Source organism: Streptomyces sp. NPDC002076, assembly GCF_053593835.1.
Map to the genome: position 1 here is coordinate 112,252 of NZ_JBSFDI010000012.1, position 57,671 is coordinate 169,922.

The window sequence follows — 57,671 nt, forward strand, 5'->3', positions numbered from 1 at the left end:
CCGTCCGCCTCCGGCTCGCCGAACCCGTCGAGCGGCGGCGGTGACGACCCGGAGAACCTCAACGCGGGCCGGAAGACCGGTGAGGCGAAGGTGCTCTGGTACAAGTCGGCGCCGGACGCGCCCGGTTCGGGTGCCGACGCGCCCGGCCTGTGGGTCACCGGCACGACCGTGGTGAAGGCGGCGTACAAGCAGGTCTTCGGCTACGGCGTCGGCGACGGCAGGCCCGCCTGGGCCCCGATCACCCTTCCGCAGAAGATCTGCGCGATCACCCCGCAGAAGTCGGCCGACGACAAGGTCGTCGTGGCCTACGAGAGCGGCACCGGCGACAAGACCGAGTGCAACCAGCTGCAGCAGATCGACCTGAACACCGGCCAGAAGGGCTGGAGCGGCAAGGTCTCCGACGGCGCGCTGTTCGACAACGCGGTCGAGATCAACCTCTCCGTCAGCGGCAGGACGCTGATGGTGGGCCGCGGGGAGTCGGGCACGGCGTACGACATCGACAACGGCAAGAAGCTGTACGACAAGGGGAAGTACGGCGGGTCCTGCTATCCGAGCGCGTACGCGGGCGGCGCCGGCCGGCTGATCCAGGCGTCCGGCTGCGCCGCGTACGCCCCCAACGAGCACGACGAGATCCAGGAACTGGACCCGGCCACCGGCAGGGTCAAGTGGAGCCTGCCGGTCAAGAAGGGCTGGCAGGTGACCAAGGTGTACTCCCTGGACCCGCTCGTGGTGTACCTGACCAACCCGGACAAGAAGGCCTGGAACATCTCCACGTTCACCAAGGACGGCAAGATCCGCTCCCAGGTGGCGGTCGACGAGAAGTTCGCCCCCCGATGCGGTTTCCTCAACCGGGATCTGCAGGGCTGTCAGGGTGTCGTGGTCGACGCCGACACGCTGTACCTGCCGACGGACACCACGAGCAGCGCCAACGAGATCGTCGCCATCAGCCTCGTCACCGGCAAGGCGAAGTGGCGGGTCAAGTCCCCGGCCGCCGAGCCGATGTACCCGCTGAAGGCGGAGGGCGGCAAGCTCGTCGCCTATGTGCAGCCGTCGTACGACACGGGCGGCCAGGTGGTGTCGATCCCGACCACCGGCTCCTCCCACAGCACGACCAGGCTGCTGCAGAACCCGCAGGGCACCGCCGAGATCGAGGACACCTTCTTCGAGTCCGTCGTGGACTGGGCCGACGGGCGGTTCTTCATCTCCAACGGCCGGCTGTCCGGCGGCGACCAGGCGAAGGAGAAGCTGATCATGGCTTTCGGCAACTGAGCCGCCGTGCCGGGTTCTCCCGGTCCCGGCCCGCCAGTTCCGGCTTCTGCGCCGCCTCCACCGAATCCCTTCGCCGTCCGGCCGCTCCGGCCTCACCGAGGTACCCGTCCCATGACCCAGCCGCCCCCTCCGCCGCCCAACCAGCCCCCACAGCAGCCAGGTTTCGGCCCCCCGAGCCCCAACCAGCCGCCACAACAGCCTCCGCAGCCTCCGCAGCCGCAGCCCGGCTACGGCTACCCGCAGGCGGCGTCCGCCCCGCAGCCGCCGCAGCCCGGTTACGGCTACCCCGGCGGGCAGCAGAACCCTTACGGCCAGCAGCCCCCGGCCTACGGGCAGCCGCCCGCCGCTCCCTACGGGGCCCAGCCGCAGAACCCGTACGCGCAGCCGGGTTACGGCTATCCGGGCCGGCCGCCGGCCCCGATGCCGCCGCAGCCCGTGCAGGGCGGCGGCGGGCGGAACAACACGGTGCTGTTCATCGTCGTCGCGGCAGTCGTCGCGATCGCGCTGATCGTCGGCGGCGGCATCTGGTACGCCAACTCCGGCGGCGACGGCAAGCAGCACGGCACCGCCTCGTCGAGCGGCGGCACGGGCGGCAGGAACGGCAGCGGCGGGACCACGGGCGGCGGCAAGGAGAAGGTGCCGGCCGATCCCGCGGCCAAGGTGCTGTTCCAGGTCCCGCTGCCCACCACGGACGACGTGGTGAGCACCGTGGGCGCATGGCTGACCGACAAGGTGTACGCCAAGAGCGGCGTCGCCGAGATCGTCGGCTACGACCCGGTCAAGGGCACCAAGCTGTGGACGATCAAGCTGCCCGGCCCGGTCTGCGCGGCCAGCAAGCAGGTCACGTCCGACGGCAGGACCGCGATCACCTACGAGCCCAGGACGGACACGAAGAACAGCTTCGCCGGATGCACCCAGATCGCCGCCCTCGATCTCGACGCCGGTAAAAAGCTGTGGACGCAGACGGTCAAGTCCGGTGACTACCCGATCAATTACCAGAATGTGACGGTCGGTCAACGCACCGTCGCGGTCGGCGACACCAGCGGAGGTGCCGCCTTCGACATCGACTCCGGCAAGCCGCTGTGGCTGCCGAAGCCGGGCGACGACTGCTACGACGCGGGGTACGGCGGCGGCGCCAAGCTGGTCGCGGTGCGCAGCTGCGGAGGGTCCGACAACGCCCAGGTGCACATCCAGACCCTCGACCCGAAGACGGGGAAGGTGATCTCGGAGTACAAGATGGACCCGGGCCTCGGCGAAGCCTCCGTCGTCTCCACCGACCCGCTGGTGGTGGCGGCCGCCGCGGGCGACAGCACCGCGATCACGGACTACTTCTCCATCGACGGCAAGACGGGCAGGCTGCTCGCGCACATCTCCGCGCCGTCCAGCACCTACGCCGGCAAGTGCGAGGGCATCACCCGCGTCGAGGACTGCCACGGGATCGTCGTCGGCAACGGCAAGCTGTATCTGCCGACCGCGGAGCACGACGGCTCCTCCGGCCTCAGCCAGACCAACTCGATCGTCGCCTTCGACCTGACCACCGGAAAGCCGACGGGCCAGCGCGCCGATGCCGGCGACGACACCACGCTCTTCCCGCTGCGCATGGACGGGAGCAATCTGCTCGCCTACAAGCTGCCGACGTACCAGAAGGGCGGTCAGATCGTCAGCATCGACGGCGGCAGCTTCAAGGTGACCAAGCTGCTGGAGAACCCCGCCGTGAAGAGCGTGCGGGAGGCGGAGAGCAACATCCTGCCCGACAGCGGGGAGCTCCTCTTCCGTGACGGCCGCCTGTACATGGCGCAGGTCTTCGCCCGCCGGAAGGGCGAATCGTCGATCGGCGAGGAGGACCTGGTGCTGGCGTTCGGCACGGGCGGCTGACGCCGTACGACCCGCCGCGCGGCCACCGCGGCGGTCTCGCCCGAATGGGTGACTTACCGAGAAGTGCCCCGGATTTCATCGATCCGGGGCACTTCTCATGAATAGGGGCAGCGCTCCGTCGAACAAGCGTGTAGCTTCCGGGGGCATGAAGGACGAGGAGCCGGGGGGCCCTCTGTCCGTGCGGACCGGTGGGCGTCCATAGTGGGGCATCCATGGGGGGGACTGGGGGGTTGCTCTATGGGAGTGCGGCTCATGGTCGTCGACGACCATCGCCTGCTCGCGGAGGCGCTCGCGTCGGCGCTCAAGCTGCGCGGGCACCGGGTGCTCGCCGCGGCGGCGCCGGCGGCGGGCGCGGCGGACCTGGTGATCGCGCGGGCGCCGGAGGTGTGCCTGCTGGGTACGGCGGCGCCGGCCGAACCGGGTGTCTTCGACCCGGTGGTGAAGGTCAAGCGGGAGCGGCCGCAGGTGGCGGTGGTGGTGCTCGGCCCGGTGCCGTCGCCGCGGGGGATCGCGGCGGCGTTCGCGGCGGGGGCGTCGGGGTACGTGCGGCACGACGAGCGGATCGAGGGCGTCGAGCGGGCGATCATGAAGGCGCGGGCCGGGGAGGCGGCGGTGGCTCCCCAGTTGCTGCAGGGGGCGTTCGGGGAGCTGCTCAACCCCGCGGCGCAGCCTGACGACGAGGCTCAGCGGCTGCTGTCGATGCTGACGCCGCGGGAGGTGGAGGTGCTGGTGCGGGTGGCCGACGGGGAGGACACCCGGCTGATCGCGGCGGGGATGGGCATCGCGCCGAGCACGGCCCGCACCCATGTCCAGCGGGTGCTGATGAAGCTGGGCGTCGGGTCGCGGTTGGAAGCGGCGGCACTGGCCGCGCGAACGGGGCTGCTGGACCGGGCGGGACCGTTGGGTTCCGGTACCGAGTAGGCGCCCGGCACTGGTGCCGACCGGGGGGTGCGCCCCGCAGGGGCGCGGGGCTGTATCGACATGCGGCTCCGCCGCGTGGGCGCGATCAGCCACGACGAACCCGAAGTCGGGGGACGGTCCGCACCCCCCTGTGGCGGCACCGTCCCCCAGCCGACGGTCACTCCTTCGGCGAGCCCTGTGGAGGAAGCGGCCGAGGCGCCGCAGGCCTGAGCTTCAGCCAGGCCAGGAAGAAGATGCCCAGCAGGAGCATGCCGATCCCGGTCCACAGGTTGATGTTGACGCCCTGGGCCTTGTCGATGGCGGCCTGCGAGTCGGTGATGCCGGTGATCGTGACGATGACGCCGTACAGCACGAACAGGCCGCCGATGATGCGGCGCAGGTCGAAGATGCGGGCGGCCGTCGCGGACTTGCCCTCCAGCTCGGTGACTTCCCGCGCCACCTCGTCCTCGGTGTAGTGGTGGCGACGGTCGGGGTGCTCGGAGTGTTCGGACATGGTTTCCTCGATCCTCCCGCGTCAGAACGAGAACGGGACGTAGCAGACGGCGGCGAGCACGACCGCGCCCCAGCCCAGCAGGGCCGGCCGGCGGTACCAGGCCTCGTCGCCCGGTGCGGGCGGTTCGGACATGCCGGGGGAGCGAGTGCCGTAGACCAGGCCCTGCAGCTCCTGCGCCGGCTTCGGACTGGTGAACAGGGACACCGCGACCATCACGATCGCGCCGGCGACGAAGCCCGCGATCGCGGAGACGAAGTTGGCGCCCTGGTCGGAGGGGATGGAGATGATCCCCTTCTTGTAGAAGACGAAGTAGTTGATCATCGCGGTCACGGTGCCCGCGAGCAGGCCCCAGAAGCCGGCCTTGGCGGACGCCCGCTTCCAGAACATGCCGACGATGAACACGACGAACATCGGCACGTTGAAGAAGGAGAACAGCGTCTGCAGGTAGCTCATGATGTTCGAGAACGAGGACGCCAGGAACGCCGTGCCGATGGAGGCGAGGACGCCGATCACGGTGATCAGGCGGCCGAACCCGACGTAGTAGGCGTCCTCACGGCCGCGCACCACGTACTTCGCCCAGATGTCGTTGGTGAACACGGTGTTGAAGGACGACACGTTGGCCGCCATGCCGGCCATGAACGCGGCGAGCAGACCGGTCACGGCGATGCCGAGCACGCCGTTGGGCAGCAGTTCCTGCATCAGGTACGGAATGGCGTCGTTGTACTGCAGGCCCGAGCCGGAGGTGCCGATCTTCGGCACGAGCGCGGCGGCGACCAGGCCCGGGATCATCACCAGGAAGACGATGAAGATCTTCGGATAGGCGGCGATCAGCGGGGTCCGCTGCCCCGCGGAGAGGTTCTTCGCGGACAGGGCGCGCTGCACCTCGGCGAAGTTGGTCGTCCAGTAGCCGAAGGAGAGGACGAAGCCGAGGCCGAGGACGATGGTCAGCCAGTTCGCGCCGAGCGGGTTGACATGGCCGATGCCGGTGCCGCCCCAGGCGGTGGTGAAGTTCGCGCCGTGCGTCGCGGTGAGCTTGTGGGTCAGCCCGCTCCAGCCGCCGGCCTTCTTCAGGCCGAGGACGGTGATCGGGATGAGGGCGGCCAGGATCACGAAGAACTGCAGGACCTCGTTGTAGATCGCCGAGGACAGGCCGCCGAGGGTGATGTACGCGAGCACGAACGCGCCGGCGACCACGATCGCTACCCACTGCGGCCAGCCGAGCAGGGCCTCGACGACGATCGCGAGGGCGTACAGGTTGACCCCCGCGATCAGGATCGCGGCGAACGCGAACAGGATCGAACTGAGCAGGTGGGCGGCCCGGTCGAAGCGCAGCAGCAGGAACTCGGGGACCGAGCGGACCTTGCTGCCGTAGTAGAACGGCATCATCACCAGGCCCAGGAAGACCATCGCCGGGATGGCGCCGATCCAGTACCAGTGCACGGTGTACGCGCCGTACTGGGCGCTGTTCGCGGCCATGCCCAGGATCTCGGTGGCCGCCAGGTTCGCCGAGATGAAGGCGAGGCCGGTGATCCAGGCGGGCAGCGAGCGTCCGGAGAGGAAGAAGTCCAGGCTGGTCTTCACCGAGCGGCGGGCCGCGAAGCCGATGCCGAGCACGACGACGAAGTAGATCGCCAGGATCGTGTAGTCCAGCCAGTTCGTGGGGAGCCGTAGCGCCGCCGCCATATACAGGGGGCTGTCTGTGGGGGTTTGCATGAGTACTCGCTTCGTTGCGCGAACTGATCCAGAGCGGAACCTACGCCTCCGCGTTCAGAAATTGAACACTTCTGTTGGTGTTCTTTGTTTGATTGTGATCGTCCTGACCGTTGTCGAGTTGTGGTCTGTTATGTTTGATTGTGTTGAGTGATTGGGTGCGGGACGTAGAGGAGTCCGGCGTTGAAGAAGACCTCGACACGGCTGGCCGACGGTCGTGAGCTCATCTACTACGACCTGCGGGACGACACCGTGCGGGACGCCGTCGACCGCCGCCCGCTGGAGCGGACCCATACGACGTCCGAGATCCGCCGCGACGTGCTGCTCGGCGACGCCGTCGCCGTCGCCTCCCACCGGCAGAGCCGCACCTACCACCCGCCGGCGAACGAGTGCCCCCTGTGCCCCACGCGGGGCGACCGGCTCAGCGAGATCCCCGACTCGTCGTACGACGTCGTCGTCTTCGAGAACCGCTTCCCCTCCCTCGCCGGCGACTCCGGCCGCTGCGAGGTCGTCTGCTTCACCTCCGATCACGACGCCTCCTTCGCCGGCCTGAGCGTCGAACAGGCCCGGCTGGTGCTGGACGCGTGGACGGACCGGACGTCGGAGCTGTCGCATCTGCCCTCCGTCGAGCAGGTGTTCTGTTTCGAGAACCGCGGTGCCGAGATCGGCGTGACCCTCCAGCACCCGCACGGACAGATCTACGCCTACCCCTTCACCACCCCGCGCACCGCGCTGATGCTCCGCTCGCTCGCCGCGCACAAGGAGGCGACCGGCGGCGAGAACCTCTTCGACACCGTCCTGGAGCGGGAGCTCGCCGAGGAGCGGGTGGTCCTCGAGGGTGAACACTGGGTGGCCTTCGTGCCTTACGCGGCGCACTGGCCGTACGAGGTACACCTGTACCCCAAGCGCCGCGTGCCCGATCTGCTCGCCCTCGACGAGGCGGCGCGCACAGAATTCCCCCAGGTCTATCTGGAACTCTTGGGGCGCTTCGACCGTATCTTCGGCGAGGGGGAACCTCCGACGCCCTACATCGCGGCCTGGCACCAGGCCCCGTTCGGCGCGCTGGAGGAGTTCGAGGGGGTCACGCGGGACGACTTCGCGCTCCACCTCGAGCTTTTCACCATCCGCCGCACTTCCGGCAAGCTGAAGTTTCTCGCGGGTTCCGAGTCCGGCATGAGCGTGTTCATCAACGACGTGCCGCCGGAGCGCGCGGCCGAGCGACTGCGAGAGGTAGCGAGTTCATGAAGTACCTGGTGACGGGTGGCGCGGGTTACGTCGGCAGTGTCGTGGCCCAGCATCTGCTGGAGGCCGGCCACGAGGTCACCGTCCTCGACAACCTCTCCACCGGCTTCCGCGAGGGCGTCCCGGCCGGGGCGGCCTTCGTCGAGGGCGACATCCGCGACGCCGCCAAGTGGCTCGACCCCTCCTACGACGGCGTGCTGCACTTCGCCGCGTCCTCGCAGGTCGGCGAGTCCGTGGTGAAGCCGGAGAAGTACTGGGACAACAACGTCGCGGGCTCCATGGCGCTGCTCGGCGCGATGCGCGAGGCGGGCGTGCGCAAGCTCGTCTTCTCCTCCACGGCGGCCACCTACGGCGAGCCGGAGCAGGTCCCGATCGTGGAGACCGCGCCGACCAGGCCGACCAACCCCTACGGCGCCTCCAAGCTGGCCGTCGACCACATGATCACCAGCGAGGCCGGCGCCCACGGCCTGGCGGCGGTCTCCCTGCGCTACTTCAACGTGGCCGGCGCCTACGGCGCGCACGGCGAGCGCCATGACCCCGAGTCCCACCTGATCCCGCTGGTCCTCCAGGTCGCCCAGGGCCGCCGCGACGCGATCTCCGTCTACGGCGACGACTACCCGACCCCGGACGGCACCTGCGTCCGCGACTACATCCACGTCGCGGACCTGGCCGAGGCCCACCTGCTGGCCCTGGCGGCCGCGCAGCCGGGCGAGCACCTGATCTGCAACCTCGGCAACGGCGAGGGCTTCTCCGTCCGCGAGGTCATCGAGACGGTCCGGCAGGTCACCGGCCGCCCGATCCGCGAGATCGTGGCCCCGCGCCGCGGCGGCGACCCGGCCGTCCTGGTCGCCTCGGCGGCCACGGCGCGCGAGAAGCTGGGCTGGAACCCGACCCGCGCGGATCTCGCGGGCATCGTCGCGGACGCGTGGGAGTTCACGCAGAGCATCACGAAGGAGCACTAGTGGGGGCACAGCAGGTCGCGGAGCGCTTCGCCGAGCTGTACGGCGCCGCACCGGAGGGCGTGTGGGCGGCACCCGGCCGCGTCAACCTCATCGGCGAGCACACCGACTACAACGACGGCTTCGTGATGCCGTTCGCGCTGCCGCACCGGGCGATCGCGGCGGTCTCCCGCCGCACCGACGGCATCCTGCGCCTGCACTCGGCGGACGTCGAGGGCGGCGTCAGGGAGCTGCGGCTGGACGCCCTGGCCCCGCAGAGCGACGACGACTGGACGGCGTACCCGGCGGGCGTGGTCTGGGCGCTGCGCGAGGCGGGCCACGGTGTGACCGGCGCGGACGTCCACCTGTCCTCGACGGTCCCGACCGGCGCCGGCCTGTCCTCCTCGGCGGCCCTGGAGGTGGTGATCGCGCTCGCGCTGCGCGACCTCTTCGACCTGGGCCTACCGGGCTGGAAGCTGGCCCGGCTGTGCCAGCGCGCCGAGAACGTCTACGTCGGCGCGCCGACCGGCATCATGGACCAGACCGCGTCGGCCTGCTGCGAGCAGGGCCATGCGCTCTTCCTGGACACCCGCGACCTGTCCCAGCAGCAGATCCCCTTCGACCTCGCGGCCGAGGGCCTGCGCCTGCTGGTCGTGGACACCCGGGTCAAGCACGCCCACAGCGGCGGCGAGTACGGCAAGCGGCGGGCCGGCTGCGAGAAGGGCGCGGCCCTGCTCGGCGTCGACGCCCTGCGGGACGTCCCCTACGCCGAGCTGGACGCGGCGCTCGCCCGCCTGGGCGACGAGGAGGAGGTCGTCCGCCTGGTCCGCCATGTGGTGACGGAGGACCACCGGGTCGAGCGGGTCGTCGGCCTGCTCCGCGCCGGTGAGACCCGCGCGATCGGCCCGGTCCTCACCGAGGGCCACGCCTCCCTGCGCGACGACTTCCGCATCTCCTGCCCGGAGCTGGACCTGGTCGTCGACACGGCCCTGGCGAACGGCGCGCTCGGCGCCCGCATGACCGGCGGCGGCTTCGGCGGCTCGGCGATCGTCCTGGCGGAGGCCACGGACGTCGACACCCTCACCAAGGCGATCGAAGAAGCCTTCGCAGCGGCGGGCTCCACGGCCCCCCGGGTCTTCGAGGCAGTGCCGTCGGCGGGGGCGCGGCGGGAGGTCTGAACTCCACCGCCCCGGGTGCAGCGGCACCGGGTGTCAGCGATGATCCCGGTGCCGTGAGGGAAGCAGATCGCGTCGGGGTTTGTCGACTTCCGTCTCGATACGAAACTTGCGGCACACCATAAACGCGCTGGACGGCCAGTTCTGCAAATCTCCTTCCGCTGCGTGCTCCCATCCGTACTCTGTGGAACAGCACCGGTGGGGGCCGGTGCTGATCAGGGGGCGAGACAGGCGGGTACGGCGCCCGCGGTGGGGGTAGCAGTTTCCGCGACGGCGGCGGCCGCGCGGCGTGCGTCCTTTCCGTAGGTGTCCGTACCCGCGCGGGTTGTCGTTCTCCAGTGGACCAGGCCCGGTCCGGGAGGGGTTTCGTGGTTCGTATCCGAGTCCTGGTCGTCGACGACCACCGTATCTTCGCCGAGTCGCTCGCCGCCGCCCTGGCCGCCGAGCCGGACGTCGAGGTCTCCGCCGCCGGCAGCGGCCCCGCCGCGCTGCGCTGTCTGGAGCGGGCGGCCGGCGAGGGCCGCCGCTTCGATGTGCTGCTGGTCGACGCCGACCTGGGTGGCCATGTGCCCGGCAGCCGTCCGGCGGTTCCCGTGCCCGTGCAGGAGGGCAACGAGGAGGGCCTGGTCGACGGGCTCTCGCTGGTCGCCGGGGTCCGCGCCGCCCAGCCCGCCGTGCGGATCGTGGTGCTCGCCGAGAAGGACGATTCCCGGCGGGCGGCGCTCGCGCTGCAGGCCGGTGCCTCGGGATGGGTCGCCAAGGACTGCTCGCTGTCCCGGCTGCTGACGGTGATCCGGGGTGTGCTGCGCGACGAGACCCATCTGCCGCCCGCCCTGCTCACCGGTGTGCTCAGGGAGCTCACGGCCGCCCGGCGGCACCGCACCGAGAGCGAGCGGCTGGTGGAGTCCCTCACCCCGCGCGAGCGGGAGGTGCTGCGCTGCATGGTCGCGGGCCTCGGCCGCAAGGCCGTCGCCGAGCGGCTGTTCCTCTCTCCGCACACCGTGCGCACCCATATGCAGAACGTCCTCGGCAAGCTGGGTGTCCACTCGACGCTGGCCGCCGTCGCCCTCGCCCGCCGGGCGGGGGTCGGACCGGCCGAGCTAACCGGGGATGTTGTCGAACGGGGCGGTCAACTGGCGTAGCAGACCGGCCAGTTCGGCGCGCTGGGCGCGGGACAGCTCGGCGAGGATCGCCCGCTCCTGCTCCAGCAGGCCGGCCAGCGCCTGGTCGGCGCGGTCCCGGCCGGTCCCGGTCAGCCGGACCAGCACGCCCCGCCGGTCGCTCGGGTCGGGCAGCCGCTCCACGAGGCCCTTCTTGGCCAGCCGGTCGATGCGGTTGGTCATCGTGCCCGAGGTGACCAGAGTCTGCGTCAGCAGCTGACCGGGGGAGAGCTGGTACGGCGTGCCCGCGCGCCGGAGCGCGGTCAGCACGTCGAACTCCCACGGCTCCAGCTGATGCTCGGCGAAGGCGAGCCGGCGCGCACGGTCCAAGTGCCGGGCGAGTCGGCTCACCCGGCTGAGCACTTCCAGCGGCTCCACGTCGAGGTCCGGACGTTCCCGGCGCCACGCTGCGACCAGCCGATCGACCTCGTCCTCCATGGAGATCAGTGTAGTGGTTGTGTCGACATGAAGTCTCTTGATGTCGAGTCTCTTGACGTCGAGATAAGTCGGGGGGACAGTGGTGGTATGACGACACCGATCTGGGACCCCGGGCAGTATCTGCGGCACGCCGGTCACCGGGCCCGTCCCTTCGCCGACCTCCTCGCCCGCGTCCCCGCGCTCCCCACACCGGCGCCCCGCATCGCCGACCTCGGCTGCGGCCCGGGCAACGTCACCGCGCTGCTCACCGAACGCTGGCCCGCCGCCCACGTCACCGGCTACGACAACTCGCCCGAGATGCTCGACCGGGCCCACACCGAGCACGAAGGCCCCACCGCAGGCGGCGGACGGCTGGACTTCGCCCTGGCCGACGTACGCACCTGGGTGCCCGGGGAGCCGTACGACCTGATCGTCTCCAACGCGACCCTCCAGTGGGTGCCGGACCACGCCGACCGCTTCGCCCAGTGGACCGCCGGCCTCAGGCCCGGTGGCACCTTCGCCTTCCAGGTGCCCGACAACATCGACGCCCCGCTGCACGCCCTGATGCGCGAACTCGCCGGCACCCCCCGCTGGAAGTCCCGGCTCGCCGACGTCCTGCGCCGCACCGACTCCGTGCACACCCCCGGCGCCTATCTGGACCGCCTCGCCCGCCTGGGCTGTGCGACCGACGTGTGGCAGACGACGTACTTCCACCTCCTGCAGGGCGAGGATCCGGTCCTGGACTGGGTGAAGGGCACCGGCCTCAGGCCCGCGCTGACCGCGCTCGCCGACGACCCCGAGGCACGCGACGCGTTCCTGGCGGAGTACCGGGACCTGCTGCGGCAGGCCTACCCCAGCGCGCCGTACGGCACGGTCCTGCCCTTCCGCCGGCTGTTCGCCGTCGCCGTGAAGGGGGCCTGAGCATGCTCGTCGCGGTCGACCATGTGCAGCTGGCGGCCCCGCCCGGGTCGGAGGACGCGCTGCGGGCGTACTACGTCGACGTCCTGGGGATGACGGAGATCCCGAAGCCACCGGTGCTCGCGGCGCGCGGCGGCTGCTGGTTCCAGGCCGGTGGCGTGCAGCTCCACCTGGGCATCGAGGACGGCTTCCGACCGGCGAAGAAAGCGCACCCCGGGCTGCGGGTGACGCAGATCGAGGCGTACGCCGCCCGGCTCACCGCCAAGGGCGCCCAGGTGACCTGGGACGACAACCTCCCCGGCCACCTGCGCTTCTACTCGCAGGACCCCGTCGGCAACCGGCTGGAGTTCCTCCAGCCCCGATGACCGCGGGGCCCCTGGACTACGCCTTGCGGTGTCCGATCAGCCGCGGCTTCTGCTCCAGCCCGTCCAGCCCGTGCCACGCCAGGTTCACCAGGTGCGCGGCGACCTCCGCCTTCTTCGGGCGGCGTACGTCCAGCCACCACTGGCCGGTCAGGGCGACCATGCCGACCAGCGCCTGCGCGTACAGCGGGGCCAGCTTCGGGTCGAAGCCGCGGGACTTGAACTCGCGGCCCAGGATGTCCTCCACCTGGGTGGCGATGTCGGAGATGAGGGAGGCGAAGGAGCCCGTGGACTGGGGGATGGGGGAGTCACGGACCAGGATGCGGAAGCCGTCCGTGTACTCCTCGATGTAGTCCAGCAGAGCGAACGCGGCCTGCTCGCACAGCTCACGCGGATGGCCTGCGGTCAGGGAGCTGGTCACCATGTCCAGCAGGCGGCGCATCTCGCGGTCCACCACCACCGCGTACAGGCCCTCCTTGCCCCCGAAGTGCTCGTACACCACCGGCTTGGACACCCCGGCCTTCGCCGCGATCTCCTCCACCGAGGTGCCCTCGAAACCCTTCGCGGCGAAGAGGGTACGACCGATCTCCAGCAGCTGCTGGCGGCGCTCCGCACCGGTCATACGGGTCCGGCGGGTCCGCCGCGGTTTGTCGTTGCTGGAGGTGCTGCTGGAGTCGGTCGCCACGGCGTCAATCATGCCGCCTTCGCGGTCTCCGTCCGGCGCCGGGAGCCGCCCTGGTCGGTGTTCCGGCGCGAATCGATACGCGAGCGTGACGGCCAGCGCACGTCGTACGCCCAGCCCAGCAGCTCGAAGATGCGGATGAACCGGGCCGAGGAGTCGATCTGGCCGCGCATCACACCGTGCCGCGCCGAGGTCGGGTCGGCATGGTGCAGGTTGTGCCAGGACTCACCGCACGACAGCACCGCCAGCCACCACACATTCCCCGAACGGTCCCGCGACTTGAACGGCCGCTTGCCCACCGCGTGACAGATCGAATTGATCGACCACGTCACATGGTGCAGCAACGCCACCCGTACGAGTGAACCCCAGAAGAACGCGGTGAACGCACCCCACCAGGACATCGTCACCAGACCGCCGATCAGCGGCGGCAGGAGCAGGGAGACGCCCGTCCAGTACACGAACTGCCGGGAGATCGCCCTTATCGCCGGGTCCTTGATCAGATCCGGTGCGTACTTGTCCTGCGGGGTCTGCTCCTCGTCGAACATCCAGCCGATGTGAGCCCACCACAGGCCCTTCATCAGCGCCGGAACCGTCTCGCCGAACCGCCACGGAGAGTGCGGGTCGCCCTCCGCGTCGGAGAACTTGTGGTGCTTGCGGTGATCGGCCACCCAGCGCACCAGGGGGCCCTCGACCGCCAGCGAACCCATGATCGCCAGCGCGATCCTCAGCGGCCGCTTGGCCTTGAACGAACCGTGGGTGAAATACCGGTGGAAACCGATCGTGATGCCGTGACACCCCAGGAAGTAGAAGAACACCAGCAGGCCCAGATCGAGCCAGCTCACCCCCCAGCCCCAGGCCAGCGGCACGGCCGCCACGAGCGCCAGGAACGGCACGGTGATGAACAGAAGCAGCGTGATCTGCTCGATCGAACGCTTCTGCTCGCCGCCCAGCGTGGCGGACGTGATCGCACTGTCGTCGGCCTTACGGGCTTCGTCGATCACATCGGAACTTGAGGTCATGCGCGTCCCCTGTGGGGTCGAGGGTCGAGACAGATGCCGGGCCGCCGGAACCGCACGGAAGGCGACGGCACTTCCTACGGTTCCGTAACCTACGGCGTCGTAAGTATGGCAGCGTGTCGAGCGGCGGCAAGAGCCCCGGAGCCTGCGCGTCCCCATCGACACCTATCCTTGAACTCGGTCGGACAGCGCGGTCCGCTGAAGTTTCCTTCCCGGACGCTCCGGCCCCTATGCGGCGCCCGCCGCGCGGCAGCCGGCCGGGTTCCCTCCCAGAGAGCTTCCACACTGCAAGGAGCCGCACCTGTGAGCAGTGCCGACGACCAGACCACCACGACCAGCAGCGAGCTGCGCGCCGACATCCGCCGGCTGGGTGATCTCCTGGGCGAGACCCTCGTACGGCAGGAAGGCCCCGAGCTCCTCGACCTGGTCGAGAAGGTCCGCCGCCTCACCCGCGAGGACGGCGAGGCCGCCGCCGAACTGCTGCGCGGCATCGAACTGGAGACCGCCGCCAAGCTGGTGCGCGCCTTCTCCACCTACTTCCACCTCGCCAACGTCACCGAACAGGTGCACCGCGGCCGCGAACTGCGCGCCCGGCGCGCCGCCGAGGGCGGCCTCCTCGCCCGCACCGCCGACCGGCTCAAGGACGCCGACCCGGCACACCTGAAGCAGACCGTCCAGAACCTGAACGTTCGCCCGGTGTTCACCGCACACCCCACCGAGGCCGCGCGCCGCTCGGTGCTGAACAAGCTCCGGCGCATCGCCGCGCTCCTGGAGACCCCCGTCCAGGGCTCCGATCGCCGCCGCCACGACGTCCGCCTCGCCGAGAACATCGACCTCGTCTGGCAGACCGACGAACTGCGCGTCGTCCGCCCCGAGCCCGCCGACGAGGCCCGCAACGCCATCTACTACCTCGACGAACTGCACGCCGAGGCCGTCGGCGACGTCCTGGAGGACCTCACGGCCGAACTGGAGCGGGTCGGCGTCAAGCTGCCCGACGACACCCGCCCCCTCACCTTCGGCACCTGGATCGGCGGCGACCGCGACGGCAACCCCAACGTCACCCCCCAGGTCACCTGGGACGTCCTCATCCTCCAGCACGAGCACGGCATCAACGACGCCCTGGAGATGATCGACGAGCTGCGCGGACTGCTCTCCAACTCCATCCGCTACACCGGCGCCACCGAAGAACTCCTGGAGTCCCTCACCCAGGACCTGGAGGTGCTCCCCGAGATCAGCCCCCGCTACAAGCGCCTCAACGCCGAGGAGCCCTACCGGCTCAAGGCCACCTGCATCCGGCAGAAGCTGGAGAACACCAAGCAGCGCCTCGCCAGGGGCATCCCGCACGAGGCGGGCCGCGACTACCTCGGCACCAGCGAACTGCTGAAGGACCTCAGGATCATCCAGGCCTCGCTGCGCGAGCACCGCGGCGGCCTGCTCGCCGACGGCCGCCTGGCCCGCACCATCCGCACCCTCGCCGCCTTCGGCCTCCAGCTCGCCACCATGGACGTCCGCGAACACGCCGACGCCCACCACCACGCCCTCGGCCAGCTCTTCGACCGCCTCGGCGAGGAGTCCTGGCGGTACGCCGACATGCCCCGCGAGTACCGCGCCAAGCTCCTCGCCAAGGAACTGCGCTCCCGCCGCCCGCTCGCCCCCACCCCGGCCCCCGTCGACGCCGCCGGTCAGAAGACCCTCGGCGTCTTCGAGACCGTCAAGAAGGCCCTGGAGGTCTTCGGCCCCGAGGTCGTCGAGTCCTACATCATCTCCATGTGCCAGGGCGCCGACGACGTCTTCGCCGCCGCCGTCCTCGCCCGCGAGGCCGGGCTTATGGACCTCCACGCCGGCTGGGCGAAGATCGGCATCGTCCCCCTGCTGGAGACCACCGACGAACTGCGCGCCGCCGACACCATCCTGGAGGACATGCTCTCCGACCCGTCCTACCGGCGGCTGGTCGCGCTGCGCGGCGACGTCCAGGAGGTCATGCTCGGCTACTCCGACTCCTCCAAGTTCGGCGGCATCACCACCAGCCAGTGGGAGATCCACCGCGCCCAGCGGCGGCTGCGCGACGTCGCCCACCGCTACGGGGTCCGGCTGAGGTTGTTCCACGGCCGCGGCGGCACCGTCGGCCGCGGCGGCGGCCCCTCCCACGACGCCATCCTCGCCCAGCCCTGGGGCACCCTGGAGGGCGAGATCAAGGTCACCGAGCAGGGCGAGGTCATCTCCGACAAGTACCTGATCCCCTCCCTCGCCCGGGAGAACCTGGAACTGACCGTCGCCGCCACTCTGCAGGCCTCCGCCCTGCACACCGCCCCCCGCCAGTCCGACGAGGCCCTCGCCCGCTGGGACGCCGCCATGGACGTCGTCTCCGACGCCGCCCACGCCGCCTACCGCCGCCTGGTCGAGGACCCCGACCTCCCCGCCTACTTCTTCGCCTCCACCCCGGTCGACCAGCTCGCCGAACTCCACCTCGGCTCCCGCCCCTCCCGGCGCCCCGACTCCGGCGCCGGCCTCGACGGCCTGCGCGCCATCCCCTGGGTGTTCGGCTGGACCCAGTCCCGGCAGATCGTCCCCGGCTGGTTCGGCGTCGGCTCGGGACTGAAGGCCCTGCGCGAGGCGGGCCTGGACACCGTCCTCGACGAGATGCACCAGCAGTGGCACTTCTTCCAGAACTTCGTCTCCAACGTCGAGATGACCCTGGCCAAGACCGACCTCAGGATCGCCCAGCACTACGTCGACACCCTCGTCCCCGACGACCTCAAGCACGTCTTCGACACCATCAGGGCCGAACACGAACTGACCGTCCGCGAGGTCCTGCGGATCACCGGCGAACAGGAACTGCTGGACGCCCAGCCCGTCCTCAAGCAGACCTTCACCATCCGCGACGCCTACCTGGACCCCATCTCCTACCTCCAGGTCACCCTGCTCAAGCGCCAGCGCGACGCGGCGGCCGCGGGCACCGAGCCCGACCCGCTGCTCTCCCGCGCCCTGCTCCTCACCGTCAACGGCGTGGCGGCAGGCCTGCGCAACACCGGCTGACCCGCCGCCGGAACAGACGGTGCCCCCGAGGTCGTACGACCCCGGGGGCACCGCCCTTTCCGGCACCGGTCAGCCACGCGCCTTCCGGCGCCGCACCACCAGACAGCCGCCCGCAGTGACCAGCAGGGCCGCGGCACCCGACAGCGCACCCACCGGAACGCCGTTGCCCGTCTCGGCGAGACCGCCACCACCCTGCGCGGACGGCGAGGAGGACACAGCGGGAACGGGCGACGACGAGGACGCCGAACCAGGGGCCGACGAGGACGGCGACGCGGACGCGGACGAGGACGGCGCGGGGGACGCACTCGACGTCGCACCGGACGACGGACCCGGCGACGGCGTACCGCCAGCGCCGCCGGAGCCCTGGCAGTCGGTCCAGAACACCTTGTGCTTGGCCGACCCGTTCTCGCCCACGAAGTTCCAGAACAGCTTGTAGTGCCCGTCGGGCAGCGTCATGTCCGCCGTCCGGCCATGGCCGTCACCGTCCAGGGACAGCGCACCCGACTTCACCGTCGCGCCCTTCGCCCCACCGGTCGGGGCCCACACCTCGATACGCCAGTCGACCTGCTGGCCGCCGTCGAAGTGGAAGGCGTCCAGGTAGAACGAGCACACGTGCGGCTGATTGCGCTCGTCGTACTCGCCCGTCGAGGACTTGTGGATCTTCACATCGCCGTTGTCACCGGGCGGAGCGGCGTGCGCCGCGGGCGCGAGGAACAGCGCCGCCGACAGACCGGCGGACACCGCGCCGGCACGAATGAGGGTACGCATGGGACTGGTCCATCTTCGAGTGGCCTACGGGGAAGACGTGGAGGGGGCGACCCAGCTTCCGACTCCCGCTGACCCAGGGTCAATCACGAAGACACAACGCCTGCCCGGCACCACCGGCGCACGGAATCACGAACCCGCGGACACCGCCAGAAAAGCCCCCGTCAGCAAAGCCACCCCGCACCCCGCCAGCACCCACGCCACCCGCGTCCGCCGCAACCCGCCCGCCACCACCACCGAGGCCAGCAGAAACGCCCCGCCCAACGGCACCCAGGCATACAGCATCCCCGCCGGACCCGAGCGCACCGCGTCCGCCGTACCCGGCTTCAACACCACGTCGTACGTCCGCCCCTTGCGCACCGCGACCGACTCCGCGATCTCCACACGCGCGCGTGCCCGCGCCCCCGCCGACGTCGGCGAAAAAGGACCGCTGCAGATGTCGCCCGCACAGGAGGTCACCCGCACCGTGCCCTGCTCCCGCCCCCTGGACAGCATCACGTGCTGCGCGGTCCCCCAGGAACCCCACACCCCGGCGAACAGGATCAACGCGGCGAGCGCGCCCGTCGCCGCGACCCGCCCCCACCGCAACGCGGTCACGGAGGCCTGGCGAGCAGTGCTGGCTGTGGCAGGCATGGCCGGGATCATTGGCCATACCCGCACGAGCGGTCAACCTCGGTGTCCGCCGTACCAGCACATGTCAGGAGTTGTACGCGCTCTGCGCCCGCTCCAGCCCCTCGATCACCAGACACTCCACCGCATCCGCCGCACGGTCCACGAAGTAGTCCAGCTCCTTGCGCTCCGCCGACGAGAAGTCCTTCAGCACGAAGTCCGCCACCTGCATACGACCCGGAGGCCGGCCGATCCCGAACCGCACCCGGTGATAGTCCGAACCCATCGCCTTCGTCATCGACTTCAGACCGTTGTGCCCGTTGTCCCCACCGCCCAGCTTCAGCCGCAGCGTGCCGTAGTCGATGTCCAGCTCGTCATGCACGGCCACGATGTTCGCCACGGGCACCTTGTAGAAGTCCCTCAGCGCGTTCACCGGACCACCGGACAGATTCATGTACGACATCGGCTTCGCCAGGATCACCCGCCGGCTGCCCGGCCCCGCCGGACCGATCCGCCCCTCCAGCACCTGCGCCTGCGCCTTGCCCGCCCGCTTGAACTTCCCCCCGATCCGCCCCGCGAGCAGGTCCGCCACCATGAAACCGACGTTGTGCCGGTTCATGGCGTACTCCGGCCCGGGATTCCCGAGCCCGACGATCAGCCAGGGGTCACTGCTGGCGGGGGTGGTCACGTCCATCTCTCCTCGATACGCGCCAGCCGCCGCTCCCCGCGAGGGAGAGCAGCGGCTGAACGAATGATGACGACGTCAGAGGCTGACGCCGGCGGATCAGGCCTCGGCCTGCTCCTCGCCCGCCTCGGCGGCCTCGCCCTCGATCTCCTCGGCCTGGGCCTGCAGCACCTGCAGAACGACCGCGTCCTCCTCGACGGCCAGGGTCACACCGCTCGGCAGGGTGATGTCCTTGGCGAGCACGGAGTCACCGGCCGCCAGACCCTCGACGGAGACCGTGACGGCCTCGGGGATGTGCGTCGCCTCGGCCTCGACCGGCAGCGTGTTCAGGACGTGCTCCAGCAGGTTGCCACCCGGGGCCAGCTCGCCCTCGGTGTGCACCGGGATCTCGACCGTGACCTTCTCGCCACGCTTGACCAGCAGCAGGTCGACGTGCTCCAGGAAGCCCTTCAGCGGGTCACGCTGCACGGCCTTCGGAATCGCCAGCTCGTTGGTCTTGCCGTCGATGTCCAGGGAGATCAGGACGTTCGGCGTACGCAGCGCCAGCAGCAGGTCGTGACCCGGCAGGGTCAGGTGCAGCGGCTCGGTGCCGTGGCCGTAGAGAACAACCGGAACCTTGCTGTCACGGCGGATGCGGCGCGCGGCACCCTTGCCGAACTCGGTACGGGTCTCGGCGGTGAGCTTCACCTCGGACATGATGATCACTCCTCGTAGGAACTGGGAACGGACGTGGTCACCCGGCCACGAACGGCCTGCTACGAAGAGCGCGTCGATAACGGACCGCCGAACCCCGTCAGAAACGGAGAACGGCCTCCCTCGCCGAGCAACTGCAGCAGTCTACTCGGACCAGGAGGCCGCACCCAAAAGGATCTTCGGCTACCTCACACAGCGGGGCTGCAGAAACCTCACTGCTCGTCGAAGAGGCTCGTCACCGAACCGTCCTCGAACACCTCACGCACCGCACTCGCGATCGTCGGAGCGATCGACAGCACCGTGATCTTGTCCAGATCCCGGCCCAGCTCCGCCGGCGTCGGCAGCGTGTTCGTGAACACGAACTCACTCACCCGCGAGTTCTTCAGCCGGTCCGCGGCCGGACCCGACAGCACACCGTGCGTGGCGGTGACGATGACATCCTCCGCACCATGCGCGAACAGCGCATCGGCGGCGGCACAGATCGTCCCACCCGTGTCGATCATGTCATCGACGAGAACACACACACGCCCCTTGACCTCACCCACGACCTCGTGGACGGTCACCTGGTTCGCCACATCCTTGTCCCGCCGCTTGTGCACGATGGCCAAAGGCGCACCCAGCCGGTCACACCACCGGTCCGCCACCCGCACACGCCCCGCATCCGGCGACACCACCGTCAGCTTGTCCCGGTCCACCTTCTCGCCCACATAGTCGGCAAGCAGCGGCAGCGCGAACAGATGATCCACCGGCCCGTCGAAGAAACCCTGGATCTGATCCGTGTGCAGATCCACGGTCAGAATCCGGTCCGCCCCCGCCGTCTTCATCAGATCCGCGATCAGACGCGCCGAAATAGGTTCACGGCCCCGGTGCTTCTTGTCCTGCCGCGCGTAACCGTAGAACGGCACAATCACCGTGATGGAGCGAGCCGACGCACGCTTCAGCGCGTCGATCATGATCAACTGCTCCATGATCCACTGATTGATCGGAGCCGTATGGCTCTGGATCACAAAGCAGTCCGCACCACGCGCCGACTCCTGATAACGGACGTAGATCTCACCGTTCGCGAAGTCGAAGGCCTTCGTCGGGACAACCCCGACACCCAACTGCTGGGCGACCTCCTCGGCAAGCTCGGGGTGGGCGCGGCCGGAGAAGAACATCAACTTCTTCTCGCCGGTCGTCTTGATCCCGGTCACAGCACAGTCTCCTCAGAGGTTGTCTCAGCCAGCCGGCTGCTACTGCGACCTCCCGTCTGGGCATGAGAGGCCGAACCAGCTGGTAGGGGTGCGGGTGCACGCGTGCGGATGTGCACTTATCACGGTACGCCGTGTTTGACGTACCCGTTTCCGCTCAGTCCTCGCTCTCACCCCTCCGGGACGCAGTCTCGGCCGCCTTCGCAGCCGCGCTCCCCGGACGCTTCCGAGCCACCCAACCCTCGATATTCCGCTGCTGACCACGGGCCACGGCCAGCGAACCGGGCGGCACATCCTTCGTGATCACAGACCCGGCGGCGGTGTAGGCACCGTCCCCGACCGTGACAGGAGCCACAAACATGTTGTCCGCCCCCGTCCTGCAATGCGACCCGACGGTCGTGTGGTGCTTGCTCTCACCGTCGTAGTTCACGAACACACTCGCCGCGCCGATGTTCGTGTACTCACCGATCGTCGCGTCACCCACATACGACAGATGCGGCACCTTCGTGCCCTCACCGATCGAGGCGTTCTTCGTCTCGACGTACGTCCCGATCTTGCCCTTGGCACCGAGCCGCGTCCCGGGCCGCAGATACGCGTAAGGCCCCACAGACGCCTCCGGCCCGACCACGGCCCCGTCGGACACCGTGTTGTCCACCCGCGCCCCGGCACCCACCTGCGTGTCCTTCAGCCGGCTGTTCGGACCGACCTCGGCACCCTCACCGAGGCGCGTGGAACCGATGAGCTGCGTGTTCGGATGAACGACGACATCCCGCTCGAACGAGACGGTCACATCGACCCAGGTGGAAGCAGGGTCGACGACGGTGACCCCGTCCAGCATCGCCGCCGTCAGCAGCCGGTCGTTGAGAATCCGGCGCGCCTCGGCCAGCTGCACCCGGTTGTTGATGCCCGCGATCTCCCGGTGATCCCCGGCCACGGAGGCACCGACGCGGTGTCCGGCCTCCCGCAGGATCCCGAGCACGTCGGTGAGGTACTCCTCACCCTGGCTGTTGTCCGTCCGCACCTTCTTCAGCGCGTCCGTCAGCAGCTGACCGTCGAAGGCGAACACCCCGCTGTTGATCTCCCGGATCGACCGCTGGACGTCGGTCGCGTCCTTGTGCTCCACGATCGCGGTCACGGCACCCGTCGCCTCGTCGCGGATGATCCGGCCGTACCCGGTGGCGTCCGGAACCTCGGCGGTCAGCACGGTCACCGCGTTGCCGTCGGTGACGTGCGTCTCGGCGAGCTGCTTGAGCGTGTCGGCGGTGAGGAGCGGCGTGTCCCCGCAGACGACCACGACGGTCCCGTCGACGGCCCCGCCCAGCTCCTCCAGGCCCATCCGTACGGCGTGCCCGGTCCCGTTCTGCTCCGCCTGTACGGCGGTTCTGGTGTCCGGGTCGATCGCGGCGAGGTGAGCGCTGACCTGCTCACGGGCGTGGCCCACGACCACGACCAGATTCTCCGGATCCAACTCTCGGGCGGCGGCCAGCACATGGCCCACGAGGGACCGGCCACAGATCTCGTGCAGGACCTTCGGTGTGGCCGACTTCATACGGGTGCCCTCACCCGCTGCGAGAACGACTACGGCTGCCGGGCGGATGGCGCTCACGGGGTTGCCCTTCGGCTGTGGGTGAGTGGGAGTGACAGCCGCAGGATACCGGGGTGCTGCTTGGGGGAGGTGAGAGCGGGCCCTGACGGGGAGGTCAGGGCCCGGGAGTGCAGCTCCGCCGCTAGGACTCGAACCTAGACCGAAACACCTCCAAAGGGTGCCGTGCTGCCAATTACACTACGGCGGATCACTGCATCAGACCTTACCTGAGACGGGCCTGCGCGTCGGCAGCTATCCCAGTCCACCAACCCTCAATGCGCTGATACAAGTCGGCTCCCTGCAGGAGCTTGATTACGAGGCACCCCCGGTAGTCGTCGCCCGTGTTCCTGCGCACGGTCTTAGGGTTGTGCTTCTTGAGGGTCGCTCTGAGGAAGACAGCGACGCCCACAGCAGCCAGGTCCGCCCAGTAGCGCTCGGCTGCGTCGATGTCGGCCGTCTCATGGATCATGACGCGGAACCGCATGCGGTCCTTCTTCACTCCGAGCAGATCGAGCCACGCGAGGTAGAGCGCGATGACGTCGGGGTCGCTGTTGACGAAAGTCACGCACTCTCGCCGAGCGTACGGTTTGCTCTTTGATCCCTCTGCCCAGTAGAGGGCGACGCCCGCAAGGAACAACTCGCGATCCGTCAGCGCGCCAATCTCTGCTCGCGCTGCCTCCTTGCGTTGCTTGCGCTCCTCCTCGCGGATCTGCAGCTTTGCCTCCCAGCCCCTCCGGGCGATGGCCGCCGCTTCTTCGTAGGTGCGCTTGCGCTCCGGCCTCGGCAAATCCCGCACCCACAGCGAGATCGAACTCTTGGAGCACCCCAGCTCCACCTGGATCTGGTCGTAGGTCCACCCCTGGAGTCGTAGCTCCCGCGCCCTCTCCCGCAGGTCGTCCTTCGCGTTCGGGCGCTTCGTCCATTCCGGCGGCGGCTCGCCCTCCAGGAGGCGGTTGAGGATGTCGTTGTTGTCGACGTGCAGCCGGTCGCGGATCTGTCGTCGGCTGAGCCCTGCCCGCCGCAGGGCCACCGCCCGCTCCCGCAGGCTCTCGAAGTCGGCGTACCTGCCAGGTGAATGTGCCATGGGCATACCGTCCGGCCGGAATGATCCGTTCCGGGGTCGAACAGGAAGGGTTCGCCAGTTCGAGTGATTCCGGTGGGTTTCGACGTCGTTCGGTTACGGGGTGTGGTGTGTGGAGGTCGGTGAAAGTCACCGGAAAAGCCGCAGCCGACGCCCGTAGGCTGGAGGCATGACCACGACGGGGGAAGAGCACGCCACGGCCCTGACCGGGCCGTGGTGGTGGGCCAGGTGGCGCAGCGCGGTACTCGACGGGAGTCTCGCGCTGGTGTCCGCCGTGGAGTGCGGCGCGGAGGGTGTTGGCTTCGCCCGGGATGCCGGCATCCCGATGCTGGTGGGGATCGTTTTCGGGGTGATCGCCGGCTCCGTGTTGCTCGTGCGGCGTAAGTGGCCGATCGCCGTCGTGCTGGTCGCCATCGCGATCACGCCGGCGCAGATGGGGTTCCTGCTGGGGATCGTCGGCCTGTACACGCTCGCCGCGTGTGAGCTGCCGCGCCGGATCATCGGGGCGCTGGCGGGGATGTCGCTGGTGGGGACGGCGGTCGTGACGTTCGTGCGGGTGCGGCAGGACATGGCGCGGGGTGACCTGACGCTGGGTGACTGGTTCGTGCCGTTCGCGGCGGTGACGACGGCGTTGGGGCTGACGGCTCCGCCGGTGCTGCTGGGTTTGTATGTGGGGGCGCGGCGGCGGTTGATGGAGAGCCTGAGGGAGCGGGCGGACAGTCTGGAGCGGGAGCTTCAGTTGCTGGCCGAGCGGGCGGAGGAGCGGGCCGAGTGGGCGCGTAACGAGGAGCGGACGCGGATCGCGCGGGAGATGCATGACGTGGTCGCGCACCGGGTGAGTCTGATGGTGGTGCATGCCGCCGCGCTTCAGGCGGTGGCGCGGAAGGATCCCGAGAAGGCGGTGCGGAATGCGGCGCTGGTGGGGGACATGGGCCGGCAGGCGTTGACCGAGTTGCGGGAGATGCTGGGGGTGCTGCGGGCGGGGGAGGATCCGGTGCGGCGGGCTCCGGGGGTGCCGTTGGTGGCGGTGGGGGTGGCGGCTGCGGCTGCGGCTTCCCGGGTGGCCGAGGTGGACGGCGGGGTGGAGGGGCCGTGTCTGTCGGAGCTGGAGGAGCTGGTCGGGCAGTCGGCGGATGCGGGGATGGTCGTGGTGCTGTCGGTGGAGGGGGAGGTGCGGTCGTATGCGGCGGAGATCGAGCAGACGGCGTACCGGGTGGTGCAGGAGGCGTTGACGAACGTCCACAAGCATGCGGCGGGTGCGAAGACGCATGTGCGGCTGGCGCATCGGGTGTCGGAGATCGCGATGCAGGTGGAGAACGAGCCGCCGCCGGAGCCGGGGTCGGCGTCGGCGGCTCGGTTGCCGTCGGGTGGGAACGGCTTGCTCGGGATGCGGGAGCGGGTCGTGGCGCTGGGTGGTGTGTTTGTGTCGGGGCCGACGGATGCGGGGGGTTTCCGGGTGTCGGCGGTGATTCCGGCGGCGTAGGCGCGCGTCCTCTGCGGGGGGTCAGCCTGCGGTGAGGCGTACGGGTTCGATGCCGGTGATGAGGGTGGTGAGGGCGTGGTCGATGTCGGGGCCCGCGTACCAGTCGCCGGTGTGGTCGAGGGTGTAGACGCGGCCTTCGGTGTCGACGGCGAGGACGGCGGCGGTGTCGGTCTCTTCGCCGAGGGGGCAGAGTTCGGTGCCGAGGGCGCGGCCGAGGTCGCCGAGGGTGCGGGCGTGGTGGAGGCCGTGGAGGGGGTCGAGGTGGAGGGTGGCGGGGGCGATCTGGCGGCCGGGGCCGCCGGGGGTGATGGTGAGGCCGCCGAATTCGGCCCAGGCTTCGACGGCGGCGGGGAAGACGGTGTGCCGGTGTCCGGCGGGTGAGGTGTGTTCGCGCAGGGTGTCGGCCCAGATCTCTGCCTGCTTTATGTCCCAGCGTCCGGGTTGCCAGCCGGCGGCGCGCAGGGCGGCGTCGACGAGTACGGGGAAGCGCGTGGTGGAGGTGCGGTCGGGGTGCATCTGCCCTTCGTTCTCGTCGAGTCCGCTGGTGGTGCGGTGTCGCTGGTGTTGACGGGGGGTTGTCAGTCGTCGGTTGCCGTGGGGTCGACGATGCGGACGCCGAAATGGGCGCTGAGGGCGGTGCAGGCGCGGCAGGGGGTGGCGAAGCTGCCGTGGAGGGGGTCGCCGTCCTCGCGTATGCGGCGGGCGGTGAGTTTGGCGTGTTTGAGGGCTTTGCGGGCTTCGCCGTTGGTCATGGGTTTGCGGGCGGCGCGTTTGCTGCGTGCGGCGTCGGCGGCGGTGAGATGCCGGGAGATGAGGATGGTTTCGGCGCAGCGGCCGGTGAAGCGGTCGCGTTCGCCGCTGGTGAGGGTGTCGAGGAAGTCCTGGACGAGGGGGTGCAGGGGTGGGGGTTGGTCGCTGCGGGCGGCGGTGCCGGTGAGGGTGGTGCCGCGGACGGAGAGGGCGGCGGCGACGGTGGGCAGGATGCCGTCGCGGCGGTGGTGGAGGGTGGGGGCGGGGGGTGTGTCGGTGCCGCTCCAGCCGATGCGTGGGTCGCCGGACCGCACGTCGGTACCTCCGGTTCGCAAGGTGTTCATGATCGTTTTTCCCCTCCCCGGGCGTTCCCCGGCTTCCCCCGAAGGACACAGGGTGCCAAATGCCGTGGCCGGTGCGGAAGCTGGGGCGGTGCGACACGCCCGGGTCGGGGCTGGTCGTCACGGTGGGGTGACGGCTGGTCACGGAGGTGGAGGGTGGTGTCCGGGGTGAGCGGAGGGGTCTCTGCCCGGGGAGGTGGTGGGCCGGTGACCGGGGTTGGCGTACCGCATAGGCTGTCGGCATCCGCGATCGACACCGCCGATTTGAGGCCAGAGAGAACGCCGCAGGGGGCTACCGCCATGACGACAGGTCGGCTCGGGCAGCAAGCCGCGCCGCCGAACGCGGCCTACGCCGGGCAGGTCGTGCACTTTCCGGATCCGGTCCGGGCGGCGCGTCACCCGAGAGGGGTACGGGTCGATGAGCGTGGTTACCCGGATTTCTCCCCGTACGCGCGCGTGGCGGTGGAGATCGCCGAGCCGCCGGAGGGTTTCGGTGTCGACGAGTTGCGGCTGACGGACTATGTGTCGGCGAACGCGGCGTGGGCGGCGCAGCGGCACGAGTTGTGGGACACGGTGCCGGATGTGGCGACGCCGCACGGCTGGACGTGGCATCACGTGGCCGGGACGCGGCGGCTGGAGCTGGTTCCGGTCGAGGTGAAGGCGTTGCTGCGGCATCACGGTGGGGTGGCGACGGCGGCGGTGGACCACGCCAAGCGGGGGACGCGGCCGTTGCAGGAGACGCGGCCGGCGCATTTCGGGCTGCCGAAGTCGGGTGTGGCGGTGTCGGAGGCGCAGGTTCAGGGTGTCGAGGAGGATCTCGGTTACCGGCTTCCGGGCGCGTATCGCTCGTTCCTGAAGGCGGCGGGCGGGTGTGCGCCGGTGGGTACGGCGCTGGACGCCGAGTTGGGTCTGCTGCTGGACCAGCCGTTCTTCACGGTGCGTGAGGAGGCGGCGGTCAATGACCTGGTGTATGTGAACAAGTGTCTGCGCGACCATCTGACGAAGGATTACCTCGGGGTGGCGTTCGTGCAGGGCGGGTTGCTCGCGGTGAAGGTGAAGGGCGAGCGGCCGGGTTCGGTGTGGTTCTGCGCGTACGACGATGTGCGTGATGTGGATCCGTCGTGGTCGCCGGCGGAGCGGGTGGAGCGTCTGCTGCTGCCGTGCGGCGATGATTTCGACGCCTTTCTGTCGCGGCTGGCGGGCAGTCCGCCGGAGTTGGAGACGGTGGCGAATCTGATGGTGGACGGCGGCTTCGCGCGTGTCGTCCAGGTGTCTTCCGGTGCTTCCGGTGCGGCGTCTTCCGGCCCGGTGGGGGAGTGAGCTTCAGGCGATGGTGACCTACGCGCAGGCGCAGGAGCGCGCCGAGGAGTGGATCAACGGTGACGTGCCCGCGTACCAGCATCGTGAGGTGCGGGTGCGGGAGTTCGAGCTGGGTTTCGTCGTGTGGGGCGAGGACCGGGCGGAGGGTCCGCGTTCGGACGCGGGTGCGCAGCGGCTGGTGATCGCCCGGGACAGCGGGGAGGCGACGCTGTGGCCGGGGCTGCCGGTGGGTGAGGTGATCCGCCGGTACGAGGAGGAGTACGGCCGTGCGGAGGGGTCGCAGGACGCGGTTCCGGCGCCGGCTGCCGCCCGGATGGATCTGAATCAGACGTCGTTCCTGCTGACTCCTCCGGAGTGGTTGCAGGAGGCGGCGGACAAGCTGGGCATCGGGGACCGGCGGCCGGGGGGCGAGGACGGTGCGGGTGCGGGTGCCGGGTCGTCCGGTGCCGGCGCGGGCGGTGGTGCTGGTGCCGGTGCTGGTGTCGGCGCCGGTGGTGGGGCTTCGTCCGGTGGGGCGGGGCCGGTGGAGACGGAGGCCGGGGTGCCGGCGGGCGCGTCCGGGGCGGCTGCTCCTGTGGGTGCGCCTTCCGCGGAGGTGCCGGTGGGGGCCACGCCCTGGGCCGGTACGGACACGAACGCGGAGTCCGGTGAGGACGACCGTTCGGTGCCGTTGCCCGCGACGGTGTTCGCGCCGCCGTTGAGCGATCCCGAGGACGAGGCTCCGCGGCCGCCGGTGAGCGTGCCCGATGCGAAGACGGCGTTGATGTCGGGGGGCAGCCAGCTGCCGCCGACGGCGGTCGCGCCGGCGTTCGATACTCCGAACACGCCGGGCGCGCAGGGCTTCCCACCGGGCGCGCCGGGTGTCCCGTCCGCCCCTGGGAGTGCGCCGGGGGCGCCCGGCACTGCATATGCGCCGGGCGCGCCCGGTGTGCCCGGGGCACCCGCCGCTCCTGGTGCGCCGGGTGTTCCGCAGGGCAGCACGCCCCCGCCGCCCGGTACGCCGCCGTATGGCCACCCGCAGCCGCCGGCGGCCCCCGGTACGCCTCCGCCGGGCGGGCCCGCGTACCCGCCGGCTCCTGGTGCGCCGGGCGTTCCGCAGGGCAGCACGCCCCCGCCGCCGCCCCCGGGCGCGCCGACCTACGGCTATCCGCAGGGTCCAGGCGCTCCGCAGGGTGCTCCGGGTTACGGCTACCCCCAGGCGCCCGCGCCGGGTGTGCCGCAGCCTCCGGCCGACACGGGTGCCCCGGGGCGGCGGCTCGCGCCGAATGCCGGGGACATCGCGGATGCCGCGACGAGCAAGGCCGCGCCGCCGCCGAAGAAGGCGCGCGGTGGTGTGGGTGCGCCGCCTCCGCCGCCGGGTGCGCCTGGTACGCCGGGCGCGCGCCCGGGGAGCGCGGAGATGCCTCCCGCGCCGGCTGCGCCTGGTGGGTATGTGCCGACACAGCTGGTGTCGGCGCTCGGGCCGGAGGGGCCCGAGGGTCCGGGTGGTGCGGACGGGGCGCAGGCGCCGGGCGCGCCGAATGCGCCGGGTGCCCCCCATCCGCCTGCCGCGCCTTCGGGCAACGTGCACCACGCGGCCACGGTGCTGGCCGACCCCAGCCAGATGGGCGGCGGCGTACCGCAGCCTCCGGGCGCCCCCGGCATGCCGAATCCGCCCGGCATTCCCCCGGTTCCGGGCGCCCCGGGCATGCCTCCCGTGCCTGGCGCACCGCAGCCTCCGGGCGTGCCCGCGGCTCCCGGCTTCCCCGGCGCCCCGCAGCCGCCGAGCGCCGTTGCCGGTCCCGGCGCGCCCGGCGCGCCGGATGGCGGGCGCGGGGCCGTGCACCACGCGGAGACCGTGCTGGCCGCACCCCCGGTGACCGGTCCGGGCGCACCCCCGCCGCCGCCCGCCCCCGGCGCACTCGGTGCGCCGGGCGCCCCCGGTATGCCGCCGGGCGTGCCGGGTGCCCCGCAGCCGATGCCGCCGGGTGCGATGCCGCCGCCAGGCGCGACCGGGCAGCCGCCGGCGTACGGGTATCCGCAGCAGGGGCAGCCGACGGTGGGTCCCGGCTATCAGGCCGTGCTGCGCTATCGCGCGCAGGACGGTTCGGAGCAGCAGCTGATCCGGCGTTCGGCGCCGGGTACGCCGCACCCGGAGTGGCAGATCTTCCACGAGCTGCGGGCGATGAACGTGCCGCCGGACCAGGTGCTGGAGCTGCACACGGAGCTGGAGTCGTGCGAGCTGCCGGGTGCCTACTGCGCGCGGATGATCCGGGAGCAGTGGCCGCAGGCGCGGATCACGAGCATCGCGCCGTACGGCACGGACCACGCGAGCCGGCAGCAGGGCATGCGGCAACTGCTGGCCCACCAGGGCGAGTTGCACCAGGTGGCGGACGGGCCGGCGCGGCCTGCGCCGGTGCGGGCGCCGCTGCCGCCGGTGCAGGCCGCGCCGGCCGTCCCGCCGGAGGGCATCGCGCAGGAGCTGGCGGCGGCGTTCGGGCCGGGGGCCTTCCGGTTCGAGCAGCAGGCGGTGTCGCGGCAGGGTGTGCCGCCGATCGTGGCGCACACGCTGGTCGTGGCCGGTCTGCCGGTGGACATGGGCCCGTTCTTCTGGGCGCAGGCCCAGCCGGGCCGGCCGGTGCCGACGCTGGCGGAGCTGGCGGCCGAGCGCGGGGTGCAGCCGGCCTCGGACGCGGGCTCGTACCTCGTCATGGGCACCGACTTCGGCAAGGCGATCTGTGTGCAGTACGGCACGGCGAACATCGTGGCCGTGCCGGTGGAGGCGGGGCCGGGCGGGGCTCCGGTGCCGCCGCAGTTCGTGAACACCGGGCTGCCGGAGTTCGCGCGCTGTCTGGCGCTGCTGGGCCGGATGTGGCGCCTGCGGTACGGGCTGAACCAGGAGCAGGCGGGCCGCTGGACCGTCGACTTCCAGGCGCAGCTGGCCGCCCTGGACCCGGCGGCGCTCGGTTCGCCGGAGAGCTGGTGGTCGGTGCTGCTGGAGCAGATGTGGGACGGGCTGCTGTAGGCGACGCCGGCCCGGTGTGAGCGGATCGTGCCCTTCACGCGCGCGTGAAGGGCACGATGGGCCGGTGGACTTCGAGCCGTACCGGGGCGAGTTGGTGGCGTACTGCTACCGCATGCTGGGCTCGTTCCACGAGGCCGAGGATCTGACGCAGGAGACGATGCTGCGGGCCTGGAAGGCACGGGACCGCTACGACGCCACGCGCGCGTCCGTGCGGACGTGGCTGTACCGCATCGCGACCAACGCCTGTCTGAGCGCTCTGGAGAGCCGTTCGCGCCGCCCCCTGCCGTCCGGGCTGGGTGCGCCCTCCGGCGATCCCGGCGCGCCGCTGACGCCCGCGCCCCAGGTGCCGTGGCTGGAGCCGTGCCCCGAGGCGCGGTTCGACGTGGAGGCGCGTGCGGATCTGCGGCTGGCGCTGGTGGCGGCGCTGCAGCTGCTGCCGGCGCGGCAGCGGGCCGTGCTGGTGCTGCGCGAGGTGCTGGAGTTCTCCGCCGCCGAGGTCGCCGAGCAGCTGGAGACGTCGGTGGCGGCGGTCAACAGCGCGTTGCAGCGGGCGCGCGCCGACGAGTACCGGCTGCTGACCTTCCCGGTCGTGCTGGGGCAGGGCCGGCGGCTGTTCCCGGCCGGGAGTGAGCCGGCCGATCTGGAGTGCCTGTCGGCCGAACGGGTGGGCGCCGCCGTTCTCGCGCGCCATGGGAGGGCCGCCCGATGACGGTCCGTTTCCTCGCGCTGTACGAGACTCCTGCCGACCCCGAGGCATTCGACCGGCACTACCGCGAGGTGCACATCCCGCTCGGCCGACGGCTGCCCGGTCTGCGCCGCTACACGCTCGGCCGGGAGACGGCGCCGGTGCGCGGGGGTGTGCCGTACTACCTGGTCGCGTCGCTGGAGTGGGACTCGCTGGACGGGCTGCGCGCGGCGTTCGCCTCGCCCGAGGGGCGCGCGACGGCGGCGGACGCGGCGCGTCTGGCGGAACTGGCGCCCGTTCGCAGCGTGATCGTCACCCTTGAGGAGGACGTGCTGTAGCCGGTCCTGCCCGCCACACCGATCGCGTAGTGCGGGGTTTCGCGCGTGCTGTGACAGCGGAGTGTCGCGTTATGAACACTTACGCCCGATCCATCAAGATATGCGCGAAATCATCCTGTCGTGTACGTCCGGTGGAGAGGGGTTCCCAGGGTGAGCAGCGCATCGGTGTCGCCGCAGGGCTTCGTGACCGTCCGGGGGCGCGGCTACCGCCCCGAGCAGGTCGACGCCTGTATGGAGGAGCTGTCGCAGGACCGTGACGCCGCGTGGGAACGGGCCGCGCGGCTGACCGTGCTCGCCAAGGACATGGAGGCGGAGGCCGCGCGGATGCGCGAGGTCGTCGCCCGGCTCGCACCGCAGACGTACGAGTCGCTCGGGGAGGGCGCGCGGCGGGTGTACCAGCTCGTGCTGGAGATGGCGGCGGACCTGCGCGAGCGCGCGCGGTGTGAAGCGGAACAGCATCTCGCGCAGGCCGGAGCGCGCGCGGAGAGCGTACGCCGCACGGCGCAGGAAGCGGCGGACGCGCTCCGCGCGGAGGCCGACGAACGCGCCCGCCAGCGGCTCCTCGCCGCGCGCGCCGAGGCCGACGACATCCGTGTCGGCGCCCGGCGCGAGGTGAAGGAAGGGCGCTCGGAGGCGCTCGCCGCGTTGCGCGAGGTACGGCAGCGCACCACCGGCATGCTCGCCGAGCAGTCCCGGGAGCACGCCGAGCGGTGGGCCGAGGCCGAGCGCGAGGAGGCCGAGCGGACCGCCGAGCTGGACGCCCGGCACGCCGAGCGGGTGAGTCGGGCCGAGACCGCGCTGTCCGACGCCGAGCGCGCCCTCGGGGAGGCCGAGGAGTACGCGCGCCGCAGCCAGGAGGAGGCACGCGCGCGTGCCGTCGAGATCCTCGCCGACGCGCGCGTGCGCGAGGAACACATCGCCCGGGAGACGGAGCAGGTGCTGCGCGAGCACGGCGAGACCTGGGACCACGTGCGGGCCCACATGGACCAGGTCCGCAGCAGCCTGATCTCACTGACCGGCAGGGCGGCCCTGGAATAGCGTCCCTTACGGCCTCCGGCTCCCGAGCCCGGCTCCGGTCGGCTCACCCCCTTCCCGTACGGCCCCCGCCAGGATCCACCCCTCCACCGCCTCGTACTGGTGCCGCTGCTGTTCCGCCTTGGTGCGGCCCGAGGCGATCGTGCCGAGCCAGCCGAAGAGGAAGCCGGCCGGGATGGAGACGATGCCGGTGGTGGTGAACGGGAACCAGTTGAAGTCGGCGTGCGGGAACGCCGAGACGGGTGAGCCGGAGACCAGGTTGGTGCCCGGCATGAGCAGCAGCACGGTCAGCGTGCCCCCGATCAGCGTCGCCAGCAGCCCGCTGCGGGTGTAGCGGCGCCAGAACAGCCCGTACACCAGGGCCGGCGCTATGGCCGAGGCGCCCAGGCAGAAGGAGAGCGTCACCAGGGGCTGCAGGCTGTGGTGCTGCACCATGGTGGCGAGCAGGATCGTCGGCACGCCTATGGCGAGCGCCGAGACGCGGGCGAGGGCCATCTCGCGCGGGGCCGGCATCTCCTGCACGCGGGCGGCGAAGACGTCGTGGGCGAGGGAGTTGGCGCAGGCGAGGATCATCCCGGCGACCGAGGCGAGCAGGGTCAGGAAGATCGCCGTCGTCACCATGGTGAACAGGAAGGTCTCCGCCGTGGACACGTCCGCGCCGAAGACCGCCCGCGAGCCCAGCAGGTACGCGGTGTTGCCCTGCGGATCGGCCCCGGCGATCACGGCACGGCCGACCAGCGCGGTGGCGCCGAACCCGACCACGGTGATGACCAGCACGAACAGCGCGACGATCGACACCGCCCAGGACATCGAGCGGCGCACCTGGCGGGCGCTGGAGGCGGTGTACATGCGCATGGTGATGTGCGGCAGACAGGCGCCGCCGAGCACCACCGTCAGCTCCGAGGCGATCATGTCGAGGCGGGACCTGCCCGACGTGCCGAACTCCAGCCCGGAGCGCAGGAAGGCCGGCCCGGCGCCGCTCTGCCGCGAGGCCGCGGTGAACAGCGCGCCCGGATCCCAGTCGAAGCGGCGCAGGATCAGTACGGCGACCACGGCGCCCGACCCGACCAGCATCACGATCTTCAGGATCTGGATGAGGGCGGTGCCCTTCATGCCGCCGATCGCCGCATAGGCGATCATCAGGGCGCCCAGCCCGACGACGCACGCGGTCTTCAGCGACTCGTCGGTGAAGCCCAGGATGAACGCCATCAGCTGCCCGGTTCCGGCGAGTTGGACCAGCATCAGCGGCAGCAGCGCGGCGATCGTCACCGCGCAGGCCGTCATGCGCACGCTGCGTCCCGGCAGCCGCCGGGCCAGCGCGTCGCCCATGGTGAACCGGCCCGCGTTGCGCAGGGGTTCGGCCAGCAGGAACATCAGCAGCATCAGCGACAGCGCGGTGCTCAGGGCGAGGACGACTCCGTCGTAGCCGCACAGGGCGATCACTCCGCCGGTGCCGAGGACGGTGGCCGCGGAGATGTAGTCCCCGGCGATGGCGAGGCCGTTGCGCAGCGGGGACAGGGAGCCGTAGCCGGTGTAGAACTCGTCGAGGTCGTCGCGGTCGGGGCCGGTCATCACGCACAGCAGCAGGGTCACCGTGGCGACGGTGGAGAAGGCGACCAGGGACATGGACTGGGCCGTGCCGCTGAAACCGGCGAAGCCTCCCACGGCCGGAGTGCCGGCGGCGGCGGTCATCGGACCGCTCCTCGGCGGGCGTTCAGTTCGGCCTCCTTGCGGATGCGGTCCGCGAGCGGATCGACGTGCCGGCGCGCGGTGTGCTCGTAGAGGGCGATCGCGAGCCAGGTGACCGGGATCTGGATGACGGCGAGCAGCAGGCCGGCGGGGATGCCGTCGGCGACCGTGCGCGTCATCACGCCGGGCGCGGCCGCGGACAGCACGAGGAACAGCGTGAAGTAGCCCAGCGCGGTGAGTGTGGCCGTACGCCGCTGCCAGCGGTAGGCGCTGCGCAGCACCCGCAGGTCGCTGTGGTGGCCGAGGGGTTCACGGGGCGGCCGGCGGTCCGGGCGGGTCGGCCGCGGGGGTGGGGGTTGCCAGGGGTAGGTGAGGGAGGCGGAGGGGGGTGGGTCGTAGGGGGACGGTGCGCCGTAGGCGTGGTGGGGCGGTCGGTACGGCGGGCGGGGCGGCTCGTAGGGCGGATGGGACGGGGTGTATGACGGGCGCGGCGGGTCGTAGGACATCCCGGGGCTCCTTGCGCGGCTCGGGTCCGTGGCGGCGGACCGCAGGGAGGTGGGGGCGTGGAGCCACGCACGCTACTCGCGAGTTCCGGGCCGTGCGACGTTTTCACCAAACTGGCCAGTCGGTATGCGCTTACTACGGAAAACCCGCGCCGGGAGGGCGTGTTACCGGCGTTAACCTGCGCTCTCGTGGCACACGCCGGCGGGCGGGGTCACTCCTCGCGCACCGGGAACCGCCGCGGCGCCACCAGCAGCAGCACCAGGAAGGCCAGGGCCGCCGCGGCCGCCGCGCCGAGGTAGACCGCGTGCACCGCGTCGGCGATAGCGCGCCGGGTCGCCTCGGGGGCCGTACCGGCGTCCAACGCGCGCGTGACGGAGTCCAGGTCCCCGGCCCCGCCCAGCCGCGCGGCCAGCACCCCGTTGGCGACGGCGCCGAACAGCGAGGCGCCCAGGGTCTGTCCGGTCTGCCGGCAGAACAGTACGGACGCGGTCGTGGTGCCCCGCTCCGACCAGCCCACCGTCGACTGCACCCCGACGATCAGCGGCAGCTGGAACAGCCCGAGCGCCGCGCCCAGCAGGAGCATCAGCAGCGTCGGCTGCCACCACGAGCCGGGGTAGGGCAGGAACGGGAACGCGCACAGGATCAGCGCGGCCACACCGATGCCGAGCAGCGCGGTGTCCCGGAAGCCGATGCGGCGGTAGACGTGCTGGCTGAGCGCCGCCGACACCGGCCAGCTGAGCGTCCACACCGACAGCACGAAACCGGCGGCCACCGGCGCGAGTCCGAGCACCGACTGCGCGTACGTCGGCAGGAACACGCTCGGCGCCACCATCAGCAGGCCCAGCGCGGCGAGCGCCAGATTGACGGCCGCGATGGTCCGGCGCCGCCACACCCACCCGGGGATGATGGGCTGTGCGGCCCGCCGTTCCACCACGACCACCACCCCGGCCAGCGCCAGACCGGTGCCGAACAGCGTGAGCGAGGGCGCCGACGGCCACGGCCAGGCGACCCCGCCCTGCACCAGCGCGGTCAGCAGCACCCCGCCGCACGCGAACACCGCGAGCGCGCCGGCCCAGTCCACGCGCGCGTAGGTGCCGTCTTCCGGCTTCTCCCGCTCGGGCTCATGCAGATGACGGGCGATCAGCCACAGCGCGGCGGCGCCGATCGGCAGGTTGATCAGGAAGATCCAGCGCCAGTCGGCGTACGCGGCGAGCACCCCGCCGAGCCCCGGCCCGGCCACCGCCGACACCGCCCACACCGTGGACAGCTTGGACTGGATCTTCGGACGTTCGGCCAGCGGATACAGATCGGCCGCCAGGGTCTGCACGGTGCCCTGCAACGCCCCGCCGCCGAGCCCCTGCACGATCCGGAACGCGATCAGCGCCGCCATGTTCCAGGCGCCCGCGCACAGCAGCGAGCCCAGCAGGAACACGACCGCGCCCGTCACCAGCACCGGTTTGCGGCCGAAGGTGTCGGACAGCTTGCCGTAGACGGGGAGCGTGACGGTCACGGCGAGCAGATAGCCGGAGAAGAGCCAGGAGAAGACGGAGAACCCGCCGAGGTCGCCGACGATCTGCGGTACGGCGGTGGAGACGATGGTGGCGTCCAGCGCGGCCAGCGCCATCGCCAGCATCAGCGCGGCGACGACGGCGCCCCGGCGCCGGGTGTCCTGCCTGTGGACCTCGCCGCCGCGTATCGCGGGTGTCGTGCCCCCCACCGGATCCCCTCCCGTGCCCCTTGCACCTATGTCCGGTACGACAGCTTCCCACGGCAGCCGGAACTTGACCCTGACGCGACGGCAGGGTGGAGGCTTTCCGCACCGAAGGGTGGAGACGACCCCGAGGGGATCTCCGCCTAGGGGTGGACCACCCCTAGGGGTACCTCCGTACTACGGCTCGGGGAGGGTTCGTTCCGGCGGAGGACGAGAGGGGCGGGGCCCGGTCCTTAACCTGGCTTTACGCCGCTGGGGGGGCGGCCGACCGCACCGGCGGGGTGGGGTTTTCCCCCGGGAAAGAGGGGGCTTCGCACCAGCGCGCCACAGCCCGCCGGCCGCGAGACTCGACGACGTACTCAAGACGACGCCCTGGCAAGCCGGAGCACGCCGGGGCACAACTCACCGCTTTGCCAACCGATATAGGAGACATACCGTGACATCGGCTGTGACCATTCCCAGGCACGGGGGCACTGGAGGGCCTACGGCCGTTGCCGCGCGGGCGCGGCAGGTCGTCAAGGCGTACGGGTCCGGCGAGACCCGTGTCGTCGCCCTCGACCACGTGGACGTGGACATCGCGCGGGGCCAGTTCACCGCCATCATGGGCCCCTCGGGGTCCGGCAAGTCCACGCTCATGCACTGCCTCGCCGGGCTCGACACCGTCAGCAGCGGCAAGATCTACCTGGACGAGACCGAGATCACCGGCCTGAAGGACAAGAAGCTCACTCAACTGCGCCGGGACCGGATCGGCTTCATCTTCCAGGCGTTCAACCTGCTGCCGACGCTGAACGCCATCGAGAACATCACGCTGCCCATGGACATCGCCGGGCGCAAGCCGGACAAGGCCTGGCTGGACCGCGTCGTGGAGACCGTCGGGCTCGCCGGACGGCTCAAGCACCGGCCGGCCCAGCTCTCCGGCGGCCAGCAGCAGCGCGTCGCCGTGGCCCGCGCCCTCGCCGCCCGCCCGGAGATCATCTTCGGGGACGAGCCGACCGGAAACCTCGACTCGCGCGCCGGCGCCGAGGTCCTCGGCTTCCTGCGCCGCTCGGTGGACGAACTGGGCCAGACCATCGTGATGGTCACGCACGACCCCGTCGCCGCCTCCTACGCCGACCGCGTGCTCTACCTCGCCGACGGCCGGATCGTCGACGAGATGCACCAGCCGACGGCCGATCAGGTCCTGGACCGGATGAAGGACTTCGACGCCCGGGGGCGCACGTCATGACCGTCATGAAGACCTCGCTGCGCAACTTCTTCGCGCACAAGGGCCGGATGGCGCTCTCCGCGATCGCGGTCCTGCTGTCGGTGGCCTTCGTCAGCGGCACCCTTGTCTTCACCGACACGATGAACACCACCTTCGACAAGCTGTTCCAGGCCACGGCTTCGGACGTGACGGTCAGCGCGAAGGGCTCCTCCGACACCGGTGAGACCACCTCCCGCACCGGCAAGCCGCCGGTCATGCCGGCCTCCGTGGTCGGCGCGGTCCGCGGCGTCCAGGGCGTGCGGAAGGCCGAGGGCACGGTGTTCTCCACCTCGGTGACCGTCGTCGACGCCAAGAAGGACAAGCTCTCGCCGAGCAGCGGCGCGCCGACCATCGTCGGCAGCTGGAACGGCAACGACGCCCGTACCATGAAGATCACCTCCGGTACGGCGCCCAAGGGCCCGGACCAGGTCATGGTCGACGAGGACACCGCTGCCAAGCACCATCTGAAGCTCGGTGACGACATCGGCATGATCTCGGTCGTGGGCACGCACCACGCGCGCGTGTCCGGCATCGCCGCCTTCAAGGTCACCAACCCCGGCGCCGCGATCTTCTACCTGGACACGAAGACCGCCCAGCAGACCCTGATCGGTAAGACCGGCGTCTACACCAACGTCAACGTCACCGCCGCCCAGGGCGTCACGAACGACCAGCTGAAGAAGAACGTCACGGCCGCCCTCGGCCACGGCTACAAGGTGCAGACCGCCAAGGAGGTCGCCGACGCCAACCAGAAGAGCGTCGAGAGCTTCCTGAACGTCATGAAGTACGCGATGCTCGGCTTCGCCGGGATCGCCTTCCTCGTCGGCATCTTCCTGATCATCAACACCTTCTCCATGCTGGTCGCCCAGCGCACCCGCGAGATCGGCCTGATGCGCGCCATCGGCTCGTCCCGCAAGCAGGTCAACCGGTCCGTGCTGATCGAGGCGCTGCTGCTCGGCGTGATCGGCTCCGTGCTCGGCGTCGGCGCGGGCGTCGGCATCGCGGTCGGCCTGATGAAGCTCATGGGCAGGATGGGCATGCATCTGTCCACCGACGACCTGACCGTCGCCTGGACGACCCCCGCCGTGGGCCTGCTCCTCGGTGTCGTGGTCACCGTCCTGGCCGCCTACCTGCCCGCCCGGCGGGCCGGCAAGGTCTCCCCGATGGCCGCCCTGCGCGACGCCGGCGCTCCGGCCGACGCCAAGGCCGGCGCCGTCCGCGCCGTGATCGGGCTGCTCCTCACCGCCGCCGGCGGCTGGAGCCTGTACGTCGCCGCGACCGCCGACAAGGCCAAGGCCGGCTCGGGCTGGCTGGGCCTGGGCGTGGTCGCCACGCTGATTGGCTTCGTCGTCATCGGCCCGCTGCTCGCCGCCGGGCTGGTCCGGGTCCTCGGCGCGGTCATGCTGCGGATCTTCGGCCCGGTGGGCCGCATGGCCGAGCGCAACGCGCTGCGCAACCCGCGCCGCACCGGCGCCACCGGCGCGGCCCTGATGATCGGCCTGGCCCTGGTGGCCTGCCTGTCGGTGGTCGGCTCCTCCATGGTGGCCTCGGCCACCGACCAGCTCGACAAGACCGTCGGGACGGACTTCATCATCTCGCCCGACAACCAGCAGCTGATCAAGCCGCAGGAGGTTCAGGCCGTCAAGTCCGCCCCGGGCCTCGCGCGGGTCACCGAGTACCGGCCGACCCAGGCCGACTTCACCACCCCGGACGGCAGGACCCTCAAGGACACCGCCATCACGGGCGCGGACCCGACCTACGCGACCGACCTGCGCACCAAGACGGTCGCCGGTGACCTCAAGGACGCCTACCGGCCCGACTCGATGTCGGTGCACCAGAAGTTCGCCGAGGACCACGGCATCCACCTGGGCTCCAAGATCTCCGTGGCCTTCCGGGACGGCTCCACGGCCCACCTGACGGTGCGCGCGATCACCAGCGACGACACCGTCATCGACAAGGGCGCGATGTACACCTCCCTGGCCACCATGGCCAAGTACATCCCCGCCGACAGGATGCCGCTGGACGAGCTGGTCTTCGCCTCCGCCAAGGACGGACAGCAGGCCGCCGCCTACAAGGCGCTGAAGACCGCGCTGCACAGGTATCCGGAGCTGACCGTGCGCGACCAGACCGACTACAAGAAGGCGCTGAAGGACCAGATCGGCCAGCTGCTGAACATGATCTACGGCCTGCTCGCGCTCGCGATCATCGTCGCCGTCCTGGGTGTCGTGAACACCCTGGCCCTGTCGGTGGTCGAGCGGACCCGGGAGATCGGCCTCATGCGGGCCATCGGTCTCTCCCGCCGCCAGCTGCGCCGCATGATCCGCCTGGAGTCCGTGGTGATCGCCGTCTTCGGCGCCCTGCTCGGCCTCGGCCTGGGCATGGGCTGGGGCGCGACCGCCCAGAAGCTCCTGGCGCTGCAGGGCCTGAAGGTTCTCGACATCCCCTGGCCGACGATCATCACGGTCTTCATCGGCTCGGCCTTCGTCGGCCTGTTCGCCGCGCTGGTCCCGGCGTTCCGGGCGGGCCGGATGAATGTGCTGAACGCGATCGCGACGGACTAGCTGCGCGGGCTGGGCCGACGCCACGACCACCGCATACGGGGGTTGCGGGGGAAGACCCGGTGCCGGGGAGTCTCGGGGCTCTCCGGCACCGGGTTCTTTTTGCGGCAGAGAACCGGAATCCACGGGGGTCCAGGGAGCGGAGCCCCCTGGATGGCCCGCAGCAGCACCGGGCACAAGGACGCGGAGTTGTCCACAGCCTCCGACGCCACCCCCGACGGAGTCGTACGCTGGACACCCCCGGCTGCCACCCGCGCCGGGCTACTTGCGTTGCCCACCCCTGGACGGAAAAAGCCCCATGAGCCTGCACGGCCTGCTCGACGCCGTCGTCAAGGACCCCGCCCTCGCGGAAGCGATCACGGCGGCCGCGGACGGCAACCGCATGCACATCGACCTCGTCGGCCCCCCGGCGGCCCGCCCCTTCACGGTCGCCGCCCTGGCCCGCGAGGCCGGCCGCCCGGTGCTCGCGGTCACCGCGACCGGCCGCGAGGCCGAGGACCTGGCGGCGGCCCTGCGCTCCCTGCTGCCCGCCGAGGGCGTCGTGGAGTACCCCTCCTGGGAGACCCTCCCGCACGAGCGGCTCAGCCCGCGCAGCGACACCGTCGGCCGCCGTCTCGCCGTCCTGCGGCGCCTGGCCCACCCGAGCCCGGACGACCCCGAGACCGGCCCCGTCTCCGTCGTCGTCGCGCCCGTGCGTTCCGTGCTGCAGCCGCAGGTCAAGGGCCTCGGCGACCTGGAGCCGGTGTCCCTGAGGACCGGCCGGACCGCCGACCTGAACGACGTGGTGGAAGCCCTCGCGGCCGCCGCCTACGCGCGCGTGGAGCTCGTCGAGAAGCGCGGCGAGTTCGCCGTACGCGGCGGCATCCTGGACGTCTTCCCGCCCACCGAGGAACACCCCCTGCGCGTCGAGTTCTGGGGCGACGACGTCGAGGAGATCCGCTACTTCAAGGTCGCCGACCAGCGCTCCCTCGAAGTAGCCGAGCACGGCCTGTGGGCCCCGCCCTGCCGCGAGCTGCTGCTCACCGACGACGTCCGCGCACGCGCGCGTGCCCTCGCCGAGGAGCACCCGGAGCTGGGCGAGCTGCTGAACAAGATCGCCGAGGGCATCGCGGTCGAGGGCATGGAGTCCCTGGCCCCCGTCCTGGTCGACGACATGGAACTGCTCCTCGACGTCCTCCCCAAGGGTGCGATGGCCGTGGTCTGCGACCCGGAGCGGGTACGCACGCGTGCCGCCGACCTCGTGGCCACCTCCCAGGAGTTCCTGCAGGCCTCCTGGGCGGCCACCGCCGGCGGCGGCGAGGCCCCGATCGACGTCGGCGCCGCCTCCCTGTGGTCCATCGCCGACGTCCGCGACCGCGCGCGCGAGCTGGACATGATGTGGTGGTCGGTGTCGCCCTTCGCCGCCGACGAAGAGCTCGACGCGGACACCCTCAAGCTCGGCATGCACGCGCCCGAGACCTACCGCGGCGACACCGCGCGGGCCCTCGCCGACACCAAGGGCTGGCTCGCCGCCGGCTGGCGCGCGGTGTACGTCACCGAGGGCCACGGCCCGGCCGCCCGCACGGCCGAGGTGCTCGGCGGCGAGGGCATCGCCGCCCGCCTGGACGCCGACCTCGGCGAGCTGAGCCCGTCGGTCGTGCACGTCTCCTGCGGCTCGATCGAGTACGGCTTCGTGGACCCGGCGCTCAAGCTCGCCGTGCTCACCGAGACCGACCTGTCCGGCCAGCGCGCGACCGGCCGCGAGGGCGCCCGGATGCCGGCCCGCCGCCGCAAGACGATCGACCCGCTCACCCTGGAGGCGGGCGACTACATCGTCCACGAACAGCACGGCGTCGGCCGCTACATCGAGATGGTGCAGCGCACGGTACAGGGCGCCACCCGCGAGTACCTGGTCGTGGAGTACGCGCCCGCCAAGCGCGGCCAGCCCGGCGACCGTCTCTACATCCCGACCGACCAGCTGGAACAGATCACCAAGTACGTCGGCGGCGAGGCACCCACCCTGCACCGGCTCGGCGGCGCCGACTGGACGAAGACCAAGGCCCGCGCGAAGAAGGCGGTCAAGGAGATCGCCGCCGACCTGATCAAGCTCTACAGCGCGCGCATGGCCGCCCCCGGCCACTCCTTCGGCATCGACACGCCCTGGCAGCGCGAGCTGGAGGACGCCTTCCCCTACGCCGAGACCCCGGACCAGCTCACCACCATCGCCGAGGTCAAGGAGGACATGGAGAAGTCCGTCCCCATGGACCGCCTGATCTGCGGCGACGTCGGCTACGGCAAGACCGAGATCGCGGTGCGGGCCGCCTTCAAGGCCGTACAGGACGGAAAGCAGGTCGCCGTCCTCGTACCGACGACCCTGCTGGTGCAACAGCACTTCGGGACGTTCTCCGAGCGGTACGCGCAGTTCCCGGTGAGCGTGAAGGCGCTGTCCCGCTTCCAGACCGACACCGAGGCCAAGGCCGTCCTGGAGGGGCTGCAGGAGGGCGCGGTGGACGTCGTGATCGGCACCCACCGGCTGTTCTCCTCCGAGACCAGGTTCAAGGACCTGGGCCTGGTCATCGTCGACGAGGAGCAGCGCTTCGGCGTGGAGCACAAGGAGCAGCTGAAGAAGCTCCGCGCGAATGTCGACGTGCTGACGATGTCCGCGACCCCGATCCCCCGGACCCTCGAAATGGCCGTGACCGGCATCCGCGAGATGTCCACGATCACCACGCCCCCGGAGGAGCGGCACCCGGTGCTCACCTTCGTCGGGCCGTACGAGGAGAGGCAGATCGGCGCCGCCATCCGCCGTGAACTGCTGCGCGAGGGCCAGGTCTTCTACATCCACAACCGCGTCGAGTCCATCGACCGCGCGGCGGCGAGGCTGCGCGAGATCGTCCCCGAGGCACGCATCGCGACGGCCCACGGCCAGATGTCGGAGTCGGCACTGGAGCAGGTCGTCGTCGACTTCTGGGAGAAGAAGTTCGACGTCCTCGTCTCCACCACGATCGTCGAGTCCGGCATCGACATCTCCAACGCCAACACGCTCATCGTGGAGCGCGGCGACACCTTCGGCCTGTCCCAGCTGCACCAGCTGCGCGGCCGTGTCGGCCGGGGCAGAGAGCGCGGGTACGCGTACTTCCTGTACCCGCCGGAGAAGCCGCTGACCGAGACCGCGCACGAGCGGCTTGCGACCATCGCTCAGCACACGGAGATGGGCGCGGGCATGTACGTGGCGATGAAGGACCTGGAGATCCGTGGCGCGGGCAACCTGCTCGGCGGCGAGCAGTCCGGGCATATTGCGGGCGTCGGCTTCGACCTGTACGTCCGCATGGTCGGCGAGGCGGTCGCGGACTACCGGCGCCAGCTGGAGACCGGTGAGATCGAGGAGGAGCCGCCGCTCGAGGTCAAGATCGAGCTGCCCGTCGACGCGCACGTCCCGCACGACTACGCGCCCGGCGAGCGCCTGCGCCTCCAGGCCTACCGCGCCATCGCCTCCGCCAACAGCGAGGAGGACATCAAGGCCGTCCGCGAGGAACTCACCGACCGCTACGGCAAGCTGCCCGAACCGGTGGAGAACCTGCTGCTGGTGGCCGGCCTCAGGATGCTCGCGCGCGCGTGCGGCGTCGGCGAGATCGTGCTCCAGGGCACCAACATCCGCTTCGCGCCGGTGGAGTTGCGCGAGTCGCAGGAACTGCGGGTCAAGCGCCTCTACCCGGGCACGGTCATCAAGCCGGCCGTCCACCAGCTGCTGGTCCCGCGCCCGAAGACGGCGAAGGTCGGCGGCAAGCCGCTGGTCGGCCGCGAACTGCTGGGCTGGGTGGGCGAGTTCCTGGCCTCGATCCTGGGGTCGTAAGGGGTCGTAGGGCTCGTGGGGTGCAGGGGGGCGACGGGCCGCACCGGGGCCAAGCCCCCAGGAGAGGAGGCGAGGCAAGCCCCCCGGAGGTACAAGGTGAGCGGGCGCACGCGCTCGCTCGCCGCACTCACCCGTCGGGCGCCCTCTGCCCCAACCCGACGGCGGATTGCCTGGAACTGTCCCTTCAGCCGCCATCTGCCGTGAGCTGTAGGCCGGTTACCGTAAGGGGCGGAACGACTCCGCCCCGTCCGACGGGCGGACCCGGGTGAGTGAGGGGAGACGCACCATGGCGCGTCTGAGGGGTGGGGGCGGTCATCGCCGCGGCCGTGGCCGCCGTCGGCTCACTGACCGTCAAGGGTCCTGCGACACCCGGATCAACTCTATGCTGTGCAGCGTGAGCGCAGGGGTTTCGCAGCTCATTCAGGGGGCGGTGCGCCATGCGTACTGAGAGGCACATGAGGCACAGTGCCGGGAGCCGGCGCGTTGTTCTGGCATCCGCCGCGGTGGTGGCCACCGGAATCCTGATCGCCGGCTGCAAGGGCGTTGCTCCACCTGCGGACAGCGGACCCTCCGCTTCTGCCGTCTCGACCGCCGGCAACGGCCGGGCCGTGAACCCGCTGGACAATCCGGACGGAACGAGGCCGGGGCTGGCGGCGATCACGTCTACCGCGGGCATGGCGAAGGCGCGGTCGTTGATCGAAAAAGTGGCGACGAAGGGACGCGGGCCGAAGACGGGGTACGCGAGGGACGAGTTCGGCTACGCCTGGATGGACTCGGCTCCAGGCGGCATCCCCTTCGCTCACAACGGTTGCGACTCGCGAAACGATCTCTTGAAACGCGATGGCGAGAGTGTCCGCTTCCGGGCCGGCTCCGACTGCGTCGTCACCTCCATGACGCTGCACGATCCCTACACCGGTAAGACCATCGAGTGGATCAAGTCCCACGCCACGACGGTGCAGATAGACCACGTCATGCCGCTGTCGTACGACTGGCAGATGGGCGCGTCCCGCTGGACGAAGGGCAAGCGGGAGGACATCGCCAACGATCCGCTCAACCTGATTCCCGTGGACGGCCCCACCAACGGCGCCAAGAGCGACTCGGGGCCCGCGACGTGGCTGCCCCCGAACAAGCAGATCCGCTGCTCCTACGTGGTGCGCTTCGCCCAGGTGTCGCTGAAGTACGACCTTCCGGTGACGGTCGCGGACAAGCGGATGATGTTGAGGCAGTGCGGCGGCTGACAGAGACGGACGCGGTCGGCTTCAGCCGTCGGCAGAGGAACCGCGGTGCTCTTGGAGGGCCACTCCAGGAGGGTCAGCTCGGGCCATTGCTCGCGCCACCGTGCCGCCTTGGCCTCCTAGACCGACCGCGGCGCGAGCACCGGGTTCGGTCGGACGACGTGAACACGTCCGACAGCCCATGTGGCGCATACACGCGCCACGTGCCGTCCGCCTCCGTACGCACCCCTGGACAGCAGGTCGTCGCGGCGAAACTGTCGATCGCCGCCTCGGTGGACTCGTACGGCGGACACGCCCCTGCGAACTTGTCCTCGTACCAGAGATGCACCCGCGCCTCGTTCCGGATCTCAACCTCTGCGGGCAGGCCGGAGAAGACCTCCCGCCCGGCCTTGACCGCAAGGTCCTCCGCCTCCCAGGACAGATCGGCGGCGTCGAAGTAGAAGAGGTCATAGTCCTTGATGCCGCTGGTCGGCGGTCTGTCGGTGACCACATTCCACACGGTCTGGAACAGGCACCCGGCCGTCACGTACCACCCGGGCAGACCCGATGCCGCAGTGCTCAGAAGCGGGCCTGATGCCGGTTCCCGCCATTCGTCACTTCGAACCGGTCAGGCGGTCCCCGGCCTCTGACAGCTCACGCCTCAGCTCAGTGACTGTGCGCGGCTCGCTGGAGGAGTGGCGCCGCTGGACCGGGCTGCGGATACGCCGTCTACGTCGAGCCCGACGTGCGGATGCGGAACCGGCTGTGCGCCCCGCCTCCGGTGTTCGTCAGCTCCCGGTGACGCGGCTGCGTGGCGCGGGGGCGGGGCGGCCCGCCTTCTCCCAGGAGACGAAGGTGTTGGTACGGGCGAAGACGAAGGCCTTGACCGGGTTGCCGGAGTACGTCCACGGCACGCTGCCGACGTATCCGCCGACCGCGCGGAACTGCTCGACGGCGTCCGCGTACCGCTTCGTCTGGAACAGGGTGTCCGCCAGCAGGTGCCGGACCAGCGGAAGCCGGTGGTGCCCGGCCGGCGTCCGGTCCACGGCGTCCAGGGTGGCGTCCACGGCCGGCTGCACGAACGGCTGGTTGTACACGGGCGCCTTGGGGTCCCGGAACGCGTGCTCCATCAGCGCGTACAGGTAGATCACGGGCAACAGGCTGCCCCGCGGAGCGGAGGCCGCGGCCTGCTCGGCGAACGCGTACATCAGCTCGTGGGAACCGCGCCACTTGGCGCACCAGTACTGCAAGGCGCTGACATGCGCGCCGAAGTGGTGGGGGTCGCGTGCGGTGATCTCCGCCCACAGCGCACGGAAGTCGTCGTGCGGCCAGCCGAGCCCCAGGGCGATGGTGATCTGGGCGATCCAGGGGCACGGGTCCTCGGGCGCCATCCGGGCGGCCTCCCGGCAGGCGGGCAGCGCCTCGGCCAGCAGCCGGTGGAAGCCCTCGAACTGCTCGGCCGTGGTGTGCTTCGCCTGCTTCGCACCGCGGACCTTGCCCGCGAGGGAGACGAGCGCGTCGGCGTGCACGAGCGCGGCGGACGGATCGCCGGGGTACTCGGTTCTCCACGCCCTGAGCCAGGAGTCGTCCTCGGCGGCGGCGTGCGTGAGGATGCCCAGCCGGTACCACCGCAGGTCCCAGTCGCGGCCCGCCCCGGCCAGGTACACGGCGGCCTGCCGCCAGTCACCGGCGAGAGCGGCTGCCGCGACCGCGTCTGCCTCCGGATCGGGACCCGCGAAACGGGTGTCGAGCTGCGCGGCGGGCACCAGCCCGTACTTGGCGGGATCGATGTTGACCGGCGCCTTGGCCTTCGCCTCGGCCCGAGCGGCGCGCGCCTTGCGGGCATTGCGGGGGATGGTGACGGCCGCGTAGACGAGGGCGCCGGCGCCGGCTATGTCGATCAGGATGTTCATACCGGGTCTTTTCGGGTCGGGGCCGCATGAAGAGGCGACCGTTGAGGCTGTCGGAACAGGGCAGCGAAGGCCGTCAGGACGGGGCGTGGGGCGGGGGCCAGGCCGATGTGGGGGGCGGGGGTGCCATGCCGTCGAACGGGGAACCCGCGCCGCCGAACAGCAGAGCGCGCAGCGGCCCTGTGCGGGGTGGATCGGCGACCGCGTGGTCCAGCGCCTCCTCCAGTGCCTCAGCGAGCCCATCGGGTGCCACCTGGCGCGCCGGGGGGCCCGCCCAGCACAGCTCCCACCGGCACAGCCCCGCGTCCAGCGCGGTGAGCAGGGCCAGTTGGCGCAGGGCCGAGCGCAAAGCCGTCCGGGCGAACTCGCGCGACGCACGTCCACTGCTCCGGCCCGCCTCCTCCGACTTGGGCAGCCGGTCGGCGATGTCGTACAGCAGGCCGTGGTCGAGCAGGGCCAGGAGGTGTGCGAGGGGTGGGACTCCGGGTGGGGCGACGTCCCTCGCACCGGACACCTGGGCCATGGCCCCCAGCAACGGCTCTGCGCCGCGCGCCCAGCCCGCACGCCGGGTCTGCGAGGGCAGTTCGGCCCAGGGCACCCGCCGCCGGGCCAGCGCCTGTGGGCTCAGTACGACCCGCTCCAGCTCGGCGAGAAGGCTGTCGGGCGCCCGGAGCAGTGCGGAAGCGGGGCGGCGTACGAACGCCGGGGTGCGTCCGTCGTCGGGGAGTGCCTCCAGTGCCGCGATGCGGTCGGCCGTGGGCGGGTGGGTGTCGTAGGGAGACCTCTCCTGGGGCGCCTCCTCCGGGAGCGGCCCCTCGGCCAGCGTTCTCAGTTCCGCCCGGCGTGTGCCGTCCGCGATGAGGAGGGCGAGTCCACCGTAGAACTGCCCCTCCGGCGGCAGCAGCCCGGCCTCCCAGCCCAGCAGGGCGTAACCGTTCAAGTAGAGGTCGTCGGCGGCTTCCAGCACGGGGATGCGGCGCAGCGCGGCGGCCGTGGTGTCCCGTCCGGCGATCCGGGCGGCCACCAGATCGGCCGCGTACTCCTGTCGGCGGCTGACGGCCTCGGTCAGGCGCAGGCACAGCCTGGCGTACGCGGAGAAGACGATGGCCAGATAGTGGTCCGGGCCCCGTGTGGGGTCCCGCTTCACCGGTGGCGGCTCGCCGGCCGCCCGGCGCCGGGCGGCCCGTGCCGCGAACGTCGCCTTCTGCCCGGCCTCATCGAGGGCGGCCCGGTGCCGCAACGTGCGCACGGTGTTCAGCAACCTGCTGCGCAGTGCCCACAGCAGACCGCCCAGCCGGGTGTCGTCGTGCGCGTAGTGCCCCAGCTCGTGCGCGAGTACGGCGTCCAGCTCGTCCTCCGGCAGGCCGATCAGCAGCGCCACGCCCAGGAAGAGCCGGCGTTCGCCCGCCACGAGCCCGAGCCACCGGGCGTCCTCCTGAACCATGGCACCGGCCCCCGGGATCACCCGTATCTCCGCGGGCGGCCGAGTGCCCACCCGCTCGGCCAGGTCATGCACGCGCCGCCACAGCTCCGGCTGCTCCCGCGGCGTCAGCGGCAGACCGGAAGGCCCGTCCCGCCGATCCTCGCCGTCACGGCTGAGCAGCACGACGCGCACCACGCACCAGGCGATCGCGAGTGAGCCCAGATAGCCCTCCAGAGCCATGACCGTGAAGCCCGGGCCCCGGGCCAGGACGACGTCCAGGACCGCCAGTGCGACGAGGATGAGCACGGCCAGCAGATAGAACCCGATCAGCAGGCCGAGGGCGAGCGCGGCCCGCAGCGAGGTCGCGGGTACGCCGCGGCCCCGTACAGCGGCTTCATCGGCGGCCGCCCGGCCGACGAGGCGGGACGTCGGACGCATGTGCATCCTTCACAGGGACGGAACGGTCGTGGACTGGAAAGCCGGTGGTCAGGCCTGGCCGCCCGGCTTCACCCCTTCTTCAGCGCCGCGAGGACCGTCGTCGTCACCTTCTCCGCTGACGCGGCGCCGTTGTCGGTGCCCGCCGTGGACAGCACGGTGACCACGGAGTTGCCGGAGCGGGCCGCGATCAGCGTGGTGCCGTTCTGCCAGGCGCCGCTCGTCAGCGTCATCGTGTAGGCATCGTCCCCGAGCCCGGCCGTGGACTTCCCCGTGACCTTCACCGTGGCGTGCGTGTCGGTGTCCGTGAACGTGGCGCACTCGCCGGCGACGGTCTGCAACTGCTTCAGCACCGAGCTCGCGGTGGTGCCCTGGAACGCGTCTATCTCCTGGGCGACCTCCTGGGTCTTGTCGTGGCTCGCGTAGTCGTTCTGCGCGAACGACACGCCCCCCTTGTAGCCGGTCACCTGGATCCAGGACGTGCCCCCCAGCCTGGTGCAGTCCGGCTTCGCGGTGCTCCTGGCGGACGGCGAGAGGAACTGGCTGCCGGTGTCCGCGGAGCCGTCGGACTCCAGCTTGAGCCCGGCGGGGAAGGCCGACGCGGGCGCCAGCGCCCCCTTCAACCGCGTACCGGTGGGCAGACCGGCGTTCAGGTCCTTCGCCTTGGCCGGCTTGGCGCCCGCGCCGCCGGTGCTGGAGGAGGAGCCGGCGGAGCAGGCGGTGAGGGCCAGCGGGAGCGCCGCGACGGCGAGCAGTGTGGCGGCACGGGGGGAGAGACGCATGACAGTCCTTCAGCAGGTGGTGTTACGGGGGAAGTGTGTACGGCATGCCGTACGGGGTCCGGAACCGGGTCCGGCTGCGCGGGGCGGCGCCCGGGCAGCCGGACCCGGTGGGACAGGTGCGGTGTGCGATGTGTGGGTGAGCGGCGGTGGGAAGGGCCGGCTCAGGCCGCCTTCTTCCAGTCGCCGCAGCCCGTGGTCTTGAAGTAGGCGTCGCCCGGGCTGATGGTGACGACGGCCGTGCCGGTCACGTTGTCGTTGGCGATGAGCGAGTTCAGGCCGTGCTCGGCGTCCTTGGTGCGCTCCCAGTAGCAGTTGTCGTCGGCGGTGTTCCCGGTCGACCTGTAGGTGCCCGGCGCGATGTCCGTGCCGACCCTGTACATGCCGCCGTCGCCGTCCACCGAGGAGGCGGGCGTGCCCTTCGCCCTCGGGTCGACGGCCTCCCAGTCCTTGCAGCCGCTGGACTTGAAGATCTTGTCGGTGGGCTTGATGGTCACGTAACTCGTGCCGGTGACGTTGTCGTTGGCCAGCAGCGAGTCCGCTTCACCCTTGGCGTCCTTGGCGCGCTCCCAGTAGCACATGTCGTCGGAGTTGCCGGTCGTGCGGTAGGTGCCCGGCTTCACGTCCGAGCCGACCTGGTACTCGCCGTCGCCGGCGATGGCGGCCTTCTTCTTCCCGGCCGCCTGGCCGGCCCCCGAGTCCTTCTTGCCCTTCGTGCCGCCGGGGGTGTGCTCGGCGGAGGCGGACGAGCCCTTGTCGCTGCCGCCGGAACCGCCGTCCTTGCCCTTGCTGCCGGCGTTCGCCGACACGGCAGCGATGACGACGACCCCCACGACGGCGCCCAGCGAGACCTTGGCCTTGATGCCCATGGCGAATCCCTCCCCAAAGCGGCGGCCTCCCCCTCCGGTGGCCGCTCGTTCGCTGGGTCAATAAGAGCAGAGCCTGTGAACCGAGTCAACACGGTTCACGGGGCTGGATGCGTACACGCCGTGAATGAATAGATCTTGTGTACGCCGGTATGCTCGGCGTCACACACGGGACGAGGGGAGCGGGGCCGTGCAGGACAACGCGACAGAGGTGACCGCGGCCGGAATCGCCCGGCTCGCCGGAGTGGGCCGGGCCGCCGTCAGCAACTGGCGCCGCCGGCACGCCGATTTCCCCAAGCCGGTCGGGGGCACCGAGACCAGCCCCTCCTTCGCGCTCGCCGAGATCGAGGCCTGGCTGCGCAAGCAGGGCAAACTCGCCGAGGTCCCGCTGCGGGAACGCGTCTGGCAACAGCTCGTCGGACATCCCGAGGGCCCCCTGACCGCCCTGGTGCACACGGGCTGTGCCCTGCTGCTGATCCACGAGCGCCCCACCGTCTGGCTCGACGCGAGCGCCGGCTCCGACGCGCGCCTCGCCGCGATGCTGCCGGGCGCGCTGGAGCAGGTGCTCACAGCGCGTTTCGGCAGCGTGCCGGGGGGTGCGAACACCTCGTCCGCCACGGCTGATCCGAACTCGGGTGCTACGGCGGCTGCTGTCAACGAAGGCTTTGCGGCTCGCGATGTGAACGGAGGCCTCGGGGCGTTGGGTGTGAACGCGGGCTCCACGGCAGCCGGTGTGAACGCGGATCCGTCGGTGCGCGGTGTGAACCCGGCGCTCACGACATCCGATGTGAACTCCTCACCGCCCGGCCGGCCTGTGAACACCCCACCAGTCGTTCACAACCCCGCTGCCGTTGACGCCACCCCCACAACCACCGCGGGCACCCCCACCGCCACCCCAGGCACCCCCGCCCTCCGCACCCCCACCAGCCCCCAACTCCTGCCCTCCGCCCCGCTCCTGCGCGGCGCGGCCGAACTGGCCGTCGAGATCGGGGCGCGGCAGGCCTTCGAGTTCCTGCTCGGCCGGCACCTGGACGCCAACCCCCGCCAGTACACGCTCACCCCCGCCGAACTCGCCGGTCTCATGGCCGACCTCGCCGGCCCCGCCCGTACCGTCCTGGACCCCGCCTGCGGCACCGGCGCCCTGCTGCGGGCCGTCGACACCCGCCCCGGCCAGGAGCTCTACGCCCAGGACAGCGCACCCGACCTGGCCGCGCTCACCGCGCTGCGGCTCGCGCTGCACTCCCGGGCCGACGTGCGCGGTGCCGCCGGTGACACCCTGCGCGCCGACGCCCACCCCGAGTTGCGCGCCGACGCGGTGCTGTGCCATCCGCCGTTCAACGAGCGCAACTGGGGCCACGACGAACTCGCCTACGACCCCCGCTGGGAGTACGGCTTCCCGGCCCGCACCGAGTCCGAACTGGCCTGGGTGCAGCACGCGCTCGCCCGGCTGGCCGACGGCGGTACGGCGGTCCTGCTGATGCCGCCGGCCGCCGCCTCCCGTCGTTCCGGGCGTCGGATCCGCGCCGACCTGCTGCGCCGGGGCGCGCTTCGGGCCGTGGTCGCGCTGCCGGTCGGGGCGGCACCGCCGTACAACATCCCGCTGCACGTGTGGGTGCTGCGCCGGCCCGACCGGACTCCGGCGTCGCCCGAGGTGCTGCTCGTGGACACCGGGAGGTTCGCCGGGGAGGGACGCGGCGGCCCGGACTGGCCCGCGGTGCGCGAGACCGTCCTGGACGCCTGGCGCGCCTTCGAGCTCGGGGGGCGGCTGGCGGAGCGGCCGGGGCTCGCGCGTTCCGTGCCGGTCATCGAACTCCTCGACGACGACGTCGACCTCGCCCCCGCCCGCCATCTGCCGCCGGCGGCCGTGGCCGACGGCGCGGAGCAGCTCACGGCGGTCCGCGAGCGCCTCGGTGAGACCCTGCGCCTGACCGCCGAGCTCACTCCGCCGCCCGCCGCCCCCGCGCCGGGCGGGCGCTGGCCGCTCACCACCGTCGGTGAACTCGCGCGCGGGGGCGCGCTGATGATGCGCACCGGCGGAAACGGCGGCCACGCGCGCGTGCCCGTGCTCACCGACCACGACGTGCTCGCCGGCACGGCGCCCTCCGGGACGCTTCCGGAGAGCGAGGAGGAGGCGGTGCTGACCGAGCCGGGCGACGTCGTCGTACCGGTGATGGGCGGCGGCTCGATGGCCCGCGTGATCGACGACGTGACGGGGGGCGCCGCCCTGGGGCGCAACCTCGTGCTGCTGCGCCCCGATCGCACGGCGCTCGACCCGTGGTTCCTCGCCGGGTTCCTGCGCGGCACCGCGAACAACCGGCAGGCCAGCAGCTACGCCTCCACCGCGACCCGCCTGGACGTGCGCCGTCTGCAGCTGCCCCGCCTCCCGCTGGACGAACAGCGGCGCTACGGCGCGCGCTTCCGCGCACTCGACGAGTTCGAGCGGGCGCTGCGCCACGCGAGCCGGCTCGGGGAACAACTCGTGCGCGGGATGTACGACGGGCTGACGGACGGGACGGTGGCACCGGACTGAGGACCCGGAGCGCGGCAACGGTTCGGTACACCCGGGACCGGCTGTCCTTGGCGGCCTATACGCTCGGACTCAGCACACACGTCCGCACGCATCAGGCCTCCAGGAGCAGCCATGCAAGGCCACGGCTACGCGCCGCCTCCGCCGCAGCCACCCTCGACCGGGGTGCTGGTCGTGTTGCGCGTGATCTTCGTGGCGGTGGCGCTCCTCAGCATCGGATTCCTGGCGTGGGTGGCGCCGCTGCGCGCGGCCATCGTGACCCGCAGGCCCGCCGAGTGGTGGTTCTTCGGCGGCTCCGTGACCGTCCTCGGCATCTGCTTCGCGCTCTTCAGCACCGACCACACCGACGACTTCAGCTCGGCGAACGGCTCGCTGGGCATGAGCATGCTGCTGCTGAACGCCGTCGCCTGCGTCGCCTACTACCTCTACGCGGACATAGGCCACTTCCATCGGCTCCGCCAGGCCCACGCCGGGCAGGTGCCGTTGGGGCCGGGGTACGGGTACCCCCAGCCCGCCTCGCCGTTCACCGCGACGACCGCGCCGAGCAGGCCGAGCACGCCGCAACCCCCGTACGTCGCGGCCCCGATGCCCCACATACCCGCGCCCCAGCCGCAGGTCCCCGCACCGCCCCAGCGCCCGGCGCCCACCCACATCGAGCAGGTCCGCGCCGAACTGGACGAGCTGAGCGACTACCTGCGCCAGCACGACGGGCGGCACGACGGCCTGCACGACGGTCATGAGGGCGGAAGGTGACCGTGGCGACAGGACGTGTCGTCGCCGGCCGGTACGAACTGTCCACGCTCATCGGTCAGGGTGGCATGGGCCAGGTGTGGACGGCGTACGACCGGCGGCTCGACCGGCGCGTGGCGGTGAAGCTGCTGCGCCCCGACAAGGTGGCGGGCCAGGAGGCGGACGAGCTGCGCCGCCGGTTCATGCGCGAGTGCCGGGTGACCGCGCAGGTGGACCACCCAGGCCTGGTGACCGTGCACGACGCGGGCAGCGAGGGCGAGGAACTGTTCCTCGTCATGCAGTACGTCGACGGCGCCGACCTGTCCGACCATCTCGCCGAGCACGACCCGTACCCGTGGCAGTGGGCGGTCGCGGTCGCCGCGCAGCTGTGCGCCGTGCTGAGCGCCGTGCACGCGGTGCCGATCGTGCACCGTGACCTCAAGCCGCGCAACGTGATGGTGAAGCAGGACGGCACGGTCACCGTGCTCGACCTGGGCGTGGCCTCGGTGATGGACACGGACACCACCCGCCTGACCCACACCGGCTCCCCGATCGGCTCGCCCGCGTACATGGCGCCGGAGCAGGCGATGGGCGGCGCGGTCGGCCCGTACACCGACCTGTACGCGCTCGGTGTGCTGATGCACGAACTGCTCAGCGGCGACGTGCCGTTCGCGGGCTCCACGGCGCTCGGGGTGCTGCACCGGCACCTGTACGAGCCCCCGCAGCCCGTGCGGCGGATCCGCCCCGAGGTCCCCGAGGCGCTGGAGACGCTCGTGCTGCGGCTGCTCGCCAAGGACCCGCAGCACCGGCCGGCGTCCGCGCAGGAGGTGTACGAGGACCTGGCGGCGCTCCTGCCCGCGCGCGGGACGCCCACCGGGGCGCCCTTGGACCCGACGCGCCCCTTCCTGCGCCCACACGCCCCCTGGCCGGACCGCGCGCGGACCCCCGCGCCCCAGCCCGCCCCCGTCGCGCCGGCCCCGCAGGTGGCCGGGAAGCCCGATGTCGCCGCTGCCGTCGACGAGGTCAAGCGCCTGCTCGGGGAGGGGCGCATCACCCAGGCCGTGGACATCCTGGGCGCGATCCTGCCCGCCGCCGCCGAGCAGCACGGCGAGCACTCCCCGGTCGTGCGCACCCTGCGCAAGCAGTACGCGGCCACGCTCATGGACGACGGCCAGTACCGGCGCGCGCTGCCCGAACTGCGCCGCCTCGCCGACGAACGCGCCGCCGAGGCCGGTCAGGCTGACCCGCAGTCCCTGCGCTACCGCTACGAGGCCGCCCAGTGCCTGGAGCAGCTGGGCCAGCCGGCGGCGGCCCTCGCCGAGTACCGCGCGCTGCTGCCGTACTACGAGAACCAGTACGTCTCCGGCGACCCGCAGCTCGCCCACGACGTCCGCCGGCGCATCGGCCATCTCCTGCTCGCCCTCGGCGACCGGCCGTCCGCCCACGACACCCTCGCCCGGCTGCTGATGGACGTGGAGCGGCTGCACGGCCCCGGCTATCCGATGGCCATGGAGATCCGGCGCACCCTGCAGTGGCTCGGGCAGGTGCGCGGATAGTTCTTTGCCATTCCCTGGCAGAACTTTGTGATCGTCAGGGGATTGGGTTTCCCGAAGGCTTGATCGGCGCCGGATAGGTTGCGCTTCGCTTTGCCAGGCACGTACGACAGGGGTGGGTTCCATGGCCGGCCATCGGCAGTCGAAGAAGCGCAGATTCATCACGTGGGCGGTGGCCGGAGCCGCCGTGGTCGCCGGCGCCGGAATCGCCGCGCAGACCTCCATGGCCGCCACCACCTGGCCGGCGCAGAAGACGTTCACCGGCCACGCGTTCGACACCTGCGCCGCGCCCTCGCTGTCGGCGATGAAGGCCTGGCACACCGGCTTCTACGGGGCGGCGGCGGTCTACATCGGCGGCAGGAACCGAGGCTGCAGCCAGCCCAACCTCACCGCCTCCTGGGTGAAGTCGGTCAACTCCACCGGCTGGAAGCTCATCCCGATCTACGTCGGCGCCCAGCCGCCCTGCCAGTCCGGCTCCAACCCGGAGAAGCTCACCGCCACCACCGCGGCCTCCCTCGGCAAGACCGATGCGGACGACGCGGCGGCCAAGGCGTCCGGGCTCGGCATGAAGGCCGGCAGCCCGGTCTTCCTCGACATGGAGCCGTACGACGTCACCAACACGTCGTGCAACAACGCCGTGCTGACGTACGTGCGGGCCTTCGACAAGGAACTGCGCGCCAAGATCTACCGCACCGGCTTCTACGGCTTCACCAGCTCCAGCGCCAAGGCGATCGCCACCGCCGGCGACAAGACGGACCTGCCGGGCAACCTCTGGTACGCACTGTGGGACAAGCAGTACACCACCACCACCGACTGGCCGTGGGGCTCCACCCAGTTCACCGATCACAGCCGTGGTCACCAGTACATGGTGAACAGCAAGGAGACGCGTAACGGCTACACGATCACCGTGGACCGTGACGCGTGGGACGGGCCCGTCGCCATCGTCGGCTGAGGCCGGTCGCCGTTCTTCGTGGCCCTGCCCGTGGTCAGTCTCGGGCCACAACACGCGCGGACGTCGCGGGGACGGTGCGGGGACGTTCTGCCGGTGGGGCGGTGCCCGAAGTCGCGGTGAATCGTTGGTCGAATGGGTTGGCCTGAGCTGAGGCGCTGCCTACCATCGATCACCGCAAGACTTTGTGCACCGTCGCACAATCTCCTCGGGAGGTTTCCTTGCACCGCCGCCGTCGCACCGCGCTCGTCCTCACCGCCGCGATCGCCGCCGCGGCACCCCTGCTGACCGCCTGCGGAAACGATGCACACCCGGGCGCCGCCGCCGTCGTAGGAGGGCAGCGGATCACCGTCGCCCAGCTGGAGAGCCGGGTCAACGAGGTCCGCAGGGCGCAGCGGGCCGCGGTGCCGGACGAGACCCAGTACCAGCAGGTCCTCGCCTCCACCAGCAGCCTCACCCGGGACACCCTGCACAACATGGTCCTCGACCGGGTGCTGCACCGCGCCGCGCAGGACGCGGGCATCACGGTCAGCCGCGAGGAGGTCCAGCAGATGCGCACCGGGCTGGAGCAGCAGGCCGGCGGCGCCAAGGGGCTGCAGACCGCCTGGCTGCAGAAGTACGGCATCGCGCCCGCCCGCCTGAACGACAACCTCCGGCTCCAGCTGGAGGCGCAGAAGCTGGCCCGGCAGCTCGGCACCGACACCAGCCAGCCCGCCTTCTGGAAGGCGCTGTCGAAGGCGTCCGAGGAACTCCACATCGATCTCAACCCGCGCTACGGCACCTGGGACGTGCAGAAGAGCAGCCGCGTGGACGCCAAGACACCCTGGGTGCGGGAGGTCACGGCGTCGGGCGGGCAGCCGGTGACGGCGTAGCAAGGGGCCGGGCCGGACGCCGGAACGGTACGGCGGGCAGCCGGTGACGGCGTAGCAAGGGGCCGGGCCGGACGCCGGAACGGTACGGCGGGCAGCCGGGCC

Annotated in this window: 45 protein-coding genes, 1 tRNA gene and 2 pseudogenes (1 of these 48 running past the window's edge); 25 read left to right on the forward strand and 23 right to left on the reverse strand. The window is 71.2% G+C overall.

Going from position 1 to position 57,671, the window contains the following annotated elements:
- From ACWCQS_RS25240 to ACWCQS_RS25250, 3 genes are all read left to right on the forward strand, one after another.
- A protein-coding gene (locus tag ACWCQS_RS25240) for an outer membrane protein assembly factor BamB family protein (protein ID WP_451006556.1) crosses the window boundary here: on the forward strand, window positions 1-1,269 show its 3' portion. 552 nt of this gene lie to the left of the window's left edge; 1,269 of the gene's 1,821 nt are visible here — the last part of the coding sequence; its start codon lies off the left edge, out of view; it ends in the stop codon at window positions 1,267-1,269.
- Between the two features lie 111 nt (window positions 1,270-1,380).
- Window positions 1,381-3,144, forward strand: coding sequence for an outer membrane protein assembly factor BamB family protein (locus tag ACWCQS_RS25245; RefSeq protein ID WP_451006557.1), 1,764 nt, complete (start codon window positions 1,381-1,383; stop codon window positions 3,142-3,144).
- A gap of 237 nt (window positions 3,145-3,381) precedes the next feature.
- A complete protein-coding gene (locus ACWCQS_RS25250) occupies window positions 3,382-4,065 on the forward strand; it encodes a helix-turn-helix transcriptional regulator (protein ID WP_388632115.1) in 684 nt (227 codons plus the stop codon).
- Window positions 4,066-4,222: 157 nt separating this feature from the next.
- Here the strand turns inward: ACWCQS_RS25250 and ACWCQS_RS25255 are convergent, their stop codons facing one another.
- Together ACWCQS_RS25255 and ACWCQS_RS25260 are read right to left on the reverse strand one after the other, a co-directional pair.
- Window positions 4,223-4,558, reverse strand: a complete 336-nt coding sequence (locus ACWCQS_RS25255; protein ID WP_450984089.1) for a hypothetical protein — start codon at window positions 4,556-4,558, stop codon at window positions 4,223-4,225.
- Window positions 4,559-4,579: 21 nt separating this feature from the next.
- Window positions 4,580-6,271 carry a sodium:solute symporter family protein gene (locus ACWCQS_RS25260; protein ID WP_451006558.1) on the reverse strand — a complete coding sequence of 564 codons (1,692 nt, stop codon included), beginning with the start codon at window positions 6,269-6,271 and terminating at the stop codon, window positions 4,580-4,582.
- Window positions 6,272-6,451: 180 nt separating this feature from the next.
- Here ACWCQS_RS25260 and galT point away from each other — a divergent pair, with 180 nt between their 5' ends.
- The 4 genes from galT to ACWCQS_RS25280 all read left to right on the forward strand — a co-directional run bounded on the left by galT (window position 6,452) and on the right by ACWCQS_RS25280 (window position 10,765).
- The gene (galT, locus tag ACWCQS_RS25265) at window positions 6,452-7,513 is read left to right on the forward strand and encodes a galactose-1-phosphate uridylyltransferase (RefSeq protein WP_451006559.1); all 1,062 of its coding nucleotides are present in this window, start codon (window positions 6,452-6,454) and stop codon (window positions 7,511-7,513) included.
- On the forward strand, window positions 7,510-8,472 hold the full coding sequence (galE, locus tag ACWCQS_RS25270) for a UDP-glucose 4-epimerase GalE (RefSeq protein WP_451006560.1): 963 nt from the start codon (window positions 7,510-7,512) through the stop codon (window positions 8,470-8,472). The genes galT and galE overlap by 4 nt, the downstream gene beginning before the upstream one ends.
- On the forward strand, window positions 8,472-9,626 hold the full coding sequence (galK, locus tag ACWCQS_RS25275; RefSeq protein ID WP_451006561.1) for a galactokinase: 1,155 nt from the start codon (window positions 8,472-8,474) through the stop codon (window positions 9,624-9,626). The genes galE and galK overlap by 1 nt, the downstream gene beginning before the upstream one ends.
- Window positions 9,627-9,991: 365 nt before the next feature.
- Entirely contained in the window at window positions 9,992-10,765 is a 774-nt protein-coding gene (locus tag ACWCQS_RS25280; protein ID WP_451006562.1) for a LuxR C-terminal-related transcriptional regulator, read from the forward strand.
- Here the strand turns inward: ACWCQS_RS25280 and tamR are convergent.
- Complete coding sequence (gene tamR / locus ACWCQS_RS25285; protein ID WP_353599108.1) at window positions 10,724-11,221, reverse strand: MarR family transcriptional regulator TamR; 498 nt, start codon at window positions 11,219-11,221, stop codon at window positions 10,724-10,726. The two genes, ACWCQS_RS25280 and tamR, sit on opposite strands and share 42 nt — an antisense overlap.
- Before the next feature lie 87 nt (window positions 11,222-11,308).
- Here tamR and ACWCQS_RS25290 point away from each other — a divergent pair, with 87 nt between their 5' ends.
- Both ACWCQS_RS25290 and ACWCQS_RS25295 read left to right on the forward strand, forming a co-directional pair.
- Entirely contained in the window at window positions 11,309-12,121 is an 813-nt protein-coding gene (locus ACWCQS_RS25290) for a trans-aconitate 2-methyltransferase (protein ID WP_451006563.1), read from the forward strand.
- A 2-nt stretch (window positions 12,122-12,123) separates the two neighbouring features.
- Window positions 12,124-12,483: a VOC family protein gene (locus ACWCQS_RS25295; RefSeq protein WP_451006564.1), complete on the forward strand. Its 360-nt coding sequence runs from the start codon at window positions 12,124-12,126 to the stop codon at window positions 12,481-12,483.
- A 16-nt stretch (window positions 12,484-12,499) separates the two neighbouring features.
- Here the strand turns inward: ACWCQS_RS25295 and ACWCQS_RS25300 are convergent, their stop codons facing one another.
- Window positions 12,500-13,177, reverse strand: coding sequence for a TetR/AcrR family transcriptional regulator (locus ACWCQS_RS25300; protein WP_067049993.1), 678 nt, complete (start codon window positions 13,175-13,177; stop codon window positions 12,500-12,502).
- Window positions 13,174-14,181: an acyl-CoA desaturase gene (locus ACWCQS_RS25305; protein ID WP_451006565.1), complete on the reverse strand. Its 1,008-nt coding sequence runs from the start codon at window positions 14,179-14,181 to the stop codon at window positions 13,174-13,176. Before ACWCQS_RS25305 ends, ACWCQS_RS25300 begins: the two co-directional genes overlap by 4 nt.
- A gap of 300 nt (window positions 14,182-14,481) precedes the next feature.
- Between ACWCQS_RS25305 and ppc the strand changes: the two genes are divergently transcribed.
- Complete coding sequence (gene ppc / locus ACWCQS_RS25310) at window positions 14,482-17,214, forward strand: phosphoenolpyruvate carboxylase (protein WP_451006566.1); 2,733 nt, start codon at window positions 14,482-14,484, stop codon at window positions 17,212-17,214.
- Window positions 17,215-17,283: 69 nt separating this feature from the next.
- Here ppc and ACWCQS_RS25315 read toward each other — a convergent pair whose 3' ends face one another.
- From ACWCQS_RS25315 to ACWCQS_RS25350, 8 genes are all read right to left on the reverse strand, one after another.
- Window positions 17,284-17,982, reverse strand: coding sequence for a hypothetical protein (locus tag ACWCQS_RS25315; protein ID WP_451006567.1), 699 nt, complete (start codon window positions 17,980-17,982; stop codon window positions 17,284-17,286).
- A 126-nt stretch (window positions 17,983-18,108) separates the two neighbouring features.
- Window positions 18,109-18,624 (reverse strand): hypothetical protein, encoded by a 516-nt coding sequence (locus tag ACWCQS_RS25320; protein ID WP_451006568.1) that lies wholly within the window; start codon window positions 18,622-18,624, stop codon window positions 18,109-18,111.
- A 52-nt stretch (window positions 18,625-18,676) separates the two neighbouring features.
- Window positions 18,677-19,282 carry an aminoacyl-tRNA hydrolase gene (gene pth / locus ACWCQS_RS25325; RefSeq protein WP_388632081.1) on the reverse strand — a complete coding sequence of 202 codons (606 nt, stop codon included), beginning with the start codon at window positions 19,280-19,282 and terminating at the stop codon, window positions 18,677-18,679.
- A gap of 90 nt (window positions 19,283-19,372) precedes the next feature.
- Entirely contained in the window at window positions 19,373-19,969 is a 597-nt protein-coding gene (locus ACWCQS_RS25330; protein WP_451006569.1) for a 50S ribosomal protein L25/general stress protein Ctc, read from the reverse strand.
- A gap of 209 nt (window positions 19,970-20,178) precedes the next feature.
- Window positions 20,179-21,159, reverse strand: coding sequence for a ribose-phosphate diphosphokinase (locus tag ACWCQS_RS25335; protein WP_450984078.1), 981 nt, complete (start codon window positions 21,157-21,159; stop codon window positions 20,179-20,181).
- A 154-nt stretch (window positions 21,160-21,313) separates the two neighbouring features.
- Entirely contained in the window at window positions 21,314-22,762 is a 1,449-nt protein-coding gene (glmU, locus tag ACWCQS_RS25340; protein ID WP_451006570.1) for a bifunctional UDP-N-acetylglucosamine diphosphorylase/glucosamine-1-phosphate N-acetyltransferase GlmU, read from the reverse strand.
- Window positions 22,763-22,875: 113 nt separating this feature from the next.
- Window positions 22,876-22,949 (reverse strand) — tRNA-Gln (locus ACWCQS_RS25345).
- A 15-nt stretch (window positions 22,950-22,964) separates the two neighbouring features.
- On the reverse strand, window positions 22,965-23,825 hold the full coding sequence (locus ACWCQS_RS25350; protein WP_451006571.1) for a hypothetical protein: 861 nt from the start codon (window positions 23,823-23,825) through the stop codon (window positions 22,965-22,967).
- 166 nt (window positions 23,826-23,991) lie between these two features.
- Here ACWCQS_RS25350 and ACWCQS_RS25355 point away from each other — a divergent pair, with 166 nt between their 5' ends.
- Window positions 23,992-25,305, forward strand: coding sequence for a sensor histidine kinase (locus ACWCQS_RS25355; RefSeq protein WP_451006572.1), 1,314 nt, complete (start codon window positions 23,992-23,994; stop codon window positions 25,303-25,305).
- A 21-nt stretch (window positions 25,306-25,326) separates the two neighbouring features.
- On the opposite strand, the gene ACWCQS_RS25360 is transcribed toward ACWCQS_RS25355, so the two are convergent.
- Together ACWCQS_RS25360 and ACWCQS_RS25365 are read right to left on the reverse strand one after the other, a co-directional pair.
- On the reverse strand, window positions 25,327-25,821 hold the full coding sequence (locus ACWCQS_RS25360) for an SUKH-3 domain-containing protein (RefSeq protein ID WP_451006573.1): 495 nt from the start codon (window positions 25,819-25,821) through the stop codon (window positions 25,327-25,329).
- A 62-nt stretch (window positions 25,822-25,883) separates the two neighbouring features.
- Window positions 25,884-26,399, reverse strand: a complete 516-nt coding sequence (locus ACWCQS_RS25365; protein ID WP_451006574.1) for a YwqJ-related putative deaminase — start codon at window positions 26,397-26,399, stop codon at window positions 25,884-25,886.
- A 297-nt stretch (window positions 26,400-26,696) separates the two neighbouring features.
- Between ACWCQS_RS25365 and ACWCQS_RS25370 the strand changes: the two genes are divergently transcribed.
- The 5 genes and pseudogenes from ACWCQS_RS25370 to ACWCQS_RS25390 all read left to right on the forward strand — a co-directional run bounded on the left by ACWCQS_RS25370 (window position 26,697) and on the right by ACWCQS_RS25390 (window position 32,781).
- The gene (locus tag ACWCQS_RS25370) at window positions 26,697-27,716 is read left to right on the forward strand and encodes an SMI1/KNR4 family protein (RefSeq protein WP_451006575.1); all 1,020 of its coding nucleotides are present in this window, start codon (window positions 26,697-26,699) and stop codon (window positions 27,714-27,716) included.
- Window positions 27,717-27,726: 10 nt separating this feature from the next.
- Entirely contained in the window at window positions 27,727-30,720 is a 2,994-nt protein-coding gene (locus tag ACWCQS_RS25375) for an SUKH-4 family immunity protein (protein WP_451006576.1), read from the forward strand.
- 64 nt (window positions 30,721-30,784) lie between these two features.
- Window positions 30,785-31,279: pseudogene (locus tag ACWCQS_RS25380) on the forward strand (RNA polymerase subunit sigma-70); the annotation flags it as partial.
- Between the two features lie 146 nt (window positions 31,280-31,425).
- Window positions 31,426-31,743: an EthD family reductase gene (locus ACWCQS_RS25385; protein ID WP_388632052.1), complete on the forward strand. Its 318-nt coding sequence runs from the start codon at window positions 31,426-31,428 to the stop codon at window positions 31,741-31,743.
- Window positions 31,744-31,893: 150 nt separating this feature from the next.
- Window positions 31,894-32,781, forward strand: a complete 888-nt coding sequence (locus ACWCQS_RS25390; protein ID WP_451006577.1) for a cellulose-binding protein — start codon at window positions 31,894-31,896, stop codon at window positions 32,779-32,781.
- 6 nt (window positions 32,782-32,787) lie between these two features.
- On the opposite strand, the gene ACWCQS_RS25395 is transcribed toward ACWCQS_RS25390, so the two are convergent.
- The 3 genes from ACWCQS_RS25395 to ACWCQS_RS25405 all read right to left on the reverse strand — a co-directional run bounded on the left by ACWCQS_RS25395 (window position 32,788) and on the right by ACWCQS_RS25405 (window position 36,688).
- On the reverse strand, window positions 32,788-34,470 hold the full coding sequence (locus tag ACWCQS_RS25395; protein ID WP_451006578.1) for a sodium/solute symporter: 1,683 nt from the start codon (window positions 34,468-34,470) through the stop codon (window positions 32,788-32,790).
- Window positions 34,467-34,973 carry a DUF485 domain-containing protein gene (locus ACWCQS_RS25400; protein WP_451006579.1) on the reverse strand — a complete coding sequence of 169 codons (507 nt, stop codon included), beginning with the start codon at window positions 34,971-34,973 and terminating at the stop codon, window positions 34,467-34,469. The genes ACWCQS_RS25395 and ACWCQS_RS25400 overlap by 4 nt, the downstream gene beginning before the upstream one ends.
- Before the next feature lie 209 nt (window positions 34,974-35,182).
- Window positions 35,183-36,688, reverse strand: coding sequence for an MFS transporter (locus ACWCQS_RS25405; RefSeq protein WP_451006580.1), 1,506 nt, complete (start codon window positions 36,686-36,688; stop codon window positions 35,183-35,185).
- Between the two features lie 430 nt (window positions 36,689-37,118).
- Between ACWCQS_RS25405 and ACWCQS_RS25410 the strand changes: the two genes are divergently transcribed.
- The 4 genes from ACWCQS_RS25410 to ACWCQS_RS25425 all read left to right on the forward strand — a co-directional run bounded on the left by ACWCQS_RS25410 (window position 37,119) and on the right by ACWCQS_RS25425 (window position 45,550).
- Window positions 37,119-37,907 carry an ABC transporter ATP-binding protein gene (locus ACWCQS_RS25410; protein ID WP_451006581.1) on the forward strand — a complete coding sequence of 263 codons (789 nt, stop codon included), beginning with the start codon at window positions 37,119-37,121 and terminating at the stop codon, window positions 37,905-37,907.
- On the forward strand, window positions 37,904-40,483 hold the full coding sequence (locus ACWCQS_RS25415; protein ID WP_451006582.1) for an ABC transporter permease: 2,580 nt from the start codon (window positions 37,904-37,906) through the stop codon (window positions 40,481-40,483). The genes ACWCQS_RS25410 and ACWCQS_RS25415 overlap by 4 nt, the downstream gene beginning before the upstream one ends.
- A 295-nt stretch (window positions 40,484-40,778) precedes the next feature.
- Window positions 40,779-44,312, forward strand: coding sequence for a transcription-repair coupling factor (gene mfd, locus ACWCQS_RS25420; protein ID WP_451006583.1), 3,534 nt, complete (start codon window positions 40,779-40,781; stop codon window positions 44,310-44,312).
- 455 nt (window positions 44,313-44,767) lie between these two features.
- The gene (locus ACWCQS_RS25425) at window positions 44,768-45,550 is read left to right on the forward strand and encodes an HNH endonuclease family protein (protein ID WP_451006584.1); all 783 of its coding nucleotides are present in this window, start codon (window positions 44,768-44,770) and stop codon (window positions 45,548-45,550) included.
- Between the two features lie 53 nt (window positions 45,551-45,603).
- Here the strand turns inward: ACWCQS_RS25425 and ACWCQS_RS25430 are convergent.
- The 5 genes and pseudogenes from ACWCQS_RS25430 to ACWCQS_RS25450 all read right to left on the reverse strand — a co-directional run.
- Window positions 45,604-46,100, reverse strand: a pseudogene (locus tag ACWCQS_RS25430) (nucleotidyltransferase family protein); the annotation flags it as partial.
- A gap of 214 nt (window positions 46,101-46,314) precedes the next feature.
- A complete protein-coding gene (locus tag ACWCQS_RS25435; protein WP_451006585.1) occupies window positions 46,315-47,439 on the reverse strand; it encodes a hypothetical protein in 1,125 nt (374 codons plus the stop codon).
- A gap of 73 nt (window positions 47,440-47,512) precedes the next feature.
- Window positions 47,513-49,297 (reverse strand): M48 family metalloprotease, encoded by a 1,785-nt coding sequence (locus ACWCQS_RS25440; protein ID WP_451006586.1) that lies wholly within the window; start codon window positions 49,295-49,297, stop codon window positions 47,513-47,515.
- A 68-nt stretch (window positions 49,298-49,365) separates the two neighbouring features.
- On the reverse strand, window positions 49,366-50,076 hold the full coding sequence (locus ACWCQS_RS25445) for a hypothetical protein (protein ID WP_451006587.1): 711 nt from the start codon (window positions 50,074-50,076) through the stop codon (window positions 49,366-49,368).
- A gap of 161 nt (window positions 50,077-50,237) precedes the next feature.
- On the reverse strand, window positions 50,238-50,942 hold the full coding sequence (locus ACWCQS_RS25450; protein ID WP_451006588.1) for a hypothetical protein: 705 nt from the start codon (window positions 50,940-50,942) through the stop codon (window positions 50,238-50,240).
- 187 nt (window positions 50,943-51,129) lie between these two features.
- On the opposite strand from ACWCQS_RS25450, the gene ACWCQS_RS25455 reads away from it, so the two are divergent.
- The 5 genes from ACWCQS_RS25455 (at window position 51,130) to ACWCQS_RS25475 (ending at window position 57,569) form a co-directional block, all read left to right on the forward strand.
- On the forward strand, window positions 51,130-53,469 hold the full coding sequence (locus ACWCQS_RS25455; RefSeq protein ID WP_451006589.1) for an N-6 DNA methylase: 2,340 nt from the start codon (window positions 51,130-51,132) through the stop codon (window positions 53,467-53,469).
- Window positions 53,470-53,580: 111 nt separating this feature from the next.
- Entirely contained in the window at window positions 53,581-54,219 is a 639-nt protein-coding gene (locus ACWCQS_RS25460; protein ID WP_451006590.1) for a hypothetical protein, read from the forward strand.
- 38 nt (window positions 54,220-54,257) lie between these two features.
- The gene (locus ACWCQS_RS25465) at window positions 54,258-55,751 is read left to right on the forward strand and encodes a protein kinase domain-containing protein (protein ID WP_451006680.1); all 1,494 of its coding nucleotides are present in this window, start codon (window positions 54,258-54,260) and stop codon (window positions 55,749-55,751) included.
- 121 nt (window positions 55,752-55,872) lie between these two features.
- Window positions 55,873-56,700, forward strand: coding sequence for a glycoside hydrolase domain-containing protein (locus tag ACWCQS_RS25470; RefSeq protein ID WP_451006591.1), 828 nt, complete (start codon window positions 55,873-55,875; stop codon window positions 56,698-56,700).
- Between the two features lie 218 nt (window positions 56,701-56,918).
- Entirely contained in the window at window positions 56,919-57,569 is a 651-nt protein-coding gene (locus tag ACWCQS_RS25475) for a SurA N-terminal domain-containing protein (protein WP_451006592.1), read from the forward strand.
- The last annotated feature ends 102 nt before the right edge of the window (window positions 57,570-57,671 follow it).

Excerpts from the sequence above, each read along its gene's own strand:
- ACWCQS_RS25375 (WP_451006576.1), top strand. The coding sequence starts at position 27,727 with ATGGTGACCTACGCGCAGGCGCAGGAGCGCGCCGAGGAGTGGATCAAC.
- ACWCQS_RS25300 (WP_067049993.1), bottom strand. The coding sequence starts at position 13,177 with ATGATTGACGCCGTGGCGACCGACTCCAGCAGCACCTCCAGCAACGAC.
- ACWCQS_RS25245 (WP_451006557.1), top strand. The coding sequence starts at position 1,381 with ATGACCCAGCCGCCCCCTCCGCCGCCCAACCAGCCCCCACAGCAGCCA.
- ACWCQS_RS25290 (WP_451006563.1), top strand. The coding sequence starts at position 11,309 with ATGACGACACCGATCTGGGACCCCGGGCAGTATCTGCGGCACGCCGGT.
- ACWCQS_RS25350 (WP_451006571.1), bottom strand. The coding sequence starts at position 23,825 with ATGGCACATTCACCTGGCAGGTACGCCGACTTCGAGAGCCTGCGGGAG.
- ACWCQS_RS25415 (WP_451006582.1), top strand. The coding sequence starts at position 37,904 with ATGACCGTCATGAAGACCTCGCTGCGCAACTTCTTCGCGCACAAGGGC.
- ACWCQS_RS25435 (WP_451006585.1), bottom strand. The coding sequence starts at position 47,439 with ATGAACATCCTGATCGACATAGCCGGCGCCGGCGCCCTCGTCTACGCG.
- mfd (WP_451006583.1), top strand. The coding sequence starts at position 40,779 with ATGAGCCTGCACGGCCTGCTCGACGCCGTCGTCAAGGACCCCGCCCTC.
- ACWCQS_RS25250 (WP_388632115.1), top strand. The coding sequence starts at position 3,382 with ATGGGAGTGCGGCTCATGGTCGTCGACGACCATCGCCTGCTCGCGGAG.
- ACWCQS_RS25425 (WP_451006584.1), top strand. The coding sequence starts at position 44,768 with ATGAGGCACAGTGCCGGGAGCCGGCGCGTTGTTCTGGCATCCGCCGCG.
- ACWCQS_RS25260 (WP_451006558.1), bottom strand. The coding sequence starts at position 6,271 with ATGCAAACCCCCACAGACAGCCCCCTGTATATGGCGGCGGCGCTACGG.
- ACWCQS_RS25355 (WP_451006572.1), top strand. The coding sequence starts at position 23,992 with ATGACCACGACGGGGGAAGAGCACGCCACGGCCCTGACCGGGCCGTGG.
- ACWCQS_RS25255 (WP_450984089.1), bottom strand. The coding sequence starts at position 4,558 with ATGTCCGAACACTCCGAGCACCCCGACCGTCGCCACCACTACACCGAG.
- ACWCQS_RS25450 (WP_451006588.1), bottom strand. The coding sequence starts at position 50,942 with ATGGGCATCAAGGCCAAGGTCTCGCTGGGCGCCGTCGTGGGGGTCGTC.
- pth (WP_388632081.1), bottom strand. The coding sequence starts at position 19,282 with ATGGACGTGACCACCCCCGCCAGCAGTGACCCCTGGCTGATCGTCGGG.
- ACWCQS_RS25315 (WP_451006567.1), bottom strand. The coding sequence starts at position 17,982 with ATGCGTACCCTCATTCGTGCCGGCGCGGTGTCCGCCGGTCTGTCGGCG.
- ACWCQS_RS25370 (WP_451006575.1), top strand. The coding sequence starts at position 26,697 with ATGACGACAGGTCGGCTCGGGCAGCAAGCCGCGCCGCCGAACGCGGCC.
- ACWCQS_RS25295 (WP_451006564.1), top strand. The coding sequence starts at position 12,124 with ATGCTCGTCGCGGTCGACCATGTGCAGCTGGCGGCCCCGCCCGGGTCG.
- ACWCQS_RS25320 (WP_451006568.1), bottom strand. The coding sequence starts at position 18,624 with ATGATCCCGGCCATGCCTGCCACAGCCAGCACTGCTCGCCAGGCCTCC.
- ACWCQS_RS25440 (WP_451006586.1), bottom strand. The coding sequence starts at position 49,297 with ATGCGTCCGACGTCCCGCCTCGTCGGCCGGGCGGCCGCCGATGAAGCC.
- ACWCQS_RS25445 (WP_451006587.1), bottom strand. The coding sequence starts at position 50,076 with ATGCGTCTCTCCCCCCGTGCCGCCACACTGCTCGCCGTCGCGGCGCTC.
- ACWCQS_RS25305 (WP_451006565.1), bottom strand. The coding sequence starts at position 14,181 with ATGACCTCAAGTTCCGATGTGATCGACGAAGCCCGTAAGGCCGACGAC.
- tamR (WP_353599108.1), bottom strand. The coding sequence starts at position 11,221 with ATGGAGGACGAGGTCGATCGGCTGGTCGCAGCGTGGCGCCGGGAACGT.
- ACWCQS_RS25385 (WP_388632052.1), top strand. The coding sequence starts at position 31,426 with ATGACGGTCCGTTTCCTCGCGCTGTACGAGACTCCTGCCGACCCCGAG.
- ACWCQS_RS25400 (WP_451006579.1), bottom strand. The coding sequence starts at position 34,973 with ATGTCCTACGACCCGCCGCGCCCGTCATACACCCCGTCCCATCCGCCC.
- ACWCQS_RS25395 (WP_451006578.1), bottom strand. The coding sequence starts at position 34,470 with ATGACCGCCGCCGCCGGCACTCCGGCCGTGGGAGGCTTCGCCGGTTTC.
- ACWCQS_RS25330 (WP_451006569.1), bottom strand. The coding sequence starts at position 19,969 with ATGTCCGAGGTGAAGCTCACCGCCGAGACCCGTACCGAGTTCGGCAAG.
- ACWCQS_RS25365 (WP_451006574.1), bottom strand. The coding sequence starts at position 26,399 with ATGAACACCTTGCGAACCGGAGGTACCGACGTGCGGTCCGGCGACCCA.
- ACWCQS_RS25360 (WP_451006573.1), bottom strand. The coding sequence starts at position 25,821 with ATGCACCCCGACCGCACCTCCACCACGCGCTTCCCCGTACTCGTCGAC.
- ACWCQS_RS25470 (WP_451006591.1), top strand. The coding sequence starts at position 55,873 with ATGGCCGGCCATCGGCAGTCGAAGAAGCGCAGATTCATCACGTGGGCG.
- ACWCQS_RS25460 (WP_451006590.1), top strand. The coding sequence starts at position 53,581 with ATGCAAGGCCACGGCTACGCGCCGCCTCCGCCGCAGCCACCCTCGACC.
- galE (WP_451006560.1), top strand. The coding sequence starts at position 7,510 with ATGAAGTACCTGGTGACGGGTGGCGCGGGTTACGTCGGCAGTGTCGTG.